Below are 57,671 nucleotides of genomic sequence, written 5' to 3'. Positions count from 1 at the left end.
AAGCTGTATATTGCCTACGGCAGCAATCTCAATCTGCCGCAGATGGCGCACCGGTGCCCATCCGCCAAGGTGGTGGGGGCATCCGAAATCAAGGATTATGCCCTTGTGTTCCGGGGCGGCCGAAACGGAGCCGTTGCCACCATTGAGCCCTGCGAGGGTTCCTCCGTCCCTGTTTTGCTGTGGAAGATCACGCCGAAGGATGAAGCGGCGCTGGATGTTTATGAGGGCTTTCCCCGGTTCTATGACAAGGAACTGATGGAACTGCCACTGGATGGACAGTCGGTGTCCGCCATGGTCTATGTGATGACGCCGGGGCATCGCTTGGGGTATCCCTCGGACTATTACTACAACACCATCCGTGAGGGCTACAAAACCGCGGGCTTTGACACCGCTGTTCTGGAGCAGGCGGTGGACTATACCGAGCAGCTCATGGCAAGTGAGCCGGAGCCGGAACAGCAGAGTCTATTCGGCTTTGGCGGTCTGAAATGGTGGTGACGGCATGGCAGATCCCGCAACCATCGCAGCTGTTGTAAAAGCCGCCGCTACCGCGCTCTCGGATGAACGCACCCGGAAAACCATCTGCTGGATCATTGCCGCCGTCCTGTCCCCGCTGATTTTGGTCGTCGTGCTGGTCTGCTCCTTGCTTTCCGGCACCACAAACCACAACAACACCGCCGTGGAGCTGTGCTTTCACGGCGGTGTCATTCCGGCGAGTATGCCTGCGGAGTACCGGGAATACATCGGGGATATGCGCCAGAGCTTCACCCTCATAGACAATGCCATCGATAACGTGAACGCAGAGATGGAGGACGGCGACAGCCTTGACAATTACCGGGTCAAGGCAATTTTTTATTCTCTGTTCTTCGGCGCAGCGTCCCCCTCCCGACTGGAACACCGGCGCTATGTGGACTGCTTTGTGACGTATGAGGAACGCACCCGCACCGTGGAGAACGGCGACGGCACCACCTCGGAAGAAACCTATACCGTAGCCGTACCCATCACCTCTCTGCCCGCTGTCTACAACAACATCCGCGCGCTGTTCGGCAGAGCCGTCACTTATGAGGATCAGGCCAACGCCAATGAAATCTATTACCGCGCCCGATATGGCACCGGCGCGCCCATGGAAGATGACAATTCCGGGCTGTGGGAGGACTGGACGCCGGATCAGATGGACGGTTTTTATTCCGATTTGCCTGTCGGAGAAGCGGGTGCACAGGCTGTCCGGCTGGGGCTTTCCCGCCTTGGAGACCCGTATTCGCAGGAGCTTCGAGGACAGGGCAGCTACACCGACTGCAGCTATCTTGTACAGTGGGTGTACAAAAAGCTGGGGGTAAATCTGCCTGGCACGGCTGCGGCGCAGGGCAAATACTGCGTGGACAACGGGCTGACGATTCCAAAATCCAGCCTTGCTCCCGGAGATTTGGTGTTCTGGAGCCACAAGCCCAACGACCGCTTCATGAACATTACCCACGTTGGCATCTACGCCGGGGACGGCAAGGTGGTGGACGCATCCTCCTCGAAAGGACAGGTCGTCTACCGGGATTTGTTCGATTCCGGCAAGCAGGTGCTGTACGCAAGACCCTACGCGGAAGCGCCGGAAGCCTCCGCCTCCGGCTTGATTTCTCCGCTGGGTAAGAACTGGCGCTCCATGGTGACCTCTGAATTCGGCGGCAGGACGGACCCGCTCACCGGCGAGTGGGCGGGGCATTCCGGTATTGATCTCGGCGCATCGAAAGGCACCTCCATCCGTGCGGCACAGGCGGGAACAGTGAAAACCGTAGTCTATGGCAGCACCGGCTACGGCTATTATCTCACCATTGACCACGGCGGCGGGCTGGTCACCTTATACGGTCACTGCTCTGAGATTCTCGTCCGTGAGGGGCAAACCGTGAAAGCCGGGGAAACCGTTGCCAAGGTGGGTTCCACCGGGCGCAGCACCGGAAACCATCTGCACTTTGAGGTGCGGGTGAACGGTGTGAAGCAAAATCCGAGAAATTATCTACCATAAATTTAAGAAGGAAGGGCTGATTTTATGCGTGAGAACAAGATTAAGGTACTCAAAATTGAGCCGGGGCAGGCGCCCCATGTCAAGGAAATTCAAAATGACCTTGCCAGCCTGCAGGCGGAGGTGGGCGGCCTGATTGAATGCATCAGCTTTCCCAACGGCTGCGTTGCCGTCTGCAATGAGGAAGGCAAAATAAACGGAATGCCGCCCAACAGGCGGCTGGGCGCGGACATTATCTGCGGTCCGTTTTTTGTCTGCGACACCACCTATGACGGCAACTTTACCTCGCTCGGCAAGAGTAAGGTCGCGGAATACAGCCAGCTTTTTGCTGACATTCCCGAATTCACCGGGCAGGAACCGGAGCTGGAACCCGGCTTCACCTTTATGGGATTTCGATTTTAAGGAGGACACTCAGCATGAAAAAAGAAAGCATTACCGTGCAAATGGACGGCGAAAAGCTCCGTGCGGTGAAACGCTACATGGAGAAAAAGGATGCGGATCTCACACAGGAGCTCTGCGATTCCTTGCAGAAGCTCTATGAAAAATACGTTCCGTCTTCCGTCCGGGAATATATTGACGAGGGCTGCGAGGATGCTCCCGCCACCGCTTCGCCCAAAAAGCAAAAAGAAAAAGAGAAATCTGCTCCTGCCGCTGATGGCACACAGGACAGGGCGGCACATTAAGGCGCATGCCCGTCCCCCAGCGTTGCCCCCTGTTCGCCCCTGTGTGCCGCTTTGACAGGCGGTGTGGCATCCATGCACCCATCCCACTCTAAACGGCAACGTGAGGGCTTTGTGCGAGCGTTGGGAAAAGGCTCTCTGCACCCCAAATCCAGCAGTCTCCACGGTCGAAAAAAGAGCAGGAGAAAGCGAGGTGCTGTAAACGCCCCTCGCGGTCACAGCGGACGGCAGTGCCGCCCGCACTCTACGGAAATACAAAGGCTTTTCAGGACTCTGCAACGATTGCTTCGGAATTTCAAAAGGTGCTGTAAATGGGGATTTTGGCTCCGTCAGGTGCTGTGCCCCACATGAAAGCCCAGCCATTCCAGCATTTTGAAGGTGCTGTTTGGGGTGCTGGACACAAAATATAAGGAGATTTGAGCCTATGAATGAAAATAGAAACGAGCTAAAGCAACGGGTAGTGGCATGGCTCTACCCGGATATGATTAAAACCATGGAAGCCATGATGCAGGAAAAGGATATGAAAAACCACACCGAATTTGTTTCGCAGGCGGTAGATTTCTATATCGGCTATTTGAGCAGCCAAAACAGTACGGCATTTCTTTCTCAGAATCTGTTAGGAGCGATTCAGGGTACGCTGCAAAATACGGAAAATCGTGTGGCAAATAATCTGTTCCGCTTGTCGGTGGAGATCAGCATGATGATGCATTTGCTGGCAGCCACATTGGAGGTTACCGATGATGAGCTGCGCAGTCTCCGTGGACGATGCATTTCCGAGGTGAAAAAGACGAGAGGTAAAATCAAGCTGGAAGATGCGGTGCAGTTCCAACAGGGTGCTGATCTTTAATGGCAAGGCTGGTCATTAAAAACGGATACCTCAAGGGCGGAAAAGCTGCCGCGCACCTGAGTCATCTGGTGAAATATATAGCAACCCGTGACGGCGTAGAAAAGGTTCCGAATGGCCGGGCACTTTGGCACAGCACCAAAAATCAGCGGGCACTCATTGCGCAAATGATCCGTGAGTTTCCCGAAAGCAAGGAGTCTCTGGAGTATGAGGACTACCTCGCCCAGCCCAATCGTGAAAATGCTTCTGAGTTTATCTCTATAACACTGGAGCAGCACCTCCCGCAGATTGGTGACAGGGAAAAATATCTGGACTACATCGCAAACCGTCCCCGCGTGGAAAAGTTTGACAGTCACGGTTTGTTTACAGCCGGGGATGCGCTGCTGGTTTTATCACAGGTTGCGGAGGAAGTGGCCGCCCACACCGGCAATGTCTGGACGCCGATTATTTCCTTGCGCCGGGAGGATGCAGGTAAATTTGGCTTTGAAAATGCGGCGGCATGGAAAGCCCTGCTTTCCTCCAAGGCGATGGAGCTGGCGGAGAACCTGAAAATCCACCCCGACCATCTGAAATGGTATGCGGCGTTTCACAATGAATCGCACCACCCGCATGTTCACATGATTTGCTACAGTACAAATCCGCAGGAGGGCTATCTCACCAAGCAGGGTATCCGCAAAATGAAGTCCGCTCTGGCAAATGAGATTTTCCGTCAGGAGCTCATCCCGATTTACGGGGAAAAGACCCAGCGACGGGATGACCTGAAGCAGCAGGCCGCTGAAGCCATGGGGGAGCTGATTCGCCAGATGAAGGGCGGCGTGTTGGTCAGTGAGCGCATGGAGCAACTCCTCACACACCTTGCCGAACGTCTGCAAACGGTCAGCGGAAAAAAGCAGTACGGCTACCTGAAAGCAGACCTGAAAAATGTGGTAGACGAAATTGTGGATGAGCTTGCCAAGGACAGCCGCATTGCCGAAGCCTACCACCTGTGGTGGGAGGTCAGGGGCAGAATCGAATCCATATACACCGAAACACCCTCCGAGCCGCCGCCCCTTTCCCGCTGTGAGGATTTCAAGCCCATCCGAAACATGGTTATTCAGGAGGCATTGAGACTTGGCAGCGGAACTATGACCTTTGAGGAACCGGCTTCGGTGGAAACCGCTCTGCCGGACGCCACCCCGGATGACGATGTACCCTCCATGGAGGCTGCGCCGGAGAATGCGCCCGCCGAGCCGGAGGATGCGTCCGAACCGCCGCCTGCTCCGTCTTTCCGCAACGGGGAGAAAGCTTCTGCTTCATGGTGGACGGAGGAATACAAGCTGGCAAAACAGTATCTCCACGGCGATGAGGAAGCCGAAATCCCGCAGGATTTTGAAAAAGCCCGTGAACTTTTCCTCGCAGAAGCGGATAAAGATAATCCCCTGGCACTCTATGATCTTGGTCGTATGACCGCCGACGGGCTTGGGTGCGAAGCGAACGCCGATGCAGCCTATGGCTGGTACGAAAAGGCACTTGCGCTATTTCATGCCGCCGAGGAAAAAAAGCCTTGGAAGTACACCGAGTACCGCATCGGCAAAATGGTCGCCGCAGGGCTTGGCACAGAGCAGGACGATCTGCAGGCGGCGGACTGGCTCACTCTTTCTGCAAACGAGAAGTACAAATATGCGCAGTATTCCCTCGGCGGTCTGTATTATCACGGCAAGGGTGTAGAGCAGAATTATGAAACCGCCTTTGACCTCTACATCCGCTCGGCAGACCAGAGCTTTCCCTATGCCAGCTTCGAGCTTGGCAAAATGATGCGGGACAGCATCGGCTGCGTAAAAAACAGTGCGGAAGCTGATCGGCGTTTTCGGGAAGCCTTTCTCGGTTTCACCTCTTTGGAGGAAAAAGGGCACGACGATAAGCTCCAGTACCGGCTGGGCTGGATGCTTCTAAACGGCGTGGGCACGGAAAAGAATGAGACAAAAGCAAAGGAATATTTTGAAAAGGCAGCGACGGTGGGAAATCCCTTTGCCTGCTACCAGCTTGCCAAGCTCATTCTTGCAGACGAAGCAGCGCCGCCGCAGGAGGTGGAAAAAGCCCTCGTTTATCTCAAGCAGGCGGTGGAGGCGGAAAATCCCTATGCCGCATATTTTCTTGGCAAGCTCTATGAGACGGGACAGCACGTCCCGCAGAACACGGCTGAGGCAGTACGGCTCTATACCCTGTCGGCGGAGCAGGATAACGACTTTGCTGCACACCGGCTCGGTAAGCTGTACCTTGGGGGCGGTGGCGTCCTCAAGGATGTGGAAGCCGCAATCCGCTGGCTGACCTTTGCCGCCGACCGGAAGAATCCCTTTGCCGAATATGCCCTCGGCATTCTCTATCTCAAGGGAGAGGATGTTCCAAAGGATATCCCAAAAGCACTGGAATACCTAAAACACTCCGCCGCACAGGGAAATCAGTTCGCACAGTACCGGCTGGGCAAGGTTTATCTCATGGGCGAAGATGTGCCAAAGGATATTCCCGCTGCCCTGCAATTCCTGACAGCCGCCGCCGAGCAAGAAAACCAGTATGCGCAGTATACCCTCGGCAAGCTGTATCTGATGGGAAAAGACGTACCCAAGAATAGGGAAACCGCCGTCCGCTGGTTTACTCTCTCGGCGGCGCAGGGCAATGTCTACGCACAGTTTTTCCTTGACCATATGGATGAGTTCAAAAACCCCTCCGTCCTGCTGGCTGGCACACGGCTCCTGCATCACATGAGCCGTGTGTTTACTGACAACGCTCCGCCCTTGAAACCGCCCGGTCAGCGTATCGACCGTAAGCTCCTGCGCAGGCTCCGGGAGAAGAAGCAGGCACAGGGTCATGCGCGGGACGACCACGAACAGACCATGTCACTCTAAAAAACGATGGGAGGAACACCATGAAAAAGCAGAAAAAGAAAACCGGGCGGATGCCCGTCCGGAAAAATTTGTATCCAAAGCAATGCCGTCCTGTAAAAAGGGCGGCATTTTTTCATCGAATCGGCAATCGCCATCAATAGGAGGTGCGCTATGGGTGTGTATGTGCATTTTACAGACGAACAGAAATACCGTGCCAACAATGTGGATTTAGCTGACTTTCTCCAGCGGCGCGGCGAAAGACTCCTGCCCAGCGGACGGGATAAGCGGCTGGCCTCCGACCGCAGCATCACCGTCCGGGGGAACGAGTGGTACGATCACTCCGCGGAGAGCGGCGGTTATGCCATTGATTTTGTGCGGAAGTTTTACGGCTGCTCCTATCCTGAAGCCGTGACCCTGCTGCTGGGCGGTGAGCAGGGTGAAATCTATCGGCCAGCCTCGCAAAAGGAGCCGGAGCCGAAAAAGCCCTTTGCGCTCCCACCGGCACATACGGATATGAGGCGTGTTTATGCCTATCTGGTGAAAACCCGGCACATCGGCCGGGAGGTGGTGAGCTTCTTTGCAAAGCAGAAGCTCCTCTATGAAAGCTGTGAAAAATCCAAGAACAGAACAAAGGAATACCATAACGCCGTGTTTGTGGGCTTAGATGAAAACGGAGTTGCCCGCCACGCTCACAAGCGCGGGATTTACACCTTGGGGCAGGCATTTAAAGGGAACGTGGACGGCTGCGACCCCCGCCACAGCTTTCACTGGCTTGGCGAAAGCAATGCGCTGTATGTGTTTGAAGCGCCTGTGGATCTGCTGTCGTTTATTACCCTGCATCCGCAGGACTGGCAGCGGCACAGCTATGTGTCCCTCTGCGGCGTCGGCGGCCAGGCGATGCTGTGGATGCTGAAACAGTATCCACAGCTCCGGCAAGTCTCGCTGTGCCTGGACAACGATGCAGCCGGGCACAAGGCCAGCGAACGGCTGAAACAGCAGCTTGCCGAACAGGGCTATGAATCAGAACGGCTCATATCTCAGGGGAAGGACTGGAATGACGATTTAACGGAAGCGGCACAGCAAAGGCAGAGTGGGTTTGAAATGAGGATGGCATAGAAAAATGGAGCTCATTTATTTAGCTTCCTGTCTATAATTTTTCCACCTACGGAAATAAGCTCTGTGGTGTGTTCAGATGTGAAATCCATTACCTTATGCAAACTCTTTTTGAAAATAAAGAAAAGTTCGCCATTTATTTCTTGGGTGGGACAAGTGTAACTCTTTCCTCCGGAAGTGATTTGAACCAATTTCAAAATTCGATTAATCCCCATTACCAACAATATAGTCAACTCCTCAAATCCCTATTTATGTAACACATATGTTTTAGATTTAGGATACCACAAAATATTCCAGACTGAAAGGAGTTTCCCCTATGCAATCCCAAGTCTACATTCTAATCGCAGCGGCCGCCGTGATGTTTCTCGTCATCGGCGGCCTTTCTCTTTTAGCCCACTATTACACCCTCAACGGAATCAAGTCCCGCACAGTGGGCGATGGCCAGCACGGTACGGCGCGCTTTGCCACCAAGCAGGAAATCAAAAGCATTTACAAGCATATTCCCTTTCAGCCGGAGCTGTGGCGGAAGGGAGAAAACCTCCCCGCTGTTTCAGAGCAAGGCATCATCCTCGGCAGCACAGGAGCAAAGAACAAAGTCACGGCGCTGGTGGATACCGACGACGTCCACTGCCTGATGATCGGCGCATCCGGCGTGGGCAAAACAGCCTTTTTCCTGTACCCGAATCTGGAGTATGCCTGTGCCTCTGGCATGAGCTTTCTGACCACCGATACCAAGGGGGACCTGTTCCGCAACTACGGTGCCATTGCCCGTGACCATTATGGCTACCATGTGGCGGTCATTGACCTTCGAAACCCCACCCGCTCGGACGGCAACAATATGCTCCAGCTGGTCAACACCTACATGGACACCTACCTTGCCGATGAAAACAATCTTGTGGCAAAGGCCAAGGCGGAGAAATACGCCAAAATCATCTCAAAGACCATCATCAACGCCAGCGGCGAGAACTACGGACAGAACCAATTTTTCTATGATGCCGCCGAGGGGCTTCTGTCCTCCATCATTCTGCTGATAGCCGAATATCTGCCGCCCACTAAAGCAGATGGAAAAAAGGTGGACTGCCGCCATATCATCAGCGTGTTCAAACTGGTACAGGATTTGCTGGCGCCCAGCAAGGTAAAGGGTAAAAGCCAGTTCCAGCTCCTGATGGAAAAGCTGCCGCCTGACCATAAGGCCCGCTGGTTTGCGGGAGCCGCCCTCAACTCCGCGGAGCAGGCCATGGCCTCGGTACTGTCTACCGTGCTGTCCCGCCTCAACTCATTTATCGACAGTGAAATGGAGCAGATTCTTTGCTTTGAAACCACCATTGACGCGGAGAAATTCTGCAATGAAAAATCGGCGCTATTTATTATACTTCCCGAAGAAGATCTAACTAAATATTTCATGGTCAGCCTGATGATCCAGCAACTCTACCGTGAAATCCTTGCGGTAGCGGATGAGAACGGCGGCAAGCTGAAAAATCGGGTGATGTTCTACTGTGACGAGCTGGGTACGCTCCCGGCCATTGAATCACTTGAGCTGATTTTTTCGGCCAGCCGCTCCCGCCGTCTTTCCATGATTCCCATTATCCAGTCCTTCGGACAGCTTGAAAAGAATTACGGCAAGGAGGGTGCAGAAATCATCGTGGACAACTGCCAGGACACCATCTTCGGCGGTTTCGCGCCCAATAGCCAGACCGCAGAGGTACTTTCTAAGGCATTGGGCAGCCGCACCGTGATGAGCGGCAGCATCAGCCGTGGAAAGAACGATCCCAGCCAGTCCCTGCAAATGATGGAGCGTCCTCTTATGACACCGGATGAACTCAAATCCATTCCCAAGGGCAGCTTTGTCGTTATGAAAACCGGCACACATCCCATGCGGACAAGGCTGCGGCTGTTTCTGGATTGGGGTATCCGCTTTGGGAAGCCCTATACCGTTGAAGAAAAGGCGCACCGGAAGGTGGTCTATGCCGATAAGCAGACGCTGGAGGAAAACATTGTTCGCAAGCACACAGCCTGCCTGATGGTGGATGAGGAAACCGGGGAGATATTGGAGTCGCCCACCGGCACCGGTGCGCTCCACACCCCCGTGACGGAGCATCCCGCGGAGCCACTAAAGCGGCGCAGCCATGTCAGAACGGAGTGATAACAAATGAGCTATTTTAACCACATCTATACCGCTCCGCCCGATGAACTCCCCCATCGGGCGAGGACGGTTTATATTTACCTTCGTGACCGTGCGGGGAAAGGCTCAGACTGCTGGCCTGCGGTCAAGACCATTGCCGCCGACTTGCAGCTTTCCCGCAGCACCGTCAAGCGCGCCCTGCATGATTTGGTTCATGCTGGGCTCATTGAAAAAGAATCCCGCTACCGGGAGAACGGCAGTAATACCAGCAACCGGCTGATTCTAAAAAAGTAGCGGAATCGCGGCAAAGCGGAAAGGCGTATTTCCCGCCAAGGGGGTATTCCGTCTTTCCGCAGAACCCAGGTGCGGTTCACTGTGAACCCACCAGAACCTCCCACTCTAAGAAAGACTTATTACAGAAAAAGAAGAAAGTGTTTCTCTTTATGTTTTGCATAAAACATCTGGACGCTTTCTTGACATCTACTCCATTCGAATTGACACCTCATTGACCTCTTTTTTGTTATGATAAATAGCGTAAAGAATGATATTTGGGTAAAAAATGCACATTTACGTATAATATCTAAAAACTTTACAACAAAACTAAAATGAAAGGCGTTTTCGGTATGAAACATGATAAGACGCAATGCACATGGAAAGAAGTATTATCCTTTGCGGCATTTTTAATCGTTACAATGGCCATTGTCATGGCAGTGCGATGGAACATGATTCTGCCATACATACGCTGAGAAAGTGAGAGGAGATGAGAATATGGGTATGGTGTTGGCAATCACCGGTATCATCGGATTTGCCTTGATGATCTACTTATTCTACGTATTGTTTCGAGGTGAGGACTTATGAACATGATTATTTTACAGGATATTATTTACCTTGTTTTGCTGGTGGGGTTATCCATTCCGCTTGGCATTTATATGTACAAGGTCATGACCGGCCAAAAGGTGTTTTTATCCCGCGCCCTTGCTCCGGTAGAAAACGGAATCTATAAAGTCATGGGTGTTAAAGGCAACGAGGAAATGGGCGCAAAAAAATATGTACTGTCCGCGTTGATATTCAGTGCAATCGGTGTGTTTTTTGTCTGGCTCATTCAGATGCTGCAGGGCGTATTACCATTTAACCCTGCGGGGATTGAAGGCACAAGCTGGCATCTTGCCTTTAACACGGCGGCAAGCTTTGTTTCAAATACCAACTGGCAGGCGTATTCCGGAGAAACCGGGTTGTCTTATCTGACGCAGTTCTTAGGGCTTACCGTCCAGAATTTTGTGTCGGCGGCAACTGGAATCGCCGTATTGTTCGCCCTAATCAGAGGCTTTGTTTTAAGGCAGAAAACAACCATCGGAAGCTTTTGGACTGATTTGACCAGAATTACGCTTTATGTGCTGATTCCCCTCTCCTTTGTTCTGGCACTTGTGCTTGTGTCACAGGGCGTTGTGCAGACCTTTGCACCCTACAAGGAAGTGGCTATGCTTCAAGGCGGAGCGGCACAAACTATCCCTTTGGGTCCTGCGGCCAGCCAGATTGCCATTAAGCAGCTTGGAACAAACGGCGGCGGCTTCTTCGGCGTTAACTCTGCTTTTCCGTTGGAAAATCCGACGGCATTTTCGAACCTATTGGAATGCTTATCGCTTCTGTTAATTCCTGCTGCTTTATGCGTATCGTTTGGTAAGGCCGTCAAGGACAGTAAGCAAGGAAAATCCATTTATATTGCCATGATGATTCTGTTTGTAGTAGCTCTCAGCGTTACAACAATAAGTGAGCAGTATATGGGGCCCTCTTTCGAAGGGGTTGCTGCCTCAGGTAGTATGGAAGGCAAAGAGGTTATCCATGGTGTCGGCGCATCTTCCTTGTGGGCTACAGCCACTACAGCAGTATCCAATGGCTCAGTAAATTCCATGCATGACAGTTTCACGCCTCTCGGGGGAATGATTCCCATGTTCCTGATGCAGCTTGGTGAAATTGTGTTTGGCGGCGTGGGCAGCGGACTGTACGGCATGATTGCCTTTGTTCTGCTGACGGTATTTATCGCCGGACTCATGGTGGGGAGAACGCCGGAGTATCTCGGGAAAAAGGTGGAGCCGTATGACATGAAAATGGTGTGCCTGATTGTGCTTGCTCCCTTAATGGTTACCCTTCTGGGAACTGCCGCAGCCGTATTGATGCCGGATGCCGCCTCATGGCTGACCAACTCCGGCGCCCATGGATTTTCAGAAATCCTTTATGCATTTTCGTCTATGGGCAACAACAACGGAAGCGCGTTTGCCGGATTTAATGCAAACACGGTGTTTACAAATGTGGTCGGCGGCATCATCATGCTTTTGGCACGCTTCATTCCTATGGCTGCGGCCATCTTCCTTGCCGGAAATATGGCGAAGAAGAAGGCGGTTGCAGTCAGTGAAGGAACCTTATCAACAACAAATACCATGTTTGTGGGACTGCTGATCGGCGTTATTTTGATTGTCGGCGCATTGAGCTTTTTACCAGCGCTGGCTCTCGGACCCATTGCCGATTACTTCACAATGCGATAGAACGGGGGGACTAACATGGAAAAGAAAAGTATCAATAAAAATATTTTAGGCGATTCGCTCAGGCAATCTTTCGCCAAGCTTGCCCCCGGTATTCAAGTAAAAAATCCGGTTATGCTGGTCGTATATATTGGCGCAATTTTAACCACGGCGTTATACATTTTGTCCTTCGTTGGAATTAAGGATGAAAACAGCGGATACATTCTGGCGATTGCGCTGATTTTATGGTTCACGGTATTGTTTGCAAATTTTGCAGAAGCGATTGCGGAAGGACGCGGGCGCGCTCAGGCGGATACTTTACGCAAAGCGCGTAAAGACGTAAAAGCCAAAAAGCTAATATCTAAAAGCAATGTGGAGGATTATACAGAAGTGCTTTCTGCCCAGCTTAAAAAGGGTGATATTGTCATCGTCCGGGCAGGTGAGCAGATCCCCATGGATGGGGAAGTCATCGACGGAGCTGCCTCTGTCGATGAGAGCGCGATTACCGGTGAATCCGCGCCGGTAATCCGTGAATCCGGCGGCGACCGCAGCGCGGTCACGGGCGGTACCACACTGGTATCCGACTGGCTTGTCATTGAGGTGACAGCGGAAGCTGGCGAAAGCTTTTTGGATAAGATGATTTCCATGGTGGAAGGTGCATCCAGAAAAAAGACACCCAACGAAATTGCACTGCAGATTTTGCTGGTGACGCTCACGATTATCTTTTTAATCGTCACAGCAACACTGCTCCCCTTTTCAAGCTTTGCCAGCAGTCAGGCTGGGGCCGGGGCGGCGATATCTATCACAAACGTCATTGCTCTGCTGGTGTGCTTGGCTCCCACCACAATCGGTGCACTCCTATCCTCCATTGGTATCGCTGGTATGAGCCGTCTCAACCAAGCAAATGTACTTGCTATGAGCGGTCGTGCGATTGAAGCTGCCGGAGATGTAGATGTGCTGCTGCTGGACAAAACGGGTACTATCACTCTTGGAAATCGTCAGGCAAGTGAGTTTCTTCCGGTAAACGGCGTACAGGAGCAGGATTTGGCGGATGCCGCACAGCTCTCCTCTCTGGCAGATGAAACTGCCGAGGGCCGGAGCATCGTTGTTCTGGCAAAAGAAAAGTTCGGTATTCGAGGCCGGGAGCTTTCCAAGATGAATGCCAGCTTTATAGAATTTACGGCAAAAACTCGAATGAGCGGTGTGGATTATCAGGGCATTCAGATTCGTAAGGGTGCCGCCGAAGCGGTAAAGGCTTTTGTACAGAACAATGGTGGAGAGTACCCCGAAGAATGCGAGCAGATTGTAAGACGCGTTGCCGGAGCGGGCGGTACACCGCTGGTAGTTGCAAAAAATAATCAGGTGATGGGTGTTGTGTATTTAAAGGATATTGTCAAGAACGGCGTGAAGGAGCGGTTTGAAGACCTGCGGAAAATGGGTATCAAAACCATCATGATTACGGGCGACAATCCCATGACTGCCGCGGCAATCGCCGCAGAGGCTGGTGTAGACGATTTCCTCGCGGAAGCTACGCCGGAAGCAAAGCTGGACTTGATACGCGACTACCAAACCAAAGGGCATTTAGTGGCAATGACGGGCGATGGCACAAATGATGCACCAGCGCTGGCACAGGCGGATGTTGCCGTGGCAATGAACACCGGTACGCAGGCGGCTAAGGAAGCTGGAAACATGGTTGATCTGGATTCCAGCCCCACCAAGCTCATTGACATTGTGCGCATCGGCAAACAGCTTCTAATGACTCGTGGAGCGCTGACAACCTTTAGCGTGGCAAATGATGTAGCCAAGTATTTTGCGATTATCCCGGTGTTGTTTTTTGGCATCTACCCGCAGCTGACAGCCTTAAATTTTATGGGACTTACCAGCTCCACGACGGCAATTCTATCCGCCATTATCTACAACGCGCTGATTATCATCGCATTAATCCCACTGGCACTCAAGGGTGTAAAATACCGTGAGCTGCCCGCCGGTAAGCTGCTCGGGCAGAATATGCTGATTTACGGCTTGGGTGGCATTGCAGCGCCTTTTATTGCAATCAAAGGAATTGATATGCTGCTTACAGCCTGCGGCATTATGTGAGGAGGATTAAAATGACGAAATCAATAAAAATACTACGTCCGGCAATTATGTGCTTCCTCGTGATGACCGTAATATGCGGGGTTATTTATACGGCGGCTGTTACGGGAATCGCACAGCTTATATTCCCAGGCCAGGCAAATGGAAGCATCATCACCATTACGCTCAAGGATGGCACACAGAAGAACTATGGTTCCGCGCTGATTGCACAGGAGTTTACAAGCACCGAATACATGATTGGAAGGCCGATGGGTACAACAAATCTCTCCCCGGTTAGTGAGGAGCAAAAGGCACTTGTACAGGAGCGTACGGACTGGTTGCATGCCCTTGACCCGGATAACACAGCAGACATACCAATGGTTTTGGTAACCGCCTCCGGCAGCGGCGTGGACCCGAATATCACGCCGGAAGCGGCGGAATATCAGGTTGCCCGTCTTGCAAGGGAACGCGGCATCAGTGAGGACGATGTCCGGGCGATTATCAGTAAATATACTACCGGCCGTTTTCTCGGGATATTCGGTGAGCCTGCTGTAAATGTTCTGGAGGTTAACTTGGCGCTGGATGGTTTGCTGTAAGCCGTAAAGTGGTAAACAGCTGCGAAGGTCATGCATTTCTGCATGACCTTCCAGTTCGTTGAACTGTTCCGCCATTGCTATGAAAAAATTTAGCGAGAGGAAAAAATAATGCAGATACCAGAAAGAGATCAGCAGGAGAATCCGGAAATGAATCATACAAGCATTCAAAATGCTTTGGAAAGAAATATTATTTTTTTGATCACAGTCAAGTCGTCCGTCGCCTATATAAATAGTCGAAGTACGCTTCGTCAGGCGCTGGAAAGTATGCGGTATCATGTCTATACTGCATTACCCGTGGTAGCAGATGACGGTACATACATCGGAACCGTGAGCGAAGGTGATTTCCTGTGGCACATGCTGGAAGAGAAAAAGAACACTATGCGGGAGCAGGAGAATTACCTTGTCTCGGATATTATCCGTCCCGGCTGGAATCCTGCGGTCAGAATAAGCACCACCTTAGAGGAACTGCTCCTGCGGGTGATGAATCAGAACTTTGTTCCCGTTGTGGATGACCGGGATAAATTTGTTGGAATCATTACAAGAAAGTCTGTAATCAGTTATTATCATGAGCTTTTAGAGAAAGAAACCACTTCGGTTACGGAGGCTTCAAAGATTACATAGTTTCCTGCGAAACCAGTCCATATTATAATCAGTATTGATCGGTTCGAAGGGCAATAGGATCTGAATTTATGTATAAATAGTCAATTGTGATCGGAATAACTTGCTATAAAAGTTAGTAGTGGTATGATTGTTAAATATAGAGGAGGTGAGCTGAAATGAATGAATTGGATGGACGTCCCGACCCTAATGCGCTTCTGGCAGACATACAAACACAGCAGGATAATCATTCGGGAAAATTAAAGATTTTTTTCGGATATGCGGCCGGTGTAGGCAAAACCTATGCCATGCTCGACGATGCACAGGAGCAGTACCGCATGGGAAAAGACGTGCTGGTCGGTTACGTTGAGCCGCATACCCGTCCGGAAACGCTGCAGCTTTTACAAGGGTTGCCTTCCCTTGCGCCCAAGTCTGTATTTTACCGTAATATAGAGCTTAAGGAATTTGACTTGGATACAGCGTTAAACCGAAAACCCAAACTGATCTTGGTGGATGAGCTTGCACACACCAATGCGGAGGGCGTCCGAAACCGGAAGCGTTTTCAGGATATTGAGGAGCTTTTAAACGCAGGAATTGATGTTTACACGACTGTAAATGTCCAACATATTGAGAGCCTCAACGATGTGATTGAGGGCATAACCGGTGTTCGCGTAAAAGAAACCGTACCCGACTATATCTTCGATAGAGCCGAAAAAATCAAACTGATCGATATTGAGCCGGATGAACTGCTCAGGCGCTTCGAAGATGGGAAGATTTATAAACCGGAGCGGGCGCAGACGGCCATGAATCATTTTTTTACACGGGAGAATTTAAAGCTCCTGCGTGAAATTGCCATGCGCAAGGCTGCGGATAGAATTAGCAATGAAAACCAAAATGAGCGCCGTACGACTGAAAAAATGGCGAATACCAAAATGCTGGTTTGTATTGGTCCTTCCCCATCCTCTGCCAAATGTATAAGGTGGACGGCTCGGGCCGCAGAAGCCTTTCATGCACAATGGATAGCGCTTTATGTGGAAAGCACTGACAGCAATCATTTAACTTCCCAGCAGCAGAAAATACTCCGTGAAAATATGGATCTGGCGGAGAAGCTTGGAGCAGAAATTGTTTCGCTCACAGGCCATGAAATTGCGGTATCCGTATCAGAATATGCGAAATTATCCGGCATCACAAACATTGTGGTAGGCAAAAGCCGTAATAAGAAAACACTTAAAAACCTGTTCGATATGGACTTTGAAGACAAACTGATTTCTCTTTTACCAAACATAGAAGTCCATATCATTCCCGGTGCCACCGCTCGCCGAGATTATAAAAAACCGCGCAAGACAATTTGGAAAGGCAAGGTGGAATTCTCATGGATTGACTTCGCGAAAACAGCGGCGTTACTAGTGGCGGCCACACTGGTATCCCTTGGGCTGCGGATGGTGGGAATCGGTGATCAGAATATTATAATGACCTATATTCTTTCTGTGCTTGTCATATCAAGGATTACAAAAGGACATGTTTTTGGAATTATCGCTTCAATCGCAAGTGTGCTGAGCTTTAATTTCTTTTTTACCGAGCCGCTATACACGTTCAATGCGATTCAAGCGGGCTATCCCATTACTTTCCTTATTATGTTGCTGGTGGCCTTGATCACAAGCACACTTACAGTAAGGATTAAGACACAGGCCAAGCTGGCTGTTCAGAGAGAGCACCGCACAGAGGTTCTTTATGAGATCAACAAAAAGCTTCTGGTTACCCGAGGGCTTGAAAATATTATCTCGCTGACCAATGCGTATATTGTGAATTTGTTTGAGCGTTCCGTTGTATTTTTCCCATCCGACCCTGAAACTGGTACCGATGGCAGTGTCATGCAGGCCGATGGGGATACGGATGAAGCAGTTCTTAATTCCAAGGACGAAAAGGCAGTCGCACATTGGGTATTTGTAAATCAAAAGCGTGCGGGAGCGGGAACGGATACCTTAATGGGAGCAGCCGGTTTTTATATGCCGGTTATATCGCAAGGCAAGGTGCTGGCTGTTTTAGGTATTTCCTGTATAAAAGGGTCTTTAGGCCATAATACCCGTCAATTTTTGCGTATGATTGCATCCCAGGTGGCTATGGCGCTAGAGCGGCAGCATTTGTCTGATGAACAGCGCAGTATCGTTGTAGATGCAGAAAAGGAAAAAATGAGAAGCAATTTACTGCGGGCTATTGCTCATGATTTGCGCACGCCACTGTCCGGGATTCTTGGAGCCAGCTCTGCAATACATGAAAATTCAAAAACATTGGATGAGAGTACCCGCAACAAGCTGAATGCAGATATTCAGGAGGAAGCTCAGTGGCTGATACGGATGGTAGAAAACCTGCTGTCAGTAACGCGTATTAACGAGGGAGAATCCAAGGTTAACAAGAACCCTGAGGCGGCTGAGGAGGTTGTGGCGGAGGCCGTAAGCCGAATCCGAAAAAGATTTCCATACCACAAGGTTGAGGTTTCTGTGCCCGATGAGCTGTTAGAAGTGCCCATGGACGGTACCTTGATTGCACAGGTGCTTATTAACCTTCTGGAAAATGCGGTGAAGCATTCTGCCGATACCTCGCCCGTTGAGATTATATTAAAAAAGGGCGAAAATGCAGCGATATTTGAGGTGATTGATCATGGGAAGGGAATCGCAGACGAGGATTTCCCCTATCTTTTTACCAGCTATGTTCCCAATGGAACGAAAAGCTCGGATTCTTCCCGAGGGATGGGCATCGGGCTGTCTATCTGCATGACAATTATCAAAGCGCATAACGGAACAATGGAAGCCGCTAATCGCAAAGAAGGTGGTGCGGTATTTAAATTCACACTGCCATTGGAAGGAAGTGAGTGACTATGTTAAAACCAACAATTCTCGTCATTGAGGATGAGGAAGCAATATGCAACTTTATAACAGCAATCCTGAATTCAAACGGATATCAGGTCATCAAGACCGGTGCAGGAAAAGAAGGACTTTCTATGGCAGCATCCTATTCGCCGGATGTCATTTTGCTGGATCTTGGCTTGCCGGATATTGATGGAGTGGAGATACTGAAAAGTATCCGCGAATGGTCGAAGATACCGGTCGTTGTGGTGTCAGCCCGCGGACACGAACGAGAAAAGGTTGAAGCACTTGATTTAGGAGCAGACGATTATATAGTAAAGCCCTTCGGCACCTCGGAACTTCTGGCAAGAATTCGCACGGCACTGCGGCATAGTCCCCAAAGCATGGGCGCTCAGGCACTGGGCGAAGAGAAAACGACCATTGGAGATCTCCAGTTAGATTATGAAAAGCGTTCGGTTTTTCTCGCTGGAAAGGCGATCCATCTGACCCCTGTTGAGTACAAAATTTTGGCGCTTCTGTCAAAAAACGCGGGGAAAGTTCTGACTCATGATTATATCATGAAGGAAATATGGGGCCTGTACGCTGGAGATAGCCATACACTCCGCGTCAACATGGCAAATATCCGCAGAAAGATCGAGGAAAATCCTGGTGCGCCTAAATATATTTTAACGGAAATGGGCGTAGGATACCGAATGGTTGAGGAGCTGTGATAAGGAGGGATGGATTTGAACAGGCGAGACAAAGCAAGAATGGTAGTACAGCCACTGCTCGTGGTTGGTCTGCTTTCCATTTCCTCAGGAATCGGATATGCGTTCCATTTCAGCGAATTCCCTGAGACGAATATCGTAATCACATACCTTTTGGCGGTACACATGATTGCATGGCTGACGGAAGGCTTTCTATGGGGGCTTCTCTCCTCGGTGATTGCAACCTTCCTATTTAATTTTTTCTTTACCGAGCCGTACCTGACCTTCTCCGTCAACGACCCGAGTTACATCATAACCTTTTTCATTATGACGGTTGTAGCGCTTATCACAAGCACAATTGCTTCTCACGCCCAAAAAAGCGCACTGGATGCCAGACAAAAGGAAACGGAGACCAAGGCGGTATATAATCTGACAAACCATCTGACCGATGCAAGCAATATCAATGACATCGTTGGCTTTACGGTAGGTGAAATCAGCACATGTTTTGGGTGCCGGGCAGCCTGTCTTTGCTTTGATGAAAACGGAAATTCTGAAAGGTTTTTTATACAGCAGCAAACAGAAAGCCGGCAGGTACGCCGAGAAATTGAAAATCCGGAGGAAATTAAGCGCCGGATGGAGCAATTAAAAACAGGCTATGAAATTGGTTCAGAGTTTTATGACTGGCCGATTTACGGATATGAAAAAATGCTTGGCATGATACGAATTCCTATTAAAACAGCGCAGACAATGAGCGCAGCACAGACACGTCTGCTGCGGTCCATGATTGAAAGCGTCGCTTTGGCAATGGACAGATTGCGGGCATCAGAGCTGCATAACCGTTCGCGTGAAGAAACCGTTCAGGAGAGGTATCGTGCAAATTTGCTGCGGGCTATCTCACACGATCTAAGAACGCCACTGTCGGGGATTATGGGTACTTCTGAGATGATTATGGATATGTCCACTCAGACTGATCCCCGTTATGATTTAGCGTCTGCCATTCATAAGGATGCCGACTGGCTGCATTCCCTTGTGGAAAATATTCTGAGCCTTACGAGATTACAGGAAGGCAAGCTGATCCTCAATAAACAGCCGGAGGCTGTCGAAGAGGTATTGGCCGGTGCCATTGAACGCATTTCCAAGCAATGGCCTGAATATGAAATTGATGTCAGCATGCCGGACGAGCTTCTGATGATACCAATGGATGCGAAGCTGATACGTCAGGTTTTAATTAATTTACTGGACAATGCGATTAAGCATACACTTCCGGACGGTGATATTCATATTTCGGTGGAGAAGGATGAAAATTCGCATTTCGCTGTTTTTAAGATTACTGACAGCGGGAGCGGTATCTCTCAAGAGGATTTGCCGCATTTATTTCAAATGTTTTATACCTCCCGCACACAGATTGCTGATGCGAAGCATGGAATCGGCCTTGGACTGACTATCTGCGATGCAATTATCAAAGCGCACGGAGGAACCATTGAAGCTAAAAACCGAAACGATAGAACAGGAGCGGAATTTACATTTACGCTTCCCATGGAGGTGCAAATGTATGAACAGTTATCATAAAAACATTCTGGTGGTCGAAGATGATCCTCAAATTAGAAATTTTATCTGCTATTCGTTAAAACAGGCAGAGTTTCGATATATTACGGCGCATACAGCACAGGATGCATTGAGCCATCTAATATCGGAGCAAATCGACATCATGCTTTTGGATCTTGGATTGCCTGATTTTGATGGCATGGATGTAATTAAGAAGGTCCGGGAGTGGTCTGACCTGCCGATTATTGTGGTTTCTGCCAGAGATCAGGATAGTGAAAAGGCGGCGGCTCTTGATTTAGGGGCAGACGATTACCTCACCAAGCCGTTTTCTGCGACAGAGCTGATGGCACGTATTCGTGTAGCTGTGCGTCACTTGCATATGCATGGGAAAGAAAACCAGCAGGGTGCACTTACTGTTGGCGGATTGACAATAGAAATGGATAAGCATCTTGTTTATCTGCATAATAAGGAACTTCACGTCACACCGATGGAGTACAGCCTGTTAAGTTTATTGTTTAAGAATATTGGTAAGGTTCTGACGACCAGTGCGATATTAAAAGAAATATGGGGTGTCGGCTATGGAAATGACACACAGGCTTTACGTGCATTAATGGCCGGGCTCCGGCGTAAAATTGAGAAGAATCCGGCAAAGCCTCGTTATATCATTACTGAAATTGGGGTTGGCTATCGGCTTGTGGATGAATAAATAATGATTTAATTAAATTGGATATAAGACCGATGTATAAAAAAGGAAACCGTTTTGAAAATTCAAAGCGGTTTCCTTTTTTATACATTTTTATTCTCACAGCATTCTCACAGTCAAAGTGCAAAGCTCACACCGTGGTCACAGACTAAGCGTTAAAATTGTAGATGCAAGGAAATCAGAAGTAATTACAAAGGAGGCTCTGAATTATGAAAAAGATAACAGCCTTTGCAAGCTACAAAATGCATGTAGCTGCAAAAATAGAAAATTATATGAGGCATCATCCTTTTTTGGCCTTTAATTTTATGTTCATAGGAGTTCCTATTTTTATTTTACTGATGGTCCTTGCTGCTGTGTATTTAATTGCATTGCCCTTAGGACTTTTAATGGGTTGGTTTTAAGAAAACGGAAAGGAGACTTTACTTATGAAAATGCAAGATAGGATGGAAAGCAAAAACGAATTGACTGCGCTTTGCAATACAGTACGGACGTTAGTAGGCGAAAGAGCTTATCAAAAATGCGAACCGCTGATTTTTGAAGCAATGAAAAAATATCCGCATGCACCGGAACCGCATAACCTGATTGGACTGCTGCTGGAGATGCAAGGTGATCACTTGACTGCCATGAAGCATTTTCGTGCGGCATGGGCACTTGACCCTACCTATGTTCCCGCGAGTCATAACTTAGACCACTTCGGGACTTTTTTCTCCAGAGGGACTTGGGCTATTGATGAATCTGATTGTCCGCCTGAGACGAAGAAGGATAACTTTAAATTAGTTTATGACAAAAATGGTATTGGCCATGTTGTGAGGAGGGAACAGGAATGAAACTGTTTGGGAGAAAAGAAAAAGCAGATTATATCGTAATCATTGGCTGTGGGCGGCTGGGCGGTAGCCTGGCAAATGCCTTATCTGATGAAGGGCAGGATGTCTTAATTATAGACAATAATAAGGAATCCTTTCGTAAACTGTCGTCGTCCTATGGGGGTCTCACTCTCATAGGAGATGCTTCAGACATCGATGTTTTGCGTGAGGCACAAGTAGAAAAGGCGACCGCCGTGGTTGTTGTAACCAATAATGACAATTCCAATATCATGATTTCTCAGATGGCTAAGGAAATCTTTAAAAAGGAACTTGTAATAGCCCGGCTGTATGACCCTGAGAGGGATTATGTATATCGCGAATTTGGTATTGATACGATATCCCCTGCTATTTTATCGTCAAACGCAATACGTGGGTTGCTGAACAGTCATGAAAAGGAGGCGGCAGTATGAAAAACAAAGCTTTAATTATTGGAGGTTTTCATAAAGCACGTTCCCTTGCTGCTTCACTGATAAAAAAAGATTATCGTGTAACGGTAATTAACAGTGATTATCAAAGCTGTCTCATTTTGGCTGAGACAGAGGCTCTATCAGTGATTCATGGTGACGGAACAAAACCCTTTGTTTTGGAGGATGCAAATGCTCAGGACATGGATATTGCCATTGCACTTACACAAAGGGATGACGATAATCTGGTTATCTGTGAGTTGTGTAAAAAGAAGTATAACATTAAAAAAACGGTTGCGCTTGTTAATGATCCAAAGAAAACAGACTTTTTCTATCAGATGGGCATTGATTCCGTGGTGTGTGCGGTAAATGCTATTACCAATATTATTGAGCAGCAAGCTTTTTTAGATGGAATCGCGTCCCTTATTCCAATTGGTGAAGGGCGCATCAGCATTGCTGAGGTTCCTATTCCCGGAACAGCTCCGGTGGTGGGTAAAAAAATATGGGAGATTGATCTGCCCAAGGAGGTTATTATTGGGTGCATTCTTCGTGGTGAGGGCAGCATGATTCCCCGTGGAGACACTCGAATACTTGCTGGAGATATGCTGGTTCTCATTTCGTCGGACAAGCAGGAATTGACTGCGATTAAAGAGCTGACAGGACGGGGAGGGTTATGAAGGTATATATGTCCAGATGTGGCACCTGCGGAAAGCTTATGCTGCTGATTGGAATTCTAATGGCGGTTCCTCTTGCAGTATTACCCTTTTATCCGCAGGAAAGCAATTATACATTTGCATTTTTAGTTCCATCCATGGTATCCGTTATTCTGGGTTTGTTGAGTGGATTACTGCCTAAAAAAGATAAGGATTGTCAGCAATGGAACCATGCATTACAAAACAGCAGCTTAACCGTGCTATTTGCATGGCTTTATGGATTTGTCACTGGCGCACTGCCATTTGTTTTATCAAAGCAGCTGACCTTTGTTCAGGCACTGTTTGAGGCGGTGAGCGGATGGACCACCACCGGACTTTCTGTAATGGATGTAACAAAGACACCTCAAATCTTTTTGTTTCACCGAGCGTTTATGCAATTTTGCGGTGGGCTGGGTTTTGTTATGGTTATGATCATTTTTATTCGGGAAAAGCAGTCTATGAATCTATTTAGTGCAGAAGGACATCCGGACAAGCTCATGCCGAATCTGACAAAAACAGCACAAACAATCGCAGGGATGTACCTTGCTTTTCTTGGCATAGGAACATTTGCTTATCGCCTTGCTGGAATGAACCTGTTTGACGGAATGGTTCATGCAATGTGCGCATTGTCAACAGGTGGATTCTCAACCAAGCTAAACAGCATAGGAGAATATAACAGCTTTTCTATAGAACTGATTACCATCGTATTAATGCTAATTGGCACTACAAACTTTGCAGTTCTGCAGCTCTTGACAAAAGGAAAACTGCGGCGGGCTTTTCGGGTGAGCGAAGTAAAATTCATGCTTTTATTATTAGCAATCTTTATTCCTGTAACTGCATTTTCCTTATCCCACTCCTTAAACATAAGTATTGGAGAGGGTATTCGCCGTGCCGCCTTTGATGTAACCTCCGCACTTTCCACCACTGGATTCTCTACAATGTCATACACTGTATGGCCGCCTTTTGCCATTGGAATATTAACTTTGCTGATGCTGGTCGGCGGCGGAATCGGATCAACTGCTGGTGGAATCAAGCTCACGCGCGTATACCTGATGATACGTACAACCTATATCAATGTATGTAAAAGATTATTTCCTGCGCGGAAAATAACCGTATCCTATTATAACAAGGCGCAAGGGAAAAGCCTAATAGACAGCACACTGATAGCAGATACGACCGGCTTTATTTCCTGCTATCTAAGCATATTTATTGCTGGGTCGCTGTTGTTAACCTTAACGGCAAACTGTTCTCTTACTGAGGCGATGTTTGAGTTTGCTTCCGCGCTTGGAACAGTGGGCTTGTCAATTGGGATAACGGGTCCATCCACCAACACAGCAACTTTGGTGATTGAAATGCTGGGAATGATTTTTGGAAGATTGGAGATTTTTATCATCTTTATAGGAATATATTCCGGTACAGCAGCAACCCGGAAGTATTTACAGAAAAAGATTTCTGCCATTAACATTCCATGAAAGACCAAATAAAATTATAATGCCAAGGGCAAACCCGGTGAAAACCGGGGGCGCAAAGCTACAGGGTCTAAGGCGTTCTCGAACGTTATGATAGCCTGGCTGCCAAAAACCGCGCAGGGCGTGCCCTCTTCAACAGAGGGCACGCCCTTGCTCTCTTATACGGCTTTTGACGGATCATTTGGATATCGGGATACCGGCTTTCACCTGCCACGGAAGAAAGAGGTATTTCTATGAGTAATAACCGTTACCCTCCCGCATGGAGGTGTAGATAAAGATGGCGCTGTCCGTCTATACCTTTCTCTACATACACAATTTCATAGATACACTCTAAAAAAGTCAGTATTTTGCCAAGGGCAAAGTGCTGACTTTTTCTTTTCGACAAGAAACCGTTCACAACGACAGAGATTTACAGAGTTTTACAATCTGCTTTTATATAAGGAAGCTGTTGTTCCTCGCTGCCGCTCCCCTCCGCTTCTGACATTTTGACTCACCATCAAAATTTCAAAAAACGGAGGACAAGCCATATGGCAGAGAAAAAAGAATACCGAATCAAGGTGCAGGGTCAGCTTGTGCCGGTCAGCGAAGAAGTCTATGTTACCTATCACCGCATGAAGCGCCGTGAAATCTATCTGGAGGAAAGGGATACGGCAAACGGCGTCTTTTATTACAGTGCCATGGATACGGCGGAAACTACAGGCGAGGATGGGATTCCGGACCTTGTCTCTCCCCGTGTGGAGGATGTGGTCATGGACAAGCTCATAACGGAAAAGCTCCACAGGTGCCTCAACCAGCTTACCAGTGCGGAGCAGGAACTCATTTTTACACTGTTTTTTCAGAACAAAAGTGAGCACCAAATGGCAGTAGAAACCGGAATCCCTCGCATGACAATCCATAACAGGAAGAAGCGGATACTGGCCCGTCTGAAAAAACTTATGGAAAATTAAAAATAATTTGGTCCAACCCCCTCACGAAATCGGCTTAGTAGTGAGGGGGTTTTTCTATTCACCCTCACTGCTCTTTGAAAATTTCATATCCGACGACCTGAATACGTTAGCTGACGGACCCCAAAAGGGAAAGCGACCCCGGAGGATGCGCCAAGACCACCTGTAGGCAGGCAGTAAGAAAACGAAAGCACTTATTTTCTGTTCGTTTGTTTCTTTCTGCTCCTATCAAAGACGGCCAAATAAGGTGCAAAGCGGTACCCATTCATCCGAAAAGCAGGCTGTGGCAGCCTGTTTTGCAATGACCCCGTCAGCCTATATTGATACTTCTGTCCAGTCACAGCCCCCACAAGACCTGGGGACCACGCAATGAGGGCAGCCAGCGGAGATCCCGGTGGAGGTGAGATTCCTATGATGCGGTGAAGCCAGCCGCAGTTCAGGCCGTCGCCTTTTGGGCTCTTATAAACCAGAGCTCTGTGTGCTTGGGGAATAGTGTTGAATTAAGCACAGTTATTACAAAAAAAAGACTTAATGTCAGAAGCGATGGGGATCGCCCTGTCTGCGGATGCTCTCACAGCAAAGCAGATCATACAGGGCGGTCCCTATATTTGTGCCATTAAGAATACCGGCATAGGAAAAGAGGTGTGTATTTGAAACAGTTCCAAAAGGTCATTTTACGAGGCGACATCTACTACGCAGATTTAAATCCAACGGTCGGCTCGGAACAAGGCGGTGTGCGGCCTGTGGTCATTCTGCAAAATAACGTCGGAAACCGCTACAGTCCCACCGTGATTGCTGCCGCCATTACAGCGGAGCCAAAAAAGCCGCTCCCCACCCATGCGGCCATCGCCGGAATAAGCGGATTGTACAGAGAGTCCTTTGTGCTTCTGGAGCAGATACGCACCATCGACCGCAGCAGGCTTCGGGAATATGTCGGCAGGCTGGGTACGCAGGAAATGAAAAAAATTGATGAGGCACTGGCAATCAGCATCGGGCTTGCTCCGGTGCCTATTTTATCAGGGAGGGAAACACCATGACAAACGCACAGGTATCCGATAATCTAATGTACGCTGCCGCCTTGCAGCAGCTCACATGGCTTGCGGCCGCCAAGAGCATGACGGATCAGGAAATTGAAAGGATTAAAAAAGACTTGGAACGCAGGCTGCGACCCACCATCATCGCACTATGCTGAGTCGCGGAATTGTTTTCTGAATATTATCAACTATTCAGTAGCTATATGCCGGGAGGTGTGGTAGTGTATGTCGTTGAAAGGAGGGAAAAAAGATGTATCAATCCAATTCAACATCGGCGGAAGCGCCTAAAATCACATTGATACAGGCGAGAAAGCCGGAAATTGCAAAGCTCCGTGTGGCGGCATATGCCCGTGTGAGCAGCGACTCGGAGGATCAACAGAACTCTTACATCGCACAGGTGGATTATTACACCCGGCATATCGCCGCACAGGAGAGCTGGGAGCTGGCGGACATTTATGCCGACGAGGGCATCTCCGGCCTTGTAGCAAGCAAGCGGGATGAATTCAACCGCATGATACAGGACTGCAGGGATGGAAAGATCGACCGCGTCCTCGTCAAATCCATATCCCGTTTCGCAAGAAATACCAAGGAATACATCCAGTATGTGCGGGAGCTTTTACGGCTGGGCATCTCCATTCACTTTGAAAAGGAGAACATCGACACCGGCAAAATGACGTCGGAGCAGATTGCCACCATCTACGGCGCTTTTTCACAGATGGAGTCACAGAACCACTCAAACAATATGCAGATCAGCGTCCGCATCCGTATGGAAAAGGGCGATTACCTCTCGCCGTCCGAGCCTTACGGCTACAGGTTGGAGGGGCGCACCCTAATGATTATTCCTGAACAAGCCGAGGTGGTGCGCCGCATTTATGCCGCTTATCTCAGCGGTCAGGGAAAGGATGACATCGCAGACGAGCTGAACAAAGCAGGCATCCCCCGCACCAAGGGGCGAACCGTCTGGCACCCAAGTACAGTGGCATACATTCTCACCAACATCGCTTACACCGGAGATATGATCTGGCAAAAGAGCTTTGCCACCAACGAAATCCCGTTCCGGCAGGTGCGCAACAAGGGCGAGAAGCCAAAATACTTTGTAGAGAACTGCCATGAGGCGATTATTTCCAAGGAGGACTTTCAACGGGTGCAGGCACTGATGGAAAGCCGACGGAATCAGGGCAACAGACCGGCTTCCTTCGCACTGCTGGCAAAAAAAATCCGCTGTGAAGGTTGCGGAACCCTGTTCCGCAGAAAAATCGTCAACGAAAAGGTCTACTGGACTTGCCGGAGGCATGACCGTGATAAAAACCTTTGTCCCACCTCACAGATACCGGAGGAACAGATTGTCACGGCAATCCTCCATATGTACCACAAGCTGAAACGGCATCGTACACAAATCCTGTCCCCGGTCTTAACCCAGCTGACCGAGCTTCGGGAAAAGGAGCTTCGCTCCAACCGCAGAATCAATGATATTGACAAAGAAATCGCCCAGCTCACCGAGCAGAATCTCGTTCTTGTTCGACTCAAGTCGAAGGGATACGTAGATTCTGCTCTTTATTTATCCCAAACCGGCGAAATTGACTTCAAACTTCGGGAGCTGCGCCGTCAACGCCGCCGCATCATGGAGGCCAACGGCGAGGACAGTCAGATCAAAGCGACCGAAGCCATGCTGGATTATCTGGAGGACAGCCCCGACTATCTGGAAGAACTCACGGAGGAAGTATTTGAGATGCTGGTGGAGAACATCACCATCGCCTCGGAAACAGCGATGAGCATCAGCCTCCACAACGGTCTGATGCTGAAAGAAACCATGGAAAGGTCGGTGCGGTAATATGGCATGGCAGAGAAAAATCCCCTTCGGGTACACCATGAAAAAGGGAAAGATACAATGCAGCCCCACAGAATCGGCGGCGGTCAAAGAGATTTTCAGGCTTTATGCGGACGGCATGGCCTACAGCAAAATTGCCGCTGAAATGATGCGCCGGGGGCTTCGTTACCACAGCCACACGACTGAATGGAACAAGCACATGGTTAAGCGCATCCTTGAAAACGAACGCTATCTTGGGGAAAAGGAATATCCCCCCATCCTTGAGCTGGAAGCCTTTCTGCGTGCCCAGCTTGTCAGGGGAGAAAAGAATACCTTTACCCCCTGCCTGGACTACATCGGACCCATCCGTGAAAAAGCGGTCTGCGGCGTGTGCGGCGGCAGGATGCTCCGCGATACCAGAGCTGGGGGAAAGCCCCGCTGGTACTGCGAAAAGGATGACTGTACCAACCGCCGTTACATAGAGGACGAGGACATCCGCACAGCCCTATCCGAAAGGCTGGATGTGCTGACGCAGACCCCCAATCTCTTAGAGTGGTTTCTGCCGCAGAATACAGAGGAGCCGACGCTGGAGGCAGTACGCATCCAGAACGAGGTCATCCGGGAGCTGAACAAAGCGGAGCCGGAACCGGAGTACACCAAAATGCTGATACTGGCCTGTGCCGCCGAGCAATACAGCGGACTGCCTGATTCTATGCCTTATTATCAGATGCAGAGACTGAAGGAGAAAATCCTCACACAATCTATCAATGCGGAACTTCTCAAAGAGCTTTTTACAACCGCAGTGCAGGAAATCCAATTTACCGCCCACGGCGGTCTCCGCTTGCGGCTCATCAACGGAAAAACCCTTGAAGCAGATGGAAAGGAGGAAGCAAAGTGCCCGAAAGCGCAGTGAGAAAAGTCACGGTGATTCCCGCCGATCCCAAACACAACCAAAAGGATATCCGCAAACAGCGCCTGCGGGTAGCGCCCTACTGCCGCGTTTCCACCAGCTCCGAGGAACAGCTCGACAGCTATCAGGCGCAGATTGAATATTACACCGAAAAAATCACCGCCCAGCAGGAGTGGACCATGGTGGATATGTTCGCGGACGAGGGCAAAACCGCAACCTCCACGAAAAAACGCAAGGATTTCCTGCGGATGATTAAAGCCTGCGAAAAGGGCAAGGTGGATCTGATTATCACTAAATCGGTGTCCCGGTTTTGCCGGAATACACTGGACGGCTTGGATTATGTCCGCAGGCTCAAGCGAATGGGCGTGGGTGTTTTCTTCGAGAAAGAAAATGTCAACACCCTCTATATGGACAACGAGATGATCCTCACCTTTATGATGAGCCAGGCACAGGCCGAGAGCGAGTCCATGAGCGGCAACATCCGCTGGGGACACCGCAAAAATTTCAAGGACGGCAAGGTTTACTTTCACTATGCCGGATTTTTAGGCTATCGCAGGGGCGAGAACGATCTGCCTGAAATCGACCCGGAGGAAGCGGAAATCGTCCGCAGGATTTATTCACGGTATCTGATTGGGCACAGCGTAGCCAAAATCATCGCAGACCTTGAGGCGGACGGCATCAAAACGGCGCGGGGGCATAAAAAGTGGAATGACGGTGTGATACGGGGGATGCTTCGAAACGAAAAATATATGGGGGACGCGCTGCTCCAGAAAACCTACATCGCAGACCTTTTTACCCGCCAGACTAAGAAGAACACCGGTGAGCTTCCCCAATATTACGTGGAGAACAGCCATCCCGCCATCATCGACCGGCTGACCTTTCAGCGGGTGCAGGAGGAAATGGCACGGCGCTCCAGCCTGAAAAAAGTCAGTACAGCCGCCAAGACCGAGCTTGCCAAATACAGCGGCAAATATGTGCTGACCGAGCTGTTATCCTGCGGGAACTGCGGCAGCCCTTACCGCAGGGTGACATGGACCAGACCGGAGGGTAAAAAAATTGTCTGGCGGTGCATCAGCCGTCTGGAGAATGGTAAGAAGTTCTGCAAGGATGCCCCCACGCTGGAGGAAAGCCGGATTCACACTGCGGTGGTCAGTGCCATGAACGAAATGTTTAGCCAAAAGAGCTTGAAAGCGATTCTACAGGACAGCATCCGAACTGCCCTTTTGCCGGAAAACGGCGAAACCAGCCTCGCAACCATCGACAGCAGGCTGTCCCAACTGCGGGAACAGCAGTACAGGCTTCTCCAGCTTGCTGCCGCCGTGGGAGCGGATTCCACCCAATACGACGAGGAACTAAAAAAGGTCAGCATGGAATTCTCCGCACTGGTGGCCAAACGGAGTGAGCTGGAGAAAAACCGGCAGGATACCGAACAGGCGGATGAACGGGCGGAGCAGCTGGCCGCCCAGCTGGAAGCGGTGGACACCGGCATCACCACATTCGATGAGGTCACGGTGCGGCAGCTGATCAGTGCCATCACGGTACTCAGCGAAGAAAAACTGCTCATCCGTTTCAAGGACGGAACGGAGATTGAGCAGATCATATAAGGACAACGGCAATCAGGTGCGGGAAAATATCCTGCACCTGATTTTCTATATCCCATAAGTAGCTGAACACAAATTCAAAGCATATCAGGAGGAATGAAAATGTTTTTCGATTACCAAAAAGCACAGCGGATGAAGGAGCGGTATCCCAGCGGAACCCGTATCCGCCTCGACAGTATGGACGATCCCTACGCCCCCATTGCGCCGGGTACGGAAGGGACGGTAAATTTCGTGGATGACATCGGCACGCTTCACTGCACCTTTGACAATGGGCGCACCCTCGGTGTCGTTCCCGGCGAGGACGGCTTCTCGGTGCTTTCACGTCCGGCACCGTCTGAGCCGGAGGAAAGTCCTACTCAGCAGTTCGGCATGAAAATGGAATGAAGGGAGGCCATACCGTGAAACGGATTACGACAGATGAGCTTCGCGCCATGACAGACCGTGAGGGATTGATTCTTCAAGGCTGCGGCGGGGAGCTATCAGAATGGGTAAACGGCATCAACGAGCTGCTGACACAGGAAGGTATCCTGCAAAACGGCGATACCTTCAAGGAGGTTTTCGCTTTTGAGCATGACGGCTGCACCAATCTGCTGTTTTTCATGGAAAATGTGGATTTGCATATGGGAAAGCTCGCCATATGGCGTTTGCAGTCACACAGTGCCTTCGGCGGCACTTGGCTGAGTGATTATCTTCCCAACCGGCTGGGCGTTCATATGGATGAAGCAACTGCACAACAGGACGGCGGCCTTGAAATGAAACAAAGCTACTAACAATTCCAAGCATTTCACCGGTGGAGCTTGCTCTGCCGGGTACATAAAAAAACAGGCTCCCACGGAGCCGGAAAGGAGAAGTCTATGAAAGCATTGAAAAAGAACAGTGCCCTGTATCTGGAACAGATTGCCTCTGCGGTAGCTGAATGCTATGAAAAAGACGAGAAGCCCTGCAATCGGGCACTGCTGGAGCTTTATACACGGATCGGTCAATGTATCTGCCGTCAGGGAGAAAAAGCATTTATCCCACATTTGGCTGAAATGCTCGCTGACCGATTTCCATCGCTGAAAGGCTTCTCTCTTCGCAATCTCCGCAGGATGCGTGATTTTTACCGCACTTATGAAAACAACCTGGTTCTTATGGAAAGGGCACAGTCCCTTGGCTGGACACAGAACGCCGTGATACTGGAATGCTGTGAAACCGATGAGCAGCGTTCGTTTTATATTGGCCTTGCCGTGGAACGGAACCCTTCCAAGCTGGCGCTCATGAAAGCCATTCAGGAGGATGCCCTTGCTGAAGCTATGCATACAGAAAATTGCGCCACGAATATGGAACCCAGCTTTGCCCCTGTAAGCGATAGCTGTCCCGATGAAGCAGTAGACACCACTGCAATCGCTGAAACGGCGTGTGGGGCGTTTGTGACAGCGTGTGAGCCTCCCCGCCAAGGGGATGCTCTGCACCGAAACAATGATAGCGGCTATAGCAAAATCCTCGCAATGATTCCGAACGGCAGAAGAATAAAAAATATGCGAAAACATTCTTTTTTATGCTGGCAGGATTATCCGTTTCCGAAACGTCCTGTTTCATCAAAAACATTGGCGCAGAAACAAATCATCTATTTAAAGCCACCGCCCGGCACAGTTCAGCAGAACAAGTTCCCGCCGTCTTTCAGCAGAAAGCAGAGCAGGAATTATCAATGGCAAGTACACCGACCGAAAACAGTCGCATGAATGTCTGAACACAACAGTGAAAAGCCTGAGGGCTTATGGTATCATAAAATTGATCATTGCCTGCGGAGAATCCGATTTATTTTGAGGATTTGGCGCTCTCTTTGGAGAAAGATAAGAAATCTTTTTTCCATGGTGTCCACATATGAAAGTCAGACACTGCAAATGATTGCAGTGTTTTTGTTTCTGCTCTGAGACTTGGTGACAATAGGATGAAAAGAAAGAAGCCGGAGAGAGTCCTCCGGCTAATTCGTCAACATAAGATCTAAACTGCGTCTATCGTTGACTGATGCTAATACCAACCGTACGGATATGGAGCATAATACGAGGATGGGTAGTAGCGAGGTCTTGTAAACGTAGCGCCTAATCCAAAACCCAGTACAAAGGGGAGAAATCCAAAGCCAAACATCAACTCAGCTCCTTCCACAACCAGCTCCGTCAACACCACCATCGAATGCCATTTGCATTCTCTCCTTTAGTAAGAGATAATTCATATTATGCACAGATTGGAGCGCATGGAACAATATGGCAAATGGCTGTTCAGACTGATAAACACAAATTGTGTTAGGGAAAGGTATAATCTAAGGAGAATTTCCTGACTATAATATGATTATAAAACCAGATAGATTTTGTATCTATTCGGAATGCACAAGATAGGTGGGATTCCTATGGAATGGAGAAAAGACTCTCTTCGAGCACCGTGGATGCATTTTAAAAGATTAGCGGCGATATGCATTGGAGCTTTCATTGTAGCTGCCAGCATTAATTCCATGATTTTGCCCAACAAAATAGCCGATGGTGGAGTTACAGGGATTGCGATTATTATTCATTACTTAAGCAATCTATCCGTTAGCAAAATCGTTATCATTTTAAACATTCCTCTATTTATCGTGGGTTGGAAAATGGTAGGGCGAGTGTTTCTGATCTATAGTATGATCGGAGTGGGAGTATTTTCTCTCGCTTTAGATTTAACGAAAGTAATACCTAATCCGACAAGTGATCCTTTACTCGCCTGTATTTTTGCCGGTGTCGTGAGCGGTATTGGGATGGGAATTATTTTTCGTAGTCGTGGCTCTTTGGGTGGAACTGATATTCTCGCTGTGTTCTTTAGCCGCACCACATCCTTTAGTGTGGGGCAGGTTCTGATGGTCATCGATGCTTTGATTTTTGTCGCCGCTGCAATTTTTCTAGGACCAGAAAGAGCTATGTACGCGATGATTTACATGTTTATTGCGACGAAGGTCATAGACATGGTTCAGGAGGGTATAAATCCCTCTAAGAGTGTCCTAGTTGTCACTCAGGACCCTCAGGGAGTTGCCAATGACATAATGGAAAAATTGGATCGAGGAGTCACGCTTTTTCAAGCAAAGGGTGCCTATTCTAATGAGGACAAAGAAGTAGTCTATTGTGTCATCAATCGGACGGAAATGTCACAGATAAAAGAGATTATTCGCAATCGGGACGCTAAGGCCTTCCTGTCTATTTCCGATGTACCTGAAGTGGTTGGGGAGGGATTCTCTGCTTGGAAAGGGCACTGATACTACCTAAAGAATAGAGTGTGAGTAAATGTCAAGGAAAAAGAGATCCTCAAGAGGGTATAAAAAAAGAATGCGCATCCTGAAAATCCTCATAGGCGGGATCCTCATCTTCGGCATTCTCTTTTTAAGTAGTCCCTATTTAAAACATGTCATGGCCTTTCGAGGGGCTATCGATCGTTATGATTTTATGGCTCTTTCTCAGGAGCTCACTTGGATGGAGGATAAGGCCGACTGGCTTAAAAAGGTTCCGGCAATTCGTGAGGGTGAGCTGTGGCTGAAACTCAATCAAGGAAATCATGAAGATTTAGAAGCGGATTTGCTGCAATATGATGATGACACCCAACGCTTCTGGCTTTTTCAGCTTTATTGCCTCCAAGGAAAGCTAGGCGAGGCAGAATCGATGATCCATACATTTAAGTCACTACCTCTACAAAGACTTGCTGAGGGCTTATTGTGGTATGAAGAAGAGTCATACGAGGAGGCTGAAAAGGTTCTGCTCACGATTAACGATACAGACCTTAATCGTGAGGAGCAGGTATTAAAAAACATTGCCCTAACGAGAAGCCTTATGGCCTCAGGTGATCTAGAACGAGCTCAAAAATCCTGGCAAAGCGCTTCCGAGATCTCATCTGCACACCCACAGGTTTTGGCAACTGAATATGACTTAGCCCTGAACTTAGGGCAATGGGATAGAGCCAAAGAGCTGAGTCGTCAACTTGTAGGGACGGATAATATTTCTTATACTCAGCAACTATTAGTGAAAAAGGCGATTTTGTCCCTAGTTATCGGTGAACGCGAGAGCTATGAAGACACCCTTAAGGAAATTGAGAAGCTGGAGGATGGCGAAGCCTGTCTTCAATATTTAGCCGGAATTGAAGAATATGAACAGGGTGATTTTGTAAAGGCTGCTGAGCATCTTCAAGGAGCATTGGATAGAGGTTTACCACAGTTTGTAGTGAAAGATGCCACTATTGCTTTACAACAGGCCGGTGAGCGCATAGCTGCTGAGAAAGCCTTGTCTAAAGTTATTGGAAATTAAGGGGTAACCGCCGGTTTTTCTAACGGAGGTAAATTGCTTTCAGGCGGCCAAGTTTTTGTAGCACTTTTAAGTAGTTGGCCCACGGGGACGAGTTGATAATTTTTTGCCTGCAAGCGATCGATGACCACTGGAAGTGCTTTGATGGTGTCCGGCGCTGAATCTGAGGCGTGAAAGAGAATAATATCTCCAGGACCAGCACCATGCCCTTTAGGAAGTCCGTTGAGAACGTTATTTATTACCGCTTCTGGTCCGGGTCTTTTCCAGTCTAGGGAGTCCACACTCCATTGAATGACCTGGTACCCAAGCTTGGCTGAAACGCTAATCAGCTTATTATCATAAGCCCCATTCGGTGGTCTTAATAAGGCAATCTTTTGACCGGTGAGCTCTTCCAGAACAGCATGAGCACCGGTTATTTCTCGTTCGATTTCACTGGGACCCAAGGTGTTTAAATCCACATGACGATTACCATGAGAAGCTATTTCATGACCATCGGCTACCATGCGTTTGACTAAATCTTCATGCTTTGAAGCCCAAGGGCTGGATAAGAAAAAGGTCGCTTTAACACCCTTTTCCTTTAAAATATTGAGGATAGGTTCAGCAGTATTTTCACCCCAACTGATATCGAAGGTGAGTCCGACTTCGTTGGTGGTGACCACAGCCGAGTAAATAGGTTTTAGCTTGCTAGAGAAGACTGAGATGACATTTTCACGATAGGCGAGCACTACGAATAAGAGAATGGCCCACAGCATGGCGTTTCGCCAAGATGGCCGTTTGAATACAATAAATCGCATGATATTCCCCCCCCTCTCCAAAGGATATTCATGAAGAAGGCTGAACATGAGGGGAGAGTTGTACCAAAACCAAAAAAAAACACCCCTCAAGGGTGCTTATCTATTGATGTTTAGCGACTAAAACGTGAACCTAAAATAAATCTCAGAAGGTCATAACCGAATAATAATTTGAGAAAAAAATGGAGCACGAGAATACTAGTGACAAAGTAAACTGCAATACGAATGACCACGAAAGCAATGGAGAAGAACCAGGCAAAAACTTGACTAAGTATAATAGCTGAAAAATAAAGTGCGATAATCAAGAGGATAATCTTTAACACAATGATCCAGTTAGAATACGGAGCTGGACGATATGCGTTCATAATAGCACCTCCTACAGCAACAGATTAACATATTTCGACTTAACTGTCTAGATTGCATATAAATTCGTCTATAGGCTTGTTTTCGCGCCAAAAAGCCCTTCCGTGCATAAGATAAAAATGATACGGAGGGGATGCTAATGAAAGATCAGAGTTTGGATATTTGGCGAACCCTGATGGAAAAAGGTACTACCCATTTAGCACAAGCAGATTATATGCAAGCAGAGAATTACTTTAGGCGGGCTACACGAATCGCGATCCAATTAGATGTACCGTTAGTTAAAGCATTTTCTCTGAGATTAATGGCTACGGTTCAAGTTAAGCAAGGTAAAATCGAAGCAGCAGAAAGAGGATTTCGGGAAGCCTTGCAAATTTGTGAAGAGGTATCAAACTATAAAGGCATGTCTGAAGCATTCGCTGGTTTAGCAAGTATTGCTGTAGAAAAAAACAATATGGAAAGCGCTGTTTTTTGGTTTAACCGTGCGATCGAGATCTACCCAAACGAATCTCCTCCTCTACGTTTAGCGATGCTATACAGTGATCTAGGTCAAGTATATTCAACACAAGAACGATGGTCGGATGCCCAAGTAAGCTATAAAAATTCGTTAGATCTATGTCATCGGTACAATTACCCGAAGGGTGAAGGGGAATTAAGTGTACTAATCGGTGAAACCTGTTACCGTCAGGGTAATAAGAAAGAGGCCATTGACCATATTCGTCACTCCTGTAAGGTTTTTGCTGGACTTGGGATAGAGATATCGTTAGCCAATGCCCTGCTCTATTACGCTTTTATGAAGTTTGAGCAGCAAAGTTTAGCAGATGCCCTCCTTGCTATGCAAAGAGCCTTAATATTACAGATGAGGAATCAGCTTGGGAGCGATGCCAGCGAATCAGCGTACTTTATAGCAAAAATACTTCAAGGTCTAGAGTATCTCGACGAAGCTCAGTATTACATAGAGCTGTCGATACAATACTGCACAGATCTGGAAAATAGTTTAGCGATTCGCTTGCAGAGCTTAGGTAAATTGATGGTTAATAAAGAAGAATATGGTCAGGCCAAGCGCTATTTTTTAGAGGCATCAACAATCTTTGAACAGCTGGGAGACGATCTTCGCCTCGGTGAGTGCTATGAATATCTGGCATTTCTATTAGATGCCATGGGCGAAGAGGAAGAAGGGGAATTCTACGAAAAAGAAGCAAAGCGCATGATCGCAGGTTATCACGCTCATTCCTTGAGTGCCGTGCAACGCTTAGCTGAATATTATGAGGGCAGGCGTCAATATTTGGATGCTCTTCAATGCTTTTGGCAATCCATAGAGATAGCCCATGACATAGGCTATGAGACTATTGATCTGGAACGGGCTGTGCAAAGAGTCTCCCGGAAGATTCGTCATAAGAAATAGTTAAATTTTCGAGGATCACTAGGAAAGTTTCCAGATTTCGGTTAAACTATGGGTAAAGGTAAGAGTAGGGTTGGTGAGGGATATTGTTAGAAAAGATGATCTGCTGTTTTTAGAATGCTTAGAGGATCTTCATCTAGTGATTGAACAGTCTCTTAAAAAGGTTAATAAGGTGCGCTCTGTTCATGTCACCCATTTTGAAGAATGGGCAGAAGAAATCAGAAACCATCGGCGAATTTTCGAAGAGATTTCTTTACCTGCTCGCTTGATTATTGAACATTTGATGCATTGCCGTCATAAAGCGGGACAAGTAGCACTTGAGACGGGTCAGATGAGCTTGTCTTTCACCAGCATTGGCCATATAAAGGTCGAACCTTTTGGTATCATCAGGCTAAAATGTGGTGAACTAGAGACGGCATGGCGGGATAGTAGCTATACTTATTATTTTTATCCGGATAAAGTAGAGCTACGAGCTGTTGATGAAATGTCAGCCATTAAAATGCTCTTTACTTATCCCTTTACCCAGCAGATTGTCGAGAAGTTTCCGGAGCTCATTCAATGCCCTAATGTGGCCTATATCCACCCTCAGCTAGAACAATGGACAAAGCAGGTGTAAGCATATTATGAAAAGACTAGAACAAGGTTTGATACAAATTTACACAGGAAATAGTAAGGGTAAAACAACTGCAGCCTTTGGTTTAACTTTAAGAGCAGTCGGTCATGGTTTTTCTGTATATATTATTCAGTTTATGAAAGGTTGCCAAGACTACGGGGAGTTGCAGGGATTGAAGCGCTTGGAACCGGAATGCCAGATCGAACAGTTTGGTTTGCCGGGCTGGGTTTTAAAAGGACAGGCTACTGAAGCAGATTGTCAGGAGGCTCGCAAAGGGCTCGAGCGTGCTCGCCAGATAATTGCATCAGGGGAGTGGGATATTGTTATACTCGACGAAATTATCAACGCAATCTGGTTTGAATTGCTTCCTGAGGAGATGGTCTTGGCGTTGTTGGAGATGAAACCCGGGCATGTGGAAGTTATTATGACAGGACGCAATGCTTCAGCTCAATTAATCGAGAAGGCCCATCTGGTTACCGAAATGGTTTCACTCAAGCATCCTTATGAATTGGGTATTCAAGCTCGTAAGGGTATTGAATATTGATATCTTTGTATTAACCTAGGAAAGGGTTCTGTCCATAAGGACAGAGCCTTTTTAATACCAAATATTTTGGAATATAATTACGATTACCAAATATTGAAAAATAATCTATTATTCTATAATTTTCAAAATTTTATTAAATTTGCACTAGATTTCAGAAAAGTGTTGTGGTAGAATAAGAGCAAGATAGTACTTTCACAAGGACGGAGGTGTAGTCACATGTATGTCGCACAGTATGAGAATACGAAGCACGGGATCCCATTTAGCTTAAAGAAGTTTAAACGGGGAGATCGAGTGATTACCTATAATTCAATAATGGGAACTGTGGTGCGGTTAGAGAAAGATGAATATGGTGAATATTTTATTGTCCAATTAGATACTTTATCCGGGGAGTATGCCTATGAATCTCGGGATTTAACAAAGTTGCAATAGTTAGTTTATACCTTTCCCATCAATAAGAAACGCTTGTAAGCTTAAGCTTGCAAGCGTTTTTTGCATTGGAGCTATTTTGACAGGACGATGTATTCCTGAACGGAAAGAAAAATGTAACTTCTCTTCTATTTGGATGAGGCATATATTAAAAATAAGCCTGAAAGGTGTACTTGTTCAGCGAAAGGGAGGGCGACCATGGAAGTAATACAATGGCTGAGAAATTTTAGGGATAAAGAAGATAGCTTAGTTTGGAATGGGAACTTTAGCGAGTACCTGCAAATGGTAGTAGTGAATCCTAATTTAGCGATGCATGCCCATGCTAGAATCTATGAGATGATACACAAAGCAGGCATTAAAGAGGTAAACAATCATAAAAGTTTTGAGTTTTTTAATAAAGAACTTTTTGGCATGGAAAAGACCTTAGAACGCTTGGTAGAGGAGTATTTTCATTCAGCGGCTAAACGTATGGATGTAAGAAAGAGAATTCTTCTGCTGATGGGCCCGGTGAGCGGAGGGAAGTCGACCATCGTCACCATGTTGAAAAAAGGCTTAGAAGAGTATACCCGAACTGAAGAGGGCGCTGTATACGCTATTGATGGCTGCCCTATGCATGAGGATCCCCTACACCTGCTTCCCCATGTTTTGCGTGAAGAATTTGAACAGAAATACGGCATACGTATTGAAGGGAATCTTTGTCCTGTCTGTCGACTGAGGGTAGAAGAGGAGTTTCATGGTTATGTAGAAAATGTTCCTGTGAAACGAATTATCTTTTCTGAAGAACAACGGGTAGGCATCGGTACCTTTACCCCTTCTGATCCGAAGTCTCAAGATATTGCAGATTTGACAGGAAGCATCGACTTCTCAACCATCACGGAATATGGTTCAGAGTCAGATCCTCGTGCTTACCGCTTTGATGGCGAATTAAATAAAGCCAATCGCGGTCTGATGGAATTTCAAGAGATGCTTAAATCAGACGAGAAGTTTCTCTGGAACCTATTGAGTCTCTCGCAAGAAGGAAACTTCAAAGCGGGACGGTTTGCTTTGATTTCGGCCGACGAGCTGATTATTGCTCACACTAACGAAAACGAATATAAATCCTTTGTGGCTAATAAAAAGAATGAAGCCCTCCAATCTCGTATTATTGTCATACCGGTACCGTATAATTTGAAGGTCAGCTCCGAAATCAAGATCTATGAGAAATTAATCCAGCAAAGCGATCTTGAGGGAGTCCATTTGGCACCCCATAGCCTCTGGACGGCTTCGGTCTTTAGTATCATCTCTCGGATGAAGCCCTCCAAGAAACAGGGTATGGACCTGGTTAAGAAAATGCGCCTTTATGATGGGGAAGATGTGGAAGGATTTAATCAAAAAGATATTAAGGACATCATAACGGAAGGGGAAGAGCAAGGGGAAGGTATGAGTGGCGTCGATCCTCGCTATGTCATCAATCGCATCTCAACAGCCCTTATTAGAGATCAGAAGTCTTGCATTAATGCCTTGGACATTCTGAGGGCTCTTAAGGATGGTTTATCACAACATACCTCGATTACGAAGGAAGAAAGAGAGAATCTCGTCAACCTAATTTCTTTAGCTCGTAAGGAATATGATGAAGTAGCCAAGAAGGAAGTACAAAAGGCTTTTGTATACGCTTATGAAGAATCCGCTAAGTCCTTGCTTAACAACTACTTAGACAATGTAGAGGCCTATTGCAACTCGACGAAACTCTATGATTCTATAACCGGGGAAGAGCTTGAACCCGATGAGCAGCTGATGCGCAGTATTGAAGAGCAGATTGGGGTATCGGAAAATGCTAAAAAAGCTTTTCGGGAAGAGATTCTCATACGTATCTCAATTTATGCTCGCAAAAGCAAAAGCTTTCAATATACTTCACATGAAAGACTAAAAGAGGCTATCGAAAAAAAGCTGTTTGCCGACCTCAAGGATGTAATCAAGGTCACCACCTCGGTAAGTCATCCGGATCAAGAACAATTGCGCCGTATCAATGAAGTTACAGACCGTCTCATCCAGCTTCATGGTTATTGTCCTGTCTGCGCCAACGAGATTGTAAAATATGTCGGTTCCCTTCTTAATCGTTAAGGGAGTGAGTACCATGAGTGACGATATTATTGTCAGTCGCGAGGACTGGAGCCTCCATCGCAAAGGATATCTGGACCAAAGTCGGCACAGGGAGAAGGTACAAGAGGTCATCAAAAAGCAGCTGGGTGATTTAATTGTCGATGAAGGTATCATCATCAGTGATGGTAAAAAAACCATCAAAATCCCCATGCGGTCCTTGGAAGAGTTCCGCTTTCGGTATGACTACAATAAAAGGAATCACACCGGACAAGGAACCAAAAAAATGAAGAATGGAGATATTCTCGCTCGAGAAAATGTGCGTAAGCATGGAGCCGGTAATAATTCAGGAGCTGGGGATGAGCCCGGGGTAGATATTTACGAGGCTGAAGTCACCTATGAGGATTTAGCTGCCATCCTTTTTGAGGAATTGCAGCTACCTAATTTAGATGATAAAAAACGACCCTTGATTGCCCATGATAAGCCGGAATTTAGGGATATCCGCAAAAAGGGTCTGATGGCTAACATCGATAAGAAACGGACTTTAATCGAAAGTATTAAGAGGCAAGCTTTAACTGGTAAAAGTCAGAGTCTCCGCATTACTCCCGAGGATCTGCGTTTTAAAACATGGGAGACTCATCCCAATTATGAAACCAATGCGGTAATCATTGCTATGATGGATACCTCTGGGTCTATGGGACAATTTGAAAAGTACATTTCGCGAACCTTCTTTTTCTGGATGGTGCGTTTTTTAAGAGAAAAATATGAAAATGTCGAGATGCGCTTTTTAGCCCATCATACGGAAGCCAAAGAAGTGACGGAAGAAGAGTTCTTCACCCGAGGAGAGAGCGGGGGTACCCGCTGCTCCTCTGTTTATCAGCTAGCCCTTGAACTGATTCAGCGGGAATACCCGGCCGCTCATTATAATATTTATCCGGTTCATTTTACCGATGGGGATAATATTGGTTCAGATAACACTCGGGCCATGAATCTTATGCAAAAATTAGTGGAAGTTAGTCAAGTGGTAGGTTACGGCGAAATTCTTAGAACCCATTATTCCAGCACCCTGATGTCGACCCTGAGGCGTATTGACGATCCTAAGCTCCGCTTGGTGACCATTCGGGATCGCAATGAGGTTTATGAAGCCTTGAAAACAGTATTTTCCTAAGTGGGGGAATGCATCCTGCTGGGTGAAACGATGAAATAAGGTGAGGAGGGGTGTCCGTGGATTATGAAGTTACTGAACTTAGCTATCATGCCAAGGAGATTGTTCAGGTAGCTAAGGGATTGGGTCTGGACTTTTATCCGGTGCATTTTGAAGTCTGTCCGCCGGAAGCCCTCTACTCTTTTGGGGCCTACGGGATGCCGGTGCGCTTTACTCATTGGAGTTTTGGAAAGGCTTTCTATCGCATGAAAATGCAGTATGATTTGAACCTCACCCGCATCTATGAGCTTGTGATCAATTCCAACCCAGCATACGCCTTCCTTTTGGAAGGCAATCGGCTAATCCAAAACAAACTCGTGATTGGTCATGTTTACGCCCACGTAGATTTTTTTAAAAATAACCGCTATTTTCAAAGGACCCCACAGGATATGGTGGTGCGCATGGAAGCTCATGCCCGTAGGATACGGGAGTATGAATTAGAATATGGCCGGGAGACGGTAGAAAAAATGCTGGATGCAGTTTTGGCCATTCAAGAGCATGTGGACTTTCGGGCTCATCTGGGGAAGAAGAAAGAAGATAATGCTTCCTCGGGCAAGAACATTGGCAACGGAAAGAAAAAACACATCCCTTCCTCGGAATATGCCGATCTTTGGGATGATGAGCCGGATCAGGAAAATGAGGAGAAGGTTGCTGAGGAAGATTTATTGCTGTACCTTATCACTTATTCCCCCACCTTAAAGGATTGGCAACGCGACATTATCAGCATGATTCGTGAAGAATCCCTCTACTTTTATCCGCAAATCGAAACAAAAATAATCAATGAGGGTTGGGCTACCTTCTGGCATTCTAGGATTATGCGGGAACTGAATTTAACAGATGCTGAGTCTATGGATTTTGCGATTATGCATAGTCAAGTGGTGCAGCCTTCCGGTCTTCAGTTAAATCCCTACTACCTAGGGGTGAAAATATGGGAAGACTTAGCAAAACGGTTTGATTCAGAAACCTTATTTGAAATACGCGAGATGGAGAATGATGTATCGTTCATTCGCAATTATCTCAACCAGGAATTAGTTCATGATCTAAATCTCTTTAATTATCGTAAAGTAGGAGCCCACTGGCAGGTCATGGATACAGCTTGGGAAAAGGTGCGCGATAATTTAGTTAGGCAGTTGGTGAATGGAGGCCATCCCAGAATTCTCGTCCGGGATGGGGATTATGAAGGCAAGGGAGGGTTATATCTTTATCACGTTCATGAAGGAATGGATTTGGATGTCGTTTATCTTGAGAAGACCCTGTTGCTCTTGGAAAGTTTGTGGGGGAAGGGGGCGTATCTGGAAACTATAGTGGATGGGAAACAAGTACTGTTTGAGTGTTCCAACCAAGGGATTTCACGTAAGAATATAACCCTATATAATTAACAGCCTAGGATAGGAGGTAAGCAGATGCTCGAAGGACTGCTCATTCAATTAGGGGAATTCGTGGTTCAGCTCATCTCAAGCTTAGGCTATTTTGGGGTGTTTTTAGCTATGGCAATTGAAAGTGCCTGTATTCCTTTGCCTAGTGAGATTATCCTCCCTTTTACCGGCTACATGGTGTATCTTGGGCATTTCGACTTTTGGACAGCTACTCTGGCAGCGACCTTGGGGAATCTATTTGGGGGTGTAGCGGCTTATTACATAGGAGTACGAGGAGGTAGGCCATTTATCCAGCGTTATGGTCATTACTTCTTTATTAAGGAAAAAGAACTCAGGTGGACTGAGCGCTTGTTTAACAAGCATGGAGAGGTTACAGTATTAGTGGGGCGTATGTTGCCCATTATTCGCACCTTTATATCTCTTCCTGCCGGCATCGCCAAAATGAATCCGGTCAAAATGGCTGTTTATACGGTGTTAGGATCACTGCCTTGGTGTATGTTTTTAATTATTGTGGGAGAAAAGCTCGGCGCCAATTGGAATTCCTTAAAACCTTTATTCCACCGCATGGATTTACTCATTGGCATACTGATTTTGATCGGTATCAGCTATTGGTTTTTAAAACAACGCAAACAAAAACGGTAGCGTACCTTGTAGCGTACCCTATTGAGAAACTATTACATAGCAAAAGAGAGGTAAAGCTGATGTCAATGCTTTACCTCTCAAATTGTTTTTACTAACACGCAAGCCTTACTGTTCACGGCAAAGAGGGCAAACCCCAAAAAAGCGTAGCCAATGCTCCTCGATTTGATAGCCACTGTCCCGTTCCAGCTTGTCTGCAATATGGGAAATGGGGCATTCTCCCAGCAATTCTTCCGTATGACCGCATTGCGAGCAAATCAATTGGTGGGAATGATGGTGATGTGAATGCTCGTTGTCCAGGCGATATTTCTCACCACCCACCCCGAACTCCTCGGACTTCAAGAGACCGAGACTTTTTAGCAAGTCTAATACACGATAGATGGAAGCAACACCGATACGGGTGTTTTCCTGTTCAAGTAAATGATGAATATCGTAAGCGCCTAAGAATTCTGAATGGTTTGCCAAAATTCCAATCACTTTTTTACGAGCGGTGGTCAATCGATATCCTCTTTCTTGAATGAGTTGGATGATATCATCAGGTTTCACGAAGGTCATCCTTTCTCAGATAGTTTTACCCGACCTAGGCTGCGACGTAGGCCGACGCGTTTGGTCGAAAAAAGTAAGCTTATCAAAAAAATCAGCGCAGCTGTCAGGGCGATACTAGCGCCTGAAGCAATGTTCAAATAATAAGATAGATAAAGTCCGACGATGGCACTCAATAGGCCAAAGATAATTGCTAGAAGGACGAGTTTTTTCAGAGAATGTGTCCATTGAAAAGCAGAGGCTGCCGGGATGGTCAAGAGTGCTGTCACGAGAATAATTCCCACAGTTTGGGAGGCCACCACTACGGTTACGGCAATCATAGCCAGCATAGCGTAATGAAGACGAGCACGCGGTAAGCCAGTTACCTCAGCCATTTCTGGGTCGAATGCATAATAGACAAATTCTTTATAGAAAAGGGTCAGAATCAAGAGAATCAAGAAAGTTGAACTGACGATAATCAATAGATCAAAAGAACCTATTGATAGGACAGAGCCGAAGAGGTAACCGGTTAAGTTAGTGGAATAGAACTTTAGGGAGCTAATTAACGCCACCCCTAAGGCCATAGAGGTCGAGAAAAGGATCCCGATCGCCGTATCCAAGCTGACCTTAGTTTTTTCATGGAGCACCCCGATAAACAGAGCAAGGCCAATGGTATAAATGTTCCCGGCGATGTACAGATTCCAGTCCAGAAGATAACCGATCGCTAAGCCTGCCAAAGATCCATGAGCTAAACCTTCGCCAATAAAGGCCAGACGTCTTAATATAACAAAGGTTCCCACCACAGCAGTGAGAATTGCAATAGCAATGGTTCCGATTAATGCCTGCTGCATGAAGGGATATTGTAAAGGATCAGTTAATAGATGCATTGCGAATGATCCCTCCTAGTTGGCTTCCCATGAAGGTACGCTCTAAAATATCGGGAATGAGGACTTCCTCGGGTGCACCAAATGCGATGACGGTTTGGTTTAGACACAAAATTAAATCAAAATGATGATATTCCAAAGCGGCTAAATCATGGGTCGTGGTAAGGATGGTAATTCCTTCGCCATGTAAATCTTCTATAAGACGATATATACTTTCCTGCGAAGGGATATCTAACCCAGTAGCGGGTTCGTCTAAAAGCAAGAGCTGCGATTCGGTGGCAAGGGCTCGGGCAATCAAAACCCTTTGCTGCTGGCCTCCAGAAAGATGGCCGATGGGACGATTCCTTAGCTGGAGCATATTGACCTTTTGCAAAGCCTGCTCAACAAGGTGATGATCCTCTGCTCGGGGACGTTTCAGCCATCCTAAACGCCCGGTTCTGCCGAGCATAACGACTTCATAAACAGAAATGGGGAAATCCTTATCCATGGTTTTAAGCTGGGGGACATAACCCAACTGCATTTTGCGACGCCACGCTTGAGTTGGAGGCTGACCAAACACCTTAACTGTTCCTCGAGAGGGAGAGTTCAAACCGACGATGCTTTTGATAAGAGTTGATTTGCCGGAGCCGTTGGGTCCGATAATGCCTATGCATGAGCCGCTGGGAATTTTAAGATTAATATCCCATAGAATGTCTCGTTGGGGCAGGGTAAAATAAAACGAATCAAATTCAACGGCCAGGGGTAGTTGAGAATTGTGGAGATGCATTCGAAAACCTTCTTCCATCAGCGGAGTTATGAGCTTTTTGCCTGATTTATTATTTTAGTGCGGAGACAAAAGCATTGGTATTATGCTTCATAATGCCTATATAGCTATCGGTATCCGGACTAACGCCGAGGGTGTCAGGGTACAAATCGTCTACGACCTTAATCCCTGTATCCTGAGCAAGTTGAAGAATGAGCTTGTTATTAAAACCAACCTCCCCAAAGATAGCTTTGACATCATGGTCCTCTATCAGTTGAAAGAGTTGGGCGTATTCCTGAGGGAGAGGTTCAGATTCTTCACCGGAAACCACTGTACGAAGGACAGTGAGACCATAACGTTCTGTATAATAGCTCCAAGCATTATGGTAGACGATAATTTGGCGATGATTTTCAGGAATGGTCTGGATTTGCTCTTGTATCCATTGATCCAAGGATTCCAGCTCCAGAAGATAGTTTTGGGCATTAGTGGCGAAGACCTCTTGATCTTGAGGGTAGGTCTCGATCAAGACGTCACGGATTTTTTCCACATAATGTTGAGCGTTTGTTACATCCAGCCATAAATGAGGGTTACCCTGGGAGTGATCATGACCATCCCCTTCAGTGTGGGTCCCTTCCTCTTTATGAGCATCATACTCCTCCACCCCTAAGATGGGGAGTCCCTCAGATAAGACCACGGTCCGGATGCCGGGGTTTTGGGAATTACTAATGAGGTCTTCCAGATAGTATTCTTGGCCGACACCGTTAGCAAAAAAGAGCTTAGCTGTTGCCACCTGCCGAACTGCATCAGCCTTTGGCTCATAGGTGTGGGGGTCACTGCCCGTTGGTACCAAGCTGACGACTTGAATTCGATCACCGCCCACTTCCTTAATCAGGTCGGCAAGGGGTGAGATGCTGGTGATAACCACATTTTGTTTGAGATTGCTGACGGGCTTCTCTGCTGAACAACCACCTATAAAAATAGCTAGAGATACTGCTAGGATAATCATGAACCATTTCGAATTATTGCTAGATGATGGCATAGTGCCTCCTTATTGATATAGTATTTCAATAAGCAAGTGTAGTATAGAAAGAACAAAATGTCAAATTTTTAAGTTCAATTTACTTATTAACGTGGTAAACGAGCTGAAAAATGGTTATAATCAGGGAGAGAATTCAATTTTAGGAGGATATACTGTGAGCGAACAAGAATTAAATGGCAAGAAGCCTGTCGTAACGATTGAAATGGAAAATGGAAACCAAATAAAGGTTGAGCTTTATCCTGAGATAGCTCCCGAGACAGTGAAAAATTTTGTTTCCTTAGTTGAAAAAGGTTTTTATGACGGGATTATTTTCCATCGGGTGATTCCCGGCTTTATGATTCAGGGTGGAGATCCTCAAGGAACCGGTATGGGTGGCTGCGGCTATAGCATAAAAGGTGAATTTACTGCTAATGGCTTCCAAAATGACCTGAAGCATGATCGTGGCGTTATTTCCATGGCACGTACGGCAAACCCCAACTCAGCAGGATCTCAATTCTTCCTTATGCATGCTAATTCACCACACTTGGATGGTCAGTATGCTTCCTTTGGTAAGGTTATTGAAGGGATCGAAGAAGTAGATCGCATTGCCAATGAAGAACGCGATTATCGTGATAAACCCATCGAAGATCAGCGGATGAAAAAGGTTACAGTAGATTTTCTATAAGACTATAAGAATACATAGCTTTTAAAGACTATAAATAAAAATCATTCGCTTGTAACATAAGGCAGTGAACATAGGAAAGAGAGGGAATGTCCCTCTTTTTCCTCTTTTGAGAATTTAAACTTAGGAGATATGGCTAAGTATAAATTATTGAAAGAATAGATCATCGTCAGAGATGAACATGGGAAGAGAAGATCATGGTAAGAATTGAGAAAGGAAGGGGAGAGATATGATTTGGCTTTCGTCAGACTTTAATCGTATGGCCGAAAATGTTCTGAATGAATACTCTCCTGCTCGAGCTTCTTTCTCAACGTTAATTTACGGTCCTGCAGGGGTAGGGAAATCTGAACTTCTCCTCCAGTGTTTTAAACGACTAAAGAATCAGCACTCTATTCTCTATCTTGATGCCCAAGATTTTATCAAGAGTTATGCTTTTTCAGCTCAGGAAGGAACCCTAGCTCAATTTCGTCACAGAGTCCGCACCCCGGCTGTGTTGATTATTGATCATCTTGAATTGCTAAAAGGTAAGGCTCACAGTATCGAAGAATTCTTTCATACTTACGAAGCTCTGTTTCAAGGTGATCGCAAAATGATTTGTGGATTTCAAGGAGAACCATCTCAATTAGATATTCTCGGGCATAAACTTGCCTCACGTTTACGAGGGGGATTAGCTGTTCCGATTGGGCAGCCGAACCGGGAAGACATTTTAAACTATCTGCAGAGGCTTGCACACGCTAAGTATTTAATCTTAGAAGAACAAGTGTTAGAGACCCTAGCGAAGGAAATATACAGTTTTTCAGAAGCCCAAAACCTTTTAAAAGGCTTTATTGAATACGCTAATAGAATGGAAGGGGCTCTGGACAAGGAAGCCTTAACAGCCTATTTAATCTATCTAAGAAATAGGGATAGTCATCGTCCCACCCCGCACAATATCATTCGCCATGCTGCAAATATAACGGGTACGAATCTTGACGATATATATGGAACTTCGAGAGTTTCTCAAGTGCGAGAGGCACGGGCGCTAGCAATCTACGGAATGCGGAGCCTCTGTCAGCTTTCATATCCCGAGATAGGGTTATTACTGAACAAAGCTCATAGTAGTGTTATGAAATCCTATCAACAGGTTCAGGACCTTAATAAGAAAAATCCCGAAATATGTGCAAAGACTAAAATGTTCTTAGAGTATTTTGAAGCTCGTGACGACGTGAATTTTAGGAATGGGGTATGATGCGTGACAAATAGGATTAAAAAAGTTGCCGTTCTCACCAGTGGTGGAGATGCACCGGGGATGAATGCAGCCATCCGAGCTGTAGTGCGCAAGGGGATATATCATGGACTTGAAGTTCTTGGGGTAAAAAAGGGTTACGAAGGACTTATCCATGGTGAATTCATCGATATGAATTTGGGGGCTGTAGCAGATATTATTCATCGCGGGGGAACAATGCTTATGACGGCCCGTTCTCCAGAGATGATGACTCCAGAAGGGCAAAAAAATGCGGCAGAGCAATTGCGTTATCGTGATATTGATGCCTTAATCATTATTGGCGGAGATGGTTCTTTTCGTGGGGCACAAACTCTTTCGGCCCAAGGAATACCGATTGTAGGTATACCAGGCACGATTGATAACGATATTGCAGGAACGGATTTGACCATTGGCTTTGATACCGCCGTAAATAATGTGGTGCAGGCCGTAAGTAAAATTCGCGATACAGCAACTTCTCATGATCGCACCTTCCTGGTCGAGGTCATGGGGCGGGATTGTGGGAATATTGCGCTCCAGTCGGGGGTAGCTTGTGGCGCAGAAACTATCATCGTACCCGAGATCAAGCCGGATCTGGATGATATTATGGCTAAGTTAGCACGAGGTCATCAGCGAGGGAAGAATCACAGTATTATTATTGTCGCAGAGGGTGCAGCTAGTGCTTTGCATCTAGGGGAAGAACTTCGCCAACGTACTGGATTTGAGACCCGAGTCACGATTTTAGGGCATATACAACGGGGAGGAAGTCCCAGTGCCCTGGATATTGTCTTAGCTTCCCAGATGGGTGGCAAGGCGGTAGAAATCCTCTGTGCCGGCGAGACGGATCGTATGACAGCCTATGTGAATCAAGAAATCGTTTCTTTGCCCCTAGAAGTTGCTTATGGAGAGCGGAGACCACTGAATAAAGCTCTCTATGATCTAGCCAATCAGTTAGCAATTTAAGAAGTCATAACTCAAAGACAAGAAAAGAAAAAACGAAGATAGAGGAAATTAAGCACATTAGGTAGAATTCTTGCATTTGAGGTGATCAGTGTGGAACAAGTATTTGCTTTAGATATTGGCACACGCTTGGTAATGGGGCTTATTATGGAAAAGACTACGGAGGGCTATCGAATCATCGCGCGGGCTCAAACAGAGCATCGCCAGCGGTCGATGTATGACGGCCAGATACACGATGTTGAAGCAGTCGCAGAAGCTGTGCGATGGGTGAAAGAGGAGCTAGAGGCACAGATTAAGAGGAAGCTATGCTATGTATCTGTTGCTGCGGCTGGGCGAGCGCTTAAAACCGTTGTGGCTACTGCGCAAAAATCGCATCTTGTTCCTATTATATGGGAAAGAGAGGATGTTTTTGCTCTCGAAATGGAAGCAGTAGAACATGCCCTGCGTGAGCTACAGCCTGAAGACGGCACCTCGTACCATTGTGTTGGATATAGTACAATTGAAGCTTTTTTGGAAGGGCAAAGCCTAGCCAAGCTGATCGGACAAAGAGGAAAAGAGGTCCAGGTTAAGGTGATTGCCTCATTTTTACCTCGTACGGTAATCGATGGCTTAACAGGAGTAATTACCAGAGCTGGCTTAGAGATGAGGGACTTAACCTTAGAGCCCATTGCGGCCGGAAGAGCAGCCATTCCACCGGATATGAGACGAATGAATCTTGCCTTAGTTGATGTGGGAGCGGGTACTTCTGATATTGCCTTGACCCAAAATGGATCGTTTTTTGCCTATGGGATGGTGCCCATGGCAGGGGACGCAATCACGGAAAGGATTTGCCAGCATTATCTGGTGGATTTTAAAACCGGAGAAACAATCAAGCGTAGCTTGAATTCAAACGCTCAAGTTACCTTTACAGATTTTCTTGGGGCGGAAATAACGATAGATCAAGAAGAAGTTATCGAAGTAATTCGCCCAGTTGTTTTCGAGTTAGCTCAAAAGATAGCTGGGGAATTACTTCGCCTCAATCAAAGGAATCCCCATGCGATTATTCTCGTCGGTGGGGGAAGCTTAACACCTCATCTGACGGAAATTCTTTGTGAACTTCTCGAAATGCCGAGAAATAGAGTGGGTATCCAAATCCGTGAAAGAATTCAGGGGGTCTCGGGTGACGAAACACTCAAGGGACCGGACGCCATAACCCCCATCGGGATTGGCATATCTACCTTAGAAGGTGAAGGGTTACAATACTTTTCGGTACACGTCAATGACATCCCCGTCCAAGTCTTTGAATTGCAATTAGCGACAGTTTCAGATGCGCTGCTGGCGGCGGGAATAGCACCAAGACTGCTTGTGGGTCGACCAGGCTCGGCTTTAACCTTTGAATTTAACGGGGAGATGAAGATCCTCAAGGGTGAATTCGGAAAACCAGCACAATTTATTCTCAATGGTCAAGAGGTAAAATTGGACCAAGAACTCAAGCAGGGCGATACCATTGAATTCAAACCCGCAGTCGATGGGAAAGATGCACAAATAACCTTTGCCGAATTGATTCCCAGCGTACTAGCAAAGAAGATCAAGGTTAATGACCAACCACTGCTTTTCTCTCCGCAAATCTATTGTAATGGTCATCTGGTAGAAGATCATATGAACGTTATCGATGGCGCCAAGATAGAGGTAGCGAGTAATCGAACAATAAAGGATTTGTTGCGTTTTCTTCAGGAAAAGAATTATCAACGGACGGAGATACGTTATAAAATTGACGGTGAGGAACATACCATTCCCGAAACAAGAGAAATTTTTGTCAACCGACAAAAAGCAACCCTCGAGCGGGTTATTCAGTCCGGTGATGAGGTAATCATCCGAGTGAAAGAGCTTACGATTAAGGATTTACAATTAAATCCGCGACCTATGGTGTTTTGTGTCAATGGTGAAGAGGTTCTTTTTCCTCCCCAAATCCGCCGTGTGCTCTCCCGTGGCAAAATTCTCACCGGGCAGGATAAAGTGGAAGATGGAATGGAACTGATCGTTGAGGGTTATGAAACCAGGCCAATACTTTCAGATTTGCTTCCTCATATTAAGATACCTCAGGGGATGCCTGCCAATGCCAGGTTATCCTTGAAGAAAAATGGTCAAGAAGCAGAGTTCACAACCCCTCTCATTCCGGGAGACCGCATAGAGATCCAATGGGAAAAGATCTTCCCTCACAATAAGCAGTAAGCAAAAATAAAAAAACCCCATCTGTTGCTTGATGGGGAAGGGGCTATTGCCCGGGTGGAAAAGGGTTGAGGAGTGTTTGGATTTAGTATAGACTAATCGAAATATTCTGTCAGCAAAGATTCCCTCAATGGTATATAATGATAGGTGAATGGTTGAATTTGCACTCTTGACATTCTGCTGTCAGGCTCTAAAATAATAATGGAGGTGTCATAATTATGTTATTTCAATGGATAATGGGTATTGTTGCTCTTGGTGCTCTTATTGTATTATTAGCTTCGGACAGATGGACCAGTAAATCTAAGCATTCTAGTTACTATGATCAAGCGAAAAAACCATCGGGCAAAGAAGCACGTTTTGCCGATCTTCCGGACACATCAACAAATGATAAATTTTACTCAAAGTTAAATGCTCGATAAGAAATAAAAGAAGCCTGCACGGCTTCTTTTTATTTACCTAACTTTATATTACCTAATCTTTTATTTACTAACAACTATCGCTATTATAACTGTTGTTATTTTGCAGTTGTTATCTATGAGGGACTGTTTTTTTTAGTTCTCCGGGAATTAGTTCATAATGACAGAAGGCAGATTCTTCTACTGAGAGCACATATTGAACCTCTTCTAGGATCTTGTTTTGCTTTTCCCGTGGACTCAGACTTTGAATATTGAAGGCAGCTAAATGCTCAATTACTTCTTGAGCAATTCTAAATTGATGTATTTCTTGAGTTCCCGTGAAGTGAAATTGGTAAAGGTGCTGTTGGGTCTCTTCGATCATCAGGGCACGACGGCCAAGGGTGGCTTTGTTTAAGATCTGCATGGCATCAACTGCGCAGGATTGAGTATAGGCTTTGACTAATACTTCTGAATCTGGAGTGGGCCGAATGCCCATCTCCCGTTGAGCTAGTTGGGCAACCCGATAACCTAGGGCAATACCTGGGCAGGTGTGACCATGAAAGTCTATGACAAGCTCCCAAGGAGTTTTTTCAACGCACATAAAAAACCCTCCCAAATAGATTCTTTACTACTATTTTAACTCTTTTGGGAGAGATTAGAAAGCAATTATCTTTATTATTTAATTTCAAGATTCAATCTCCCGCGGAATCTGGGGAATTAGCTTTGTGTCATCTACGGATGATGACCCCGATGATTCCACCAATCCCACCTGTGGCTAAGCAGATGATAGTTTTTTCACCTAACTCTAACCAGGAAAGGGTATCCGGACTCAAAATTGTGAACAAGATGATTAACAAAATAATAAAGGCAATGCCAATTCCGATTCCGTAATAAAGGCCTTTCGTACCGGCACGATAGGCAGTGAGCGCTGCAGCAAGGAAAACACTGACCCCAACGATAATGTTATAAGCCAAAGAGGACTCACGCAGGGGTGTGAAGGTTAATAAGAGGCCAAGAATTAAGGAAAGGAGCAGAGCAATACCAGACGCGATTAATATTCCTTTAAGGATGAGATTAAATTTAAAGGATTTGGGCATAGGTCATACCTCCTTTGACTAATAGAATCTATGCGTGTGCATGGTGGAGTATGCTTCAAAAGGGTTAAGTTTAAAGAAATTGGATTTTTCTAAAATTTAGGTTTATAATGAGTTAAGATATTACCGGATCATCCGGCAGGGGAGATGGTTTCTTGGCCTTAAGAGATAAGACGAATCAGCGATTTAAGGAATTTTTTGAGAAACAGTCGAAAAGAAATGAAGGAAAAGAATTTGAAATTGCCTTTTCCGAAATTCAAAGAGCGACAGGAGCAGCCAGTAGCACGATGAAACGTGCCCTTGAGGCATTATCAGCTGAGGGTTGGCTAGAAATCAATCCTGGTCGCAATTCGCGTTATGGAATTTTCAAATTGATGCAATCGGATGCAAAATCTGAGGACATTTCTACCCCAATCTCTCAACTTTCTTCAGCACCTGATTACGAATCTGCTCCAGAGCCCGCTCCTGCACAAGAACCAGATTTTCCTACAACTTCAACTATGGATTCCGACGAAGGTGAATTTAAAGAAAAGATTTATGAGTTAGAACATCTTATGGATGGGCTACGTCGGAGAATAAGAACTCAAGAAATGACCATCGCTCTTCTGCAGGATCGCCTGGCTGAGATTGAAGACAAGCTTTATCGAAGATGATTTTCCAGCTCTTTCATGGTGTATTTTATAGCATAAGTGTTATAATAAAAATGTATCCTGCGTTGTTCGTAGAATATCTTGGTTTTGATCCTATTTATGACACGGGAGCTGTCGTGATGGATCCTGTACGTCAGGCCCCACTTCGTGGGGAAGGTGGAAAGATTTATCCGGGTACCCACCTGCGAGAGCAGGGTCAGAAACCTAGAGTTTTACGGCAAGGCGGGGATGGTAGGGATTTTCCCTACCATTGTTTTTTATTTTAGATTTTTTGCTTATTGCTTAAATTAAAAAATTCTTTAGGGGGATGTATGACTAAAATTATTTTTACTCGTCATGGTGAGACCCTCTGGAATATCGAAGGCCGCGTTCAAGGTGCACTGGATTCACCGCTTACTACAAAAGGGATATTACAAGCACGCAGGCTCGGACAGCGTCTGCAAGGGGAAGGAATTACGAGAATCTATTCCAGTGATTTGCCGCGCGCCCAAGCTACGGCTGACGAAATCCGTCAGGAACTGAGTTTACAGGAGGTTTTGCTCCATCCCGGTTTGCGTGAATTGTCCTTCGGAGAATGGGAGGGTAAAAGCTGGTGGGATTTGCGGAAGCTCTATCCGGAATTGTTTGCGATTTGGGATAAAGGGCCTCACCAGATCCAGATTCCTGGCGGGGAAACCATGTGGGAGGTAACCGACAGAGCTTGGCTACTTGTTCAAGAGCTAGCCCGACACCATGCGGGGGAAACACTTTGTATCGTCACTCATGGTATGACTCTGCAGTTGATTGTGAAGAAGGCATTGGGAATTCCGGTAGAACAATGGGAAGATGTCCCTTGGCAACATAATACGGCTGTGAATATTTTTGAGTTCTATGATGATGGTGATATCAAGCCCCTGGTGATAGCTGACCATTCTCATTTAGATGACGAAATAAAATCTACTAGCGGTATCACGACAAAAAGCAAGCCAGAATAGGAGGTCTCCTATCTGGCTTGCTTTTTGGAATACGGGACATTTTAGCCTATTTTTTTGAACCTAGGCTTCTTTAGATGGATTCTGAGCGGGAACGGTAGGGGAGCTGTTTCCCCAATCTTGATCGAATTGAGTGATCAATTCTTGAGTGGCGGTGGGGGAGGGAACAGTAATCGAGAGCTCATGGTTCATAACAAAGGCCTTGTACCCCCATCCAGAGCTACTAAAGATAAAGGTATTACCATCGAATATACCATAATTCAAATCCAAGGAAGGCTGAGCCTGTGAATTGTAATAACGAAGTTGTACTCCTGCGTCTTGGAGTTTTAGCAAGGTTTCAGGATAACTGCTAGGCATGATATTAGAATCGACGATCAATTTCACATCTAGGCCCTTAGCGGCAGCCTCGATGAAGGCATTCACAATCTCGGTATCTGTCGCATGTGAGACAGTGGTCCAGATGGTTTTCTCACTTTTTTGGATATGATCAAGGATCTGAGCTTTGACATTGACATTGGCTGCCACAACAATACTGTCTTCCACTAAAGCAGTCTCTTGGGGAAGGTCGAGGGAGAGGGTCGTAGTAAAAATCCAATCGCGATTAAACACATTAGCTAGCTTCGCAACGGAACGTCCCGTTAAAGAAACAGCAAGATTATGGGTCTTAAAGCCCTCGCTGGTCCAGGGAAATGAATAAACGATAGCTTCCTTTAAGTCCACAATAAGAAACTTGACCTCATTTGTTTGACCTTTACGTGCCGGATAGTACTGTACAGATATGTTCTGGCTTTTGAACTCGTTTAAGGTCGCTTTATTCGGTGTTTCAAATTGGTCGAGCAGAATGCGAACTTCTATGCCGCTGGTGGCTTTTTTGATGATTAATTCCTTGAGAGCTGCATCGGAGAAGATCTTTTGTTCGATATAGATTGACTTTTGGGCAGAATCAATAAGCTCTATGGTTTTGGCACGGGCACTGCTAGCATCAAAATACAAGGCTTCGGCGGCAAGATTGGAGACGGGAGCATCGTTCTCTTTTACAAACAGGTTCTTAATATTTATAGAGCAGCCTGTAAGGAAAAGGCTAAGGATCAGGATGATGGGGAGAAACCGATTCCTCATAACTTTTTCGACTCCTAAATAATTCTAAAGCACTCATCGCAAATTGTATGAATTCTTCTATAACATTATAGCATAAAGAGCCCAGTTGAAAAAATCTGGTTGGCATAGAATTTCTCCTTTTCACATAGACATACTCAAGTATAGAAATGAAAAGGGGCAGGATCTTGATGAGAAAAAATAGACATAGCTTTCTCTTGATACTCATAATCCTGTTTGTATTTTGTTCATTAACCGTCAAGGAGAACATATCACCAGAAGCGGGGCAGGTCGCTTCGATACCAAGTAGAGGGGTAACGGAGTTTTCAGCAGATAAAGCCTATGAACATATCCGTCATTTGACGGAAAATATCGGTCCTCGACCAGCCGGAAGTAAAAATGAGCAGAAGGCTGCCCAATATTTATATTATATTTTGGAGCAACAGGGTTGGAAGGTAAGGGAGCAACCTTTTAGCAAAATTGTGGTTCCTAATAACCCCCTGGTGCCTGAGAATAGAATACAAGTGATCAGTAGCCGCAATATAATTGCCGAACTAC

At 46.8% G+C, this 57,671-nt stretch carries 60 protein-coding genes, 1 other RNA gene and 1 riboswitch (2 of these 62 cut by a window edge); of the genes, 51 read left to right on the top strand and 10 right to left on the bottom strand.

Annotation, left to right across the window (positions count from 1 at the left end):
• From AAC978_RS09050 to AAC978_RS09020, 7 genes are all read left to right on the top strand, one after another.
• Window positions 1-495, top strand: the 3' portion of a protein-coding gene (locus AAC978_RS09050) for a gamma-glutamylcyclotransferase family protein (protein ID WP_341547721.1). Its footprint begins 9 nt before the window's first position; only the last 495 of its 504 coding nucleotides appear in the window; the start codon falls outside the window, past its left edge; its stop codon occupies window positions 493-495.
• 4 nt (window positions 496-499) lie between these two features.
• On the top strand, window positions 500-2,008 hold the full coding sequence (locus AAC978_RS09045; RefSeq protein ID WP_018213971.1) for a peptidoglycan DD-metalloendopeptidase family protein: 1,509 nt from the start codon (window positions 500-502) through the stop codon (window positions 2,006-2,008).
• Window positions 2,009-2,032: 24 nt separating this feature from the next.
• A complete protein-coding gene (locus AAC978_RS09040) occupies window positions 2,033-2,407 on the top strand; it encodes a DUF3846 domain-containing protein (protein WP_018213970.1) in 375 nt (124 codons plus the stop codon).
• A 14-nt stretch (window positions 2,408-2,421) separates the two neighbouring features.
• Window positions 2,422-2,688, top strand: a complete 267-nt coding sequence (locus AAC978_RS09035) for a DUF6103 family protein (RefSeq protein ID WP_018213969.1) — start codon at window positions 2,422-2,424, stop codon at window positions 2,686-2,688.
• 421 nt (window positions 2,689-3,109) lie between these two features.
• Entirely contained in the window at window positions 3,110-3,532 is a 423-nt protein-coding gene (locus AAC978_RS09030) for a hypothetical protein (protein WP_341547720.1), read from the top strand.
• On the top strand, window positions 3,532-6,411 hold the full coding sequence (gene mobP3 / locus AAC978_RS09025; RefSeq protein WP_341547719.1) for a MobP3 family relaxase: 2,880 nt from the start codon (window positions 3,532-3,534) through the stop codon (window positions 6,409-6,411). The genes AAC978_RS09030 and mobP3 overlap by 1 nt, the downstream gene beginning before the upstream one ends.
• Window positions 6,412-6,561: 150 nt before the next feature.
• A complete protein-coding gene (locus AAC978_RS09020) occupies window positions 6,562-7,506 on the top strand; it encodes a DUF3991 and toprim domain-containing protein (protein WP_341547718.1) in 945 nt (314 codons plus the stop codon).
• 11 nt (window positions 7,507-7,517) lie between these two features.
• On the opposite strand, the gene AAC978_RS09015 is transcribed toward AAC978_RS09020, so the two are convergent.
• Window positions 7,518-7,727 (bottom strand): hypothetical protein, encoded by a 210-nt coding sequence (locus AAC978_RS09015; RefSeq protein ID WP_341547717.1) that lies wholly within the window; start codon window positions 7,725-7,727, stop codon window positions 7,518-7,520.
• Between the two features lie 92 nt (window positions 7,728-7,819).
• On the opposite strand from AAC978_RS09015, the gene AAC978_RS09010 reads away from it, so the two are divergent.
• The 27 genes from AAC978_RS09010 to AAC978_RS08880 all read left to right on the top strand — a co-directional run bounded on the left by AAC978_RS09010 (window position 7,820) and on the right by AAC978_RS08880 (window position 35,224).
• Window positions 7,820-9,646: a VirD4-like conjugal transfer protein, CD1115 family gene (locus AAC978_RS09010; RefSeq protein ID WP_341547716.1), complete on the top strand. Its 1,827-nt coding sequence runs from the start codon at window positions 7,820-7,822 to the stop codon at window positions 9,644-9,646.
• A 6-nt stretch (window positions 9,647-9,652) separates the two neighbouring features.
• Window positions 9,653-9,919, top strand: coding sequence for a helix-turn-helix domain-containing protein (locus AAC978_RS09005; protein ID WP_341547715.1), 267 nt, complete (start codon window positions 9,653-9,655; stop codon window positions 9,917-9,919).
• 474 nt (window positions 9,920-10,393) lie between these two features.
• Window positions 10,394-10,483 carry a K(+)-transporting ATPase subunit F gene (gene kdpF / locus AAC978_RS09000; RefSeq protein WP_341547714.1) on the top strand — a complete coding sequence of 30 codons (90 nt, stop codon included), beginning with the start codon at window positions 10,394-10,396 and terminating at the stop codon, window positions 10,481-10,483.
• Entirely contained in the window at window positions 10,480-12,165 is a 1,686-nt protein-coding gene (gene kdpA / locus AAC978_RS08995; protein WP_341547713.1) for a potassium-transporting ATPase subunit KdpA, read from the top strand. The genes kdpF and kdpA overlap by 4 nt, the downstream gene beginning before the upstream one ends.
• 15 nt (window positions 12,166-12,180) lie before the next feature.
• Window positions 12,181-14,238, top strand: coding sequence for a potassium-transporting ATPase subunit KdpB (kdpB, locus tag AAC978_RS08990; protein ID WP_341547712.1), 2,058 nt, complete (start codon window positions 12,181-12,183; stop codon window positions 14,236-14,238).
• Window positions 14,239-14,249: 11 nt separating this feature from the next.
• The gene (gene kdpC, locus AAC978_RS08985) at window positions 14,250-14,810 is read left to right on the top strand and encodes a K(+)-transporting ATPase subunit C (RefSeq protein WP_341547711.1); all 561 of its coding nucleotides are present in this window, start codon (window positions 14,250-14,252) and stop codon (window positions 14,808-14,810) included.
• 108 nt (window positions 14,811-14,918) lie between these two features.
• Window positions 14,919-15,431 carry a CBS domain-containing protein gene (locus AAC978_RS08980; protein WP_341547710.1) on the top strand — a complete coding sequence of 171 codons (513 nt, stop codon included), beginning with the start codon at window positions 14,919-14,921 and terminating at the stop codon, window positions 15,429-15,431.
• Window positions 15,432-15,586: 155 nt separating this feature from the next.
• Window positions 15,587-18,280, top strand: a complete 2,694-nt coding sequence (locus AAC978_RS08975) for a sensor histidine kinase KdpD (protein WP_341547709.1) — start codon at window positions 15,587-15,589, stop codon at window positions 18,278-18,280.
• Between the two features lie 2 nt (window positions 18,281-18,282).
• Entirely contained in the window at window positions 18,283-18,981 is a 699-nt protein-coding gene (locus tag AAC978_RS08970) for a response regulator transcription factor (protein WP_341547708.1), read from the top strand.
• Window positions 18,982-18,996: 15 nt separating this feature from the next.
• Window positions 18,997-20,526 (top strand): DUF4118 domain-containing protein, encoded by a 1,530-nt coding sequence (locus AAC978_RS08965; RefSeq protein WP_341547707.1) that lies wholly within the window; start codon window positions 18,997-18,999, stop codon window positions 20,524-20,526.
• Entirely contained in the window at window positions 20,510-21,208 is a 699-nt protein-coding gene (locus AAC978_RS08960; protein ID WP_341547706.1) for a response regulator transcription factor, read from the top strand. Before AAC978_RS08965 ends, AAC978_RS08960 begins: the two co-directional genes overlap by 17 nt.
• A gap of 206 nt (window positions 21,209-21,414) precedes the next feature.
• On the top strand, window positions 21,415-21,606 hold the full coding sequence (locus AAC978_RS08955; protein ID WP_341547705.1) for a hypothetical protein: 192 nt from the start codon (window positions 21,415-21,417) through the stop codon (window positions 21,604-21,606).
• Window positions 21,607-21,630: 24 nt separating this feature from the next.
• Window positions 21,631-22,032, top strand: a complete 402-nt coding sequence (locus AAC978_RS08950; RefSeq protein WP_341547704.1) for a tetratricopeptide repeat protein — start codon at window positions 21,631-21,633, stop codon at window positions 22,030-22,032.
• Window positions 22,029-22,478 carry a potassium channel family protein gene (locus AAC978_RS08945; protein ID WP_341547703.1) on the top strand — a complete coding sequence of 150 codons (450 nt, stop codon included), beginning with the start codon at window positions 22,029-22,031 and terminating at the stop codon, window positions 22,476-22,478. Before AAC978_RS08950 ends, AAC978_RS08945 begins: the two co-directional genes overlap by 4 nt.
• On the top strand, window positions 22,475-23,149 hold the full coding sequence (locus AAC978_RS08940) for a potassium channel family protein (protein WP_341547702.1): 675 nt from the start codon (window positions 22,475-22,477) through the stop codon (window positions 23,147-23,149). Before AAC978_RS08945 ends, AAC978_RS08940 begins: the two co-directional genes overlap by 4 nt.
• An 8-nt stretch (window positions 23,150-23,157) precedes the next feature.
• Window positions 23,158-24,636: a TrkH family potassium uptake protein gene (locus tag AAC978_RS08935; protein ID WP_341547701.1), complete on the top strand. Its 1,479-nt coding sequence runs from the start codon at window positions 23,158-23,160 to the stop codon at window positions 24,634-24,636.
• A gap of 17 nt (window positions 24,637-24,653) precedes the next feature.
• Window positions 24,654-24,743: riboswitch (cyclic di-GMP riboswitch) on the top strand.
• A gap of 417 nt (window positions 24,744-25,160) precedes the next feature.
• Window positions 25,161-25,580, top strand: a complete 420-nt coding sequence (locus AAC978_RS08930) for a sigma factor-like helix-turn-helix DNA-binding protein (RefSeq protein ID WP_341547700.1) — start codon at window positions 25,161-25,163, stop codon at window positions 25,578-25,580.
• Between the two features lie 647 nt (window positions 25,581-26,227).
• Window positions 26,228-26,614: a type II toxin-antitoxin system PemK/MazF family toxin gene (locus AAC978_RS08925; protein WP_341547699.1), complete on the top strand. Its 387-nt coding sequence runs from the start codon at window positions 26,228-26,230 to the stop codon at window positions 26,612-26,614.
• The gene (locus AAC978_RS08920) at window positions 26,611-26,769 is read left to right on the top strand and encodes a hypothetical protein (protein WP_341547698.1); all 159 of its coding nucleotides are present in this window, start codon (window positions 26,611-26,613) and stop codon (window positions 26,767-26,769) included. Before AAC978_RS08925 ends, AAC978_RS08920 begins: the two co-directional genes overlap by 4 nt.
• 92 nt (window positions 26,770-26,861) lie before the next feature.
• Window positions 26,862-28,442, top strand: a complete 1,581-nt coding sequence (locus tag AAC978_RS08915; protein ID WP_341547697.1) for a recombinase family protein — start codon at window positions 26,862-26,864, stop codon at window positions 28,440-28,442.
• 1 nt (window position 28,443) lies between these two features.
• On the top strand, window positions 28,444-29,331 hold the full coding sequence (locus tag AAC978_RS08910) for a recombinase family protein (protein ID WP_341547696.1): 888 nt from the start codon (window positions 28,444-28,446) through the stop codon (window positions 29,329-29,331).
• Window positions 29,313-30,932, top strand: a complete 1,620-nt coding sequence (locus AAC978_RS08905) for a recombinase family protein (protein ID WP_341547695.1) — start codon at window positions 29,313-29,315, stop codon at window positions 30,930-30,932. The genes AAC978_RS08910 and AAC978_RS08905 overlap by 19 nt, the downstream gene beginning before the upstream one ends.
• 99 nt (window positions 30,933-31,031) lie before the next feature.
• Window positions 31,032-31,313 (top strand): DUF4314 domain-containing protein, encoded by a 282-nt coding sequence (locus AAC978_RS08900; RefSeq protein WP_341547694.1) that lies wholly within the window; start codon window positions 31,032-31,034, stop codon window positions 31,311-31,313.
• A 14-nt stretch (window positions 31,314-31,327) separates the two neighbouring features.
• A complete protein-coding gene (locus tag AAC978_RS08895; protein WP_341547693.1) occupies window positions 31,328-31,699 on the top strand; it encodes a hypothetical protein in 372 nt (123 codons plus the stop codon).
• Window positions 31,700-31,783: 84 nt separating this feature from the next.
• Window positions 31,784-32,650, top strand: a complete 867-nt coding sequence (locus AAC978_RS08890) for a DUF1016 N-terminal domain-containing protein (protein WP_341547692.1) — start codon at window positions 31,784-31,786, stop codon at window positions 32,648-32,650.
• A 665-nt stretch (window positions 32,651-33,315) separates the two neighbouring features.
• Window positions 33,316-34,185, top strand: coding sequence for a YitT family protein (locus AAC978_RS08885; RefSeq protein ID WP_341547691.1), 870 nt, complete (start codon window positions 33,316-33,318; stop codon window positions 34,183-34,185).
• Between the two features lie 28 nt (window positions 34,186-34,213).
• Complete coding sequence (locus tag AAC978_RS08880; RefSeq protein ID WP_341547690.1) at window positions 34,214-35,224, top strand: tetratricopeptide repeat protein; 1,011 nt, start codon at window positions 34,214-34,216, stop codon at window positions 35,222-35,224.
• Here the strand turns inward: AAC978_RS08880 and AAC978_RS08875 are convergent.
• Together AAC978_RS08875 and AAC978_RS08870 are read right to left on the bottom strand one after the other, a co-directional pair.
• A complete protein-coding gene (locus AAC978_RS08875; protein ID WP_341547689.1) occupies window positions 35,221-36,015 on the bottom strand; it encodes a polysaccharide deacetylase family protein in 795 nt (264 codons plus the stop codon). The genes AAC978_RS08880 and AAC978_RS08875 overlap by 4 nt on opposite strands.
• Window positions 36,016-36,125: 110 nt before the next feature.
• Window positions 36,126-36,377 (bottom strand): hypothetical protein, encoded by a 252-nt coding sequence (locus AAC978_RS08870; RefSeq protein ID WP_341547688.1) that lies wholly within the window; start codon window positions 36,375-36,377, stop codon window positions 36,126-36,128.
• Between the two features lie 137 nt (window positions 36,378-36,514).
• On the opposite strand from AAC978_RS08870, the gene AAC978_RS08865 reads away from it, so the two are divergent.
• The 8 genes from AAC978_RS08865 to AAC978_RS08830 all read left to right on the top strand — a co-directional run bounded on the left by AAC978_RS08865 (window position 36,515) and on the right by AAC978_RS08830 (window position 44,655).
• Complete coding sequence (locus AAC978_RS08865) at window positions 36,515-37,777, top strand: tetratricopeptide repeat protein (RefSeq protein WP_341547687.1); 1,263 nt, start codon at window positions 36,515-36,517, stop codon at window positions 37,775-37,777.
• 73 nt (window positions 37,778-37,850) lie between these two features.
• Window positions 37,851-38,390 carry a hypothetical protein gene (locus AAC978_RS08860; protein ID WP_341547686.1) on the top strand — a complete coding sequence of 180 codons (540 nt, stop codon included), beginning with the start codon at window positions 37,851-37,853 and terminating at the stop codon, window positions 38,388-38,390.
• A gap of 7 nt (window positions 38,391-38,397) precedes the next feature.
• Window positions 38,398-38,931: a cob(I)yrinic acid a,c-diamide adenosyltransferase gene (gene cobO / locus AAC978_RS08855; protein WP_341547685.1), complete on the top strand. Its 534-nt coding sequence runs from the start codon at window positions 38,398-38,400 to the stop codon at window positions 38,929-38,931.
• Between the two features lie 216 nt (window positions 38,932-39,147).
• Complete coding sequence (locus AAC978_RS08850; protein WP_341547684.1) at window positions 39,148-39,360, top strand: hypothetical protein; 213 nt, start codon at window positions 39,148-39,150, stop codon at window positions 39,358-39,360.
• 195 nt (window positions 39,361-39,555) lie between these two features.
• Window positions 39,556-41,457, top strand: coding sequence for a PrkA family serine protein kinase (locus AAC978_RS08845; protein WP_341547683.1), 1,902 nt, complete (start codon window positions 39,556-39,558; stop codon window positions 41,455-41,457).
• A 13-nt stretch (window positions 41,458-41,470) separates the two neighbouring features.
• Window positions 41,471-42,601: a sporulation protein YhbH gene (yhbH, locus tag AAC978_RS08840; protein ID WP_341547682.1), complete on the top strand. Its 1,131-nt coding sequence runs from the start codon at window positions 41,471-41,473 to the stop codon at window positions 42,599-42,601.
• Window positions 42,602-42,657: 56 nt separating this feature from the next.
• On the top strand, window positions 42,658-44,016 hold the full coding sequence (locus AAC978_RS08835; protein WP_341547681.1) for a SpoVR family protein: 1,359 nt from the start codon (window positions 42,658-42,660) through the stop codon (window positions 44,014-44,016).
• Window positions 44,017-44,040: 24 nt separating this feature from the next.
• Window positions 44,041-44,655 (top strand): DedA family protein, encoded by a 615-nt coding sequence (locus AAC978_RS08830; RefSeq protein ID WP_341547680.1) that lies wholly within the window; start codon window positions 44,041-44,043, stop codon window positions 44,653-44,655.
• A gap of 105 nt (window positions 44,656-44,760) precedes the next feature.
• Here the strand turns inward: AAC978_RS08830 and AAC978_RS08825 are convergent, their stop codons facing one another.
• The 4 genes from AAC978_RS08825 to AAC978_RS08810 are packed head-to-tail and all read right to left on the bottom strand — an operon-like array spanning window position 44,761 to window position 47,839.
• Window positions 44,761-45,207: a Fur family transcriptional regulator gene (locus tag AAC978_RS08825; protein ID WP_341547679.1), complete on the bottom strand. Its 447-nt coding sequence runs from the start codon at window positions 45,205-45,207 to the stop codon at window positions 44,761-44,763.
• Window positions 45,204-46,061, bottom strand: coding sequence for a metal ABC transporter permease (locus AAC978_RS08820; RefSeq protein WP_341547678.1), 858 nt, complete (start codon window positions 46,059-46,061; stop codon window positions 45,204-45,206). The genes AAC978_RS08825 and AAC978_RS08820 overlap by 4 nt, the downstream gene beginning before the upstream one ends.
• Window positions 46,045-46,824 carry a metal ABC transporter ATP-binding protein gene (locus tag AAC978_RS08815; RefSeq protein WP_341547677.1) on the bottom strand — a complete coding sequence of 260 codons (780 nt, stop codon included), beginning with the start codon at window positions 46,822-46,824 and terminating at the stop codon, window positions 46,045-46,047. Before AAC978_RS08815 ends, AAC978_RS08820 begins: the two co-directional genes overlap by 17 nt.
• A 49-nt stretch (window positions 46,825-46,873) precedes the next feature.
• Window positions 46,874-47,839, bottom strand: a complete 966-nt coding sequence (locus tag AAC978_RS08810; protein WP_341547676.1) for a metal ABC transporter substrate-binding protein — start codon at window positions 47,837-47,839, stop codon at window positions 46,874-46,876.
• Window positions 47,840-47,993: 154 nt separating this feature from the next.
• On the opposite strand from AAC978_RS08810, the gene AAC978_RS08805 reads away from it, so the two are divergent.
• The 5 genes from AAC978_RS08805 (at window position 47,994) to AAC978_RS08785 (ending at window position 53,327) form a co-directional block, all read left to right on the top strand.
• A complete protein-coding gene (locus tag AAC978_RS08805; protein ID WP_341547675.1) occupies window positions 47,994-48,503 on the top strand; it encodes a peptidylprolyl isomerase in 510 nt (169 codons plus the stop codon).
• A 226-nt stretch (window positions 48,504-48,729) separates the two neighbouring features.
• A complete protein-coding gene (locus AAC978_RS08800; protein WP_341547674.1) occupies window positions 48,730-49,728 on the top strand; it encodes a DnaA/Hda family protein in 999 nt (332 codons plus the stop codon).
• Between the two features lie 3 nt (window positions 49,729-49,731).
• Entirely contained in the window at window positions 49,732-50,703 is a 972-nt protein-coding gene (pfkA, locus tag AAC978_RS08795; protein ID WP_341547673.1) for a 6-phosphofructokinase, read from the top strand.
• 90 nt (window positions 50,704-50,793) lie between these two features.
• Window positions 50,794-52,911: a cell division FtsA domain-containing protein gene (locus AAC978_RS08790; protein ID WP_341547672.1), complete on the top strand. Its 2,118-nt coding sequence runs from the start codon at window positions 50,794-50,796 to the stop codon at window positions 52,909-52,911.
• A gap of 215 nt (window positions 52,912-53,126) precedes the next feature.
• A complete protein-coding gene (locus AAC978_RS08785; protein ID WP_341547671.1) occupies window positions 53,127-53,327 on the top strand; it encodes a hypothetical protein in 201 nt (66 codons plus the stop codon).
• Between the two features lie 109 nt (window positions 53,328-53,436).
• Here AAC978_RS08785 and AAC978_RS08780 read toward each other — a convergent pair whose 3' ends face one another.
• Both AAC978_RS08780 and AAC978_RS08775 read right to left on the bottom strand, forming a co-directional pair.
• Window positions 53,437-53,904 (bottom strand): formylmethanofuran dehydrogenase subunit E family protein, encoded by a 468-nt coding sequence (locus tag AAC978_RS08780; RefSeq protein ID WP_341547670.1) that lies wholly within the window; start codon window positions 53,902-53,904, stop codon window positions 53,437-53,439.
• A 127-nt stretch (window positions 53,905-54,031) separates the two neighbouring features.
• Entirely contained in the window at window positions 54,032-54,400 is a 369-nt protein-coding gene (locus AAC978_RS08775) for a TIGR04086 family membrane protein (RefSeq protein ID WP_341547669.1), read from the bottom strand.
• Between the two features lie 152 nt (window positions 54,401-54,552).
• Between AAC978_RS08775 and AAC978_RS08770 the strand changes: the two genes are divergently transcribed.
• The 3 genes from AAC978_RS08770 (at window position 54,553) to AAC978_RS08760 (ending at window position 56,021) form a co-directional block, all read left to right on the top strand.
• On the top strand, window positions 54,553-55,050 hold the full coding sequence (locus AAC978_RS08770; RefSeq protein WP_341547668.1) for an IclR family transcriptional regulator: 498 nt from the start codon (window positions 54,553-54,555) through the stop codon (window positions 55,048-55,050).
• Between the two features lie 51 nt (window positions 55,051-55,101).
• Window positions 55,102-55,280: non-coding RNA, 6S RNA (gene ssrS, locus AAC978_RS08765), on the top strand.
• A 78-nt stretch (window positions 55,281-55,358) separates the two neighbouring features.
• The gene (locus AAC978_RS08760; RefSeq protein WP_341547667.1) at window positions 55,359-56,021 is read left to right on the top strand and encodes a histidine phosphatase family protein; all 663 of its coding nucleotides are present in this window, start codon (window positions 55,359-55,361) and stop codon (window positions 56,019-56,021) included.
• 60 nt (window positions 56,022-56,081) lie between these two features.
• Here the strand turns inward: AAC978_RS08760 and AAC978_RS08755 are convergent, their stop codons facing one another.
• On the bottom strand, window positions 56,082-57,137 hold the full coding sequence (locus AAC978_RS08755) for a phospholipase D-like domain-containing protein (RefSeq protein WP_341547666.1): 1,056 nt from the start codon (window positions 57,135-57,137) through the stop codon (window positions 56,082-56,084).
• A gap of 167 nt (window positions 57,138-57,304) precedes the next feature.
• On the opposite strand from AAC978_RS08755, the gene AAC978_RS08750 reads away from it, so the two are divergent.
• Window positions 57,305-57,671: the beginning of a M28 family metallopeptidase gene (locus AAC978_RS08750; protein WP_341547665.1), read on the top strand. 1,961 nt of this gene lie beyond the right edge of the window; the window shows 367 of its 2,328 coding nt (coding positions 1-367); the start codon lies at window positions 57,305-57,307; its stop codon lies beyond the right edge, outside the window.

The sequence above is a fragment of the Desulfitobacterium sp. THU1 genome (genome assembly GCF_038181555.1).
In the GTDB taxonomy this organism is placed as follows: Bacteria; Bacillota; Desulfitobacteriia; order Desulfitobacteriales; family Desulfitobacteriaceae; genus Desulfitobacterium.
This window is presented reverse-complemented; position numbering and strand designations above follow the sequence as displayed.

Coding starts and splice junctions, on each gene's coding strand:
- AAC978_RS09030 (WP_341547720.1), top strand. CDS start 3,110: ATGAATGAAAATAGAAACGAGCTAAAGCAACGGGTAGTGGCATGGCTC.
- AAC978_RS08845 (WP_341547683.1), top strand. CDS start 39,556: ATGGAAGTAATACAATGGCTGAGAAATTTTAGGGATAAAGAAGATAGC.
- AAC978_RS08785 (WP_341547671.1), top strand. CDS start 53,127: ATGTTATTTCAATGGATAATGGGTATTGTTGCTCTTGGTGCTCTTATT.
- AAC978_RS08810 (WP_341547676.1), bottom strand. CDS start 47,839: ATGCCATCATCTAGCAATAATTCGAAATGGTTCATGATTATCCTAGCA.
- AAC978_RS08955 (WP_341547705.1), top strand. CDS start 21,415: ATGAAAAAGATAACAGCCTTTGCAAGCTACAAAATGCATGTAGCTGCA.
- AAC978_RS08900 (WP_341547694.1), top strand. CDS start 31,032: ATGTTTTTCGATTACCAAAAAGCACAGCGGATGAAGGAGCGGTATCCC.
- AAC978_RS09010 (WP_341547716.1), top strand. CDS start 7,820: ATGCAATCCCAAGTCTACATTCTAATCGCAGCGGCCGCCGTGATGTTT.
- AAC978_RS08970 (WP_341547708.1), top strand. CDS start 18,283: ATGTTAAAACCAACAATTCTCGTCATTGAGGATGAGGAAGCAATATGC.
- AAC978_RS09040 (WP_018213970.1), top strand. CDS start 2,033: ATGCGTGAGAACAAGATTAAGGTACTCAAAATTGAGCCGGGGCAGGCG.
- AAC978_RS08885 (WP_341547691.1), top strand. CDS start 33,316: ATGGAATGGAGAAAAGACTCTCTTCGAGCACCGTGGATGCATTTTAAA.
- AAC978_RS08980 (WP_341547710.1), top strand. CDS start 14,919: ATGCAGATACCAGAAAGAGATCAGCAGGAGAATCCGGAAATGAATCAT.
- AAC978_RS08960 (WP_341547706.1), top strand. CDS start 20,510: ATGAACAGTTATCATAAAAACATTCTGGTGGTCGAAGATGATCCTCAA.
- AAC978_RS09005 (WP_341547715.1), top strand. CDS start 9,653: ATGAGCTATTTTAACCACATCTATACCGCTCCGCCCGATGAACTCCCC.
- AAC978_RS08850 (WP_341547684.1), top strand. CDS start 39,148: ATGTATGTCGCACAGTATGAGAATACGAAGCACGGGATCCCATTTAGC.
- AAC978_RS08875 (WP_341547689.1), bottom strand. CDS start 36,015: ATGCGATTTATTGTATTCAAACGGCCATCTTGGCGAAACGCCATGCTG.
- AAC978_RS08940 (WP_341547702.1), top strand. CDS start 22,475: ATGAAAAACAAAGCTTTAATTATTGGAGGTTTTCATAAAGCACGTTCC.
- kdpB (WP_341547712.1), top strand. CDS start 12,181: ATGGAAAAGAAAAGTATCAATAAAAATATTTTAGGCGATTCGCTCAGG.
- kdpC (WP_341547711.1), top strand. CDS start 14,250: ATGACGAAATCAATAAAAATACTACGTCCGGCAATTATGTGCTTCCTC.
- kdpA (WP_341547713.1), top strand. CDS start 10,480: ATGAACATGATTATTTTACAGGATATTATTTACCTTGTTTTGCTGGTG.
- AAC978_RS08945 (WP_341547703.1), top strand. CDS start 22,029: ATGAAACTGTTTGGGAGAAAAGAAAAAGCAGATTATATCGTAATCATT.
- AAC978_RS08865 (WP_341547687.1), top strand. CDS start 36,515: ATGAAAGATCAGAGTTTGGATATTTGGCGAACCCTGATGGAAAAAGGT.
- AAC978_RS08820 (WP_341547678.1), bottom strand. CDS start 46,061: ATGCATCTATTAACTGATCCTTTACAATATCCCTTCATGCAGCAGGCA.
- cobO (WP_341547685.1), top strand. CDS start 38,398: ATGAAAAGACTAGAACAAGGTTTGATACAAATTTACACAGGAAATAGT.
- AAC978_RS08870 (WP_341547688.1), bottom strand. CDS start 36,377: ATGAACGCATATCGTCCAGCTCCGTATTCTAACTGGATCATTGTGTTA.
- AAC978_RS08975 (WP_341547709.1), top strand. CDS start 15,587: ATGAATGAATTGGATGGACGTCCCGACCCTAATGCGCTTCTGGCAGAC.
- AAC978_RS08910 (WP_341547696.1), top strand. CDS start 28,444: ATGGCATGGCAGAGAAAAATCCCCTTCGGGTACACCATGAAAAAGGGA.
- AAC978_RS08935 (WP_341547701.1), top strand. CDS start 23,158: ATGTCCAGATGTGGCACCTGCGGAAAGCTTATGCTGCTGATTGGAATT.
- AAC978_RS08890 (WP_341547692.1), top strand. CDS start 31,784: ATGAAAGCATTGAAAAAGAACAGTGCCCTGTATCTGGAACAGATTGCC.
- AAC978_RS09035 (WP_018213969.1), top strand. CDS start 2,422: ATGAAAAAAGAAAGCATTACCGTGCAAATGGACGGCGAAAAGCTCCGT.
- AAC978_RS08825 (WP_341547679.1), bottom strand. CDS start 45,207: ATGACCTTCGTGAAACCTGATGATATCATCCAACTCATTCAAGAAAGA.
- AAC978_RS08780 (WP_341547670.1), bottom strand. CDS start 53,904: ATGTGCGTTGAAAAAACTCCTTGGGAGCTTGTCATAGACTTTCATGGT.
- AAC978_RS08815 (WP_341547677.1), bottom strand. CDS start 46,824: ATGCATCTCCACAATTCTCAACTACCCCTGGCCGTTGAATTTGATTCG.
- kdpF (WP_341547714.1), top strand. CDS start 10,394: ATGGGTATGGTGTTGGCAATCACCGGTATCATCGGATTTGCCTTGATG.
- AAC978_RS08915 (WP_341547697.1), top strand. CDS start 26,862: ATGTATCAATCCAATTCAACATCGGCGGAAGCGCCTAAAATCACATTG.
- AAC978_RS08880 (WP_341547690.1), top strand. CDS start 34,214: ATGTCAAGGAAAAAGAGATCCTCAAGAGGGTATAAAAAAAGAATGCGC.
- AAC978_RS08775 (WP_341547669.1), bottom strand. CDS start 54,400: ATGCCCAAATCCTTTAAATTTAATCTCATCCTTAAAGGAATATTAATC.
- AAC978_RS08830 (WP_341547680.1), top strand. CDS start 44,041: ATGCTCGAAGGACTGCTCATTCAATTAGGGGAATTCGTGGTTCAGCTC.
- AAC978_RS08920 (WP_341547698.1), top strand. CDS start 26,611: ATGACAAACGCACAGGTATCCGATAATCTAATGTACGCTGCCGCCTTG.
- AAC978_RS08800 (WP_341547674.1), top strand. CDS start 48,730: ATGATTTGGCTTTCGTCAGACTTTAATCGTATGGCCGAAAATGTTCTG.
- AAC978_RS08930 (WP_341547700.1), top strand. CDS start 25,161: ATGGCAGAGAAAAAAGAATACCGAATCAAGGTGCAGGGTCAGCTTGTG.
- mobP3 (WP_341547719.1), top strand. CDS start 3,532: ATGGCAAGGCTGGTCATTAAAAACGGATACCTCAAGGGCGGAAAAGCT.
- AAC978_RS08950 (WP_341547704.1), top strand. CDS start 21,631: ATGAAAATGCAAGATAGGATGGAAAGCAAAAACGAATTGACTGCGCTT.
- AAC978_RS08760 (WP_341547667.1), top strand. CDS start 55,359: ATGACTAAAATTATTTTTACTCGTCATGGTGAGACCCTCTGGAATATC.
- AAC978_RS08755 (WP_341547666.1), bottom strand. CDS start 57,137: ATGAGGAATCGGTTTCTCCCCATCATCCTGATCCTTAGCCTTTTCCTT.
- yhbH (WP_341547682.1), top strand. CDS start 41,471: ATGAGTGACGATATTATTGTCAGTCGCGAGGACTGGAGCCTCCATCGC.
- AAC978_RS09020 (WP_341547718.1), top strand. CDS start 6,562: ATGGGTGTGTATGTGCATTTTACAGACGAACAGAAATACCGTGCCAAC.
- AAC978_RS09045 (WP_018213971.1), top strand. CDS start 500: ATGGCAGATCCCGCAACCATCGCAGCTGTTGTAAAAGCCGCCGCTACC.